At 72.3% G+C, this 54,467-nt stretch carries 55 protein-coding genes and 1 tRNA gene (2 of these 56 running past the window's edge); 30 read left to right on the plus strand and 26 right to left on the minus strand.

Going from position 1 to position 54,467, the window contains the following annotated elements; translation table 11 throughout:
• The 6 genes from smc to F0L46_RS16035 all read left to right on the plus strand — a co-directional run.
• Nucleotides 1-2,087: the 3' portion of a chromosome segregation protein SMC gene (gene smc / locus F0L46_RS16010; protein WP_149819317.1), read on the plus strand. Its footprint begins 1,366 nt before the window's first position; 2,087 of the gene's 3,453 nt are visible here — the last part of the coding sequence; its start codon lies off the left edge, out of view; it ends in the stop codon at nt 2,085-2,087.
• A 238-nt stretch (nt 2,088-2,325) separates the two neighbouring features.
• The gene (locus F0L46_RS16015; RefSeq protein WP_149819319.1) at nt 2,326-2,700 is read left to right on the plus strand and encodes an AtpZ/AtpI family protein; all 375 of its coding nucleotides are present in this window, start codon (nt 2,326-2,328) and stop codon (nt 2,698-2,700) included.
• A gap of 49 nt (nt 2,701-2,749) precedes the next feature.
• On the plus strand, nt 2,750-3,478 hold the full coding sequence (locus F0L46_RS16020; RefSeq protein WP_149819320.1) for a F0F1 ATP synthase subunit A: 729 nt from the start codon (nt 2,750-2,752) through the stop codon (nt 3,476-3,478).
• A 59-nt stretch (nt 3,479-3,537) separates the two neighbouring features.
• Complete coding sequence (locus F0L46_RS16025; protein WP_149819322.1) at nt 3,538-3,762, plus strand: F0F1 ATP synthase subunit C; 225 nt, start codon at nt 3,538-3,540, stop codon at nt 3,760-3,762.
• A 111-nt stretch (nt 3,763-3,873) separates the two neighbouring features.
• Nucleotides 3,874-4,434 (plus strand): F0F1 ATP synthase subunit B family protein, encoded by a 561-nt coding sequence (locus F0L46_RS16030; protein ID WP_149819324.1) that lies wholly within the window; start codon nt 3,874-3,876, stop codon nt 4,432-4,434.
• Nucleotides 4,435-4,445: 11 nt separating this feature from the next.
• Nucleotides 4,446-4,934, plus strand: a complete 489-nt coding sequence (locus tag F0L46_RS16035; RefSeq protein WP_149819326.1) for a F0F1 ATP synthase subunit B family protein — start codon at nt 4,446-4,448, stop codon at nt 4,932-4,934.
• A 296-nt stretch (nt 4,935-5,230) separates the two neighbouring features.
• Here F0L46_RS16035 and F0L46_RS16040 read toward each other — a convergent pair whose 3' ends face one another.
• From F0L46_RS16040 to purD, 3 genes are read right to left on the minus strand one after another with little or no spacing between them, the layout of a single operon-like run.
• A complete protein-coding gene (locus F0L46_RS16040) occupies nt 5,231-6,112 on the minus strand; it encodes a patatin-like phospholipase family protein (RefSeq protein WP_149819328.1) in 882 nt (293 codons plus the stop codon).
• Between the two features lie 4 nt (nt 6,113-6,116).
• A complete protein-coding gene (locus F0L46_RS16045) occupies nt 6,117-7,016 on the minus strand; it encodes an alpha/beta fold hydrolase (RefSeq protein ID WP_149819330.1) in 900 nt (299 codons plus the stop codon).
• A gap of 52 nt (nt 7,017-7,068) precedes the next feature.
• Entirely contained in the window at nt 7,069-8,370 is a 1,302-nt protein-coding gene (purD, locus tag F0L46_RS16050; protein ID WP_149819332.1) for a phosphoribosylamine--glycine ligase, read from the minus strand.
• Between the two features lie 468 nt (nt 8,371-8,838).
• On the opposite strand from purD, the gene xseA reads away from it, so the two are divergent.
• A complete protein-coding gene (xseA, locus tag F0L46_RS16055; protein ID WP_149819334.1) occupies nt 8,839-10,473 on the plus strand; it encodes an exodeoxyribonuclease VII large subunit in 1,635 nt (544 codons plus the stop codon).
• Nucleotides 10,474-10,583: 110 nt separating this feature from the next.
• Here xseA and F0L46_RS16060 read toward each other — a convergent pair whose 3' ends face one another.
• Nucleotides 10,584-11,375: an alpha/beta fold hydrolase gene (locus F0L46_RS16060; RefSeq protein ID WP_149819336.1), complete on the minus strand. Its 792-nt coding sequence runs from the start codon at nt 11,373-11,375 to the stop codon at nt 10,584-10,586.
• Nucleotides 11,376-11,869: 494 nt separating this feature from the next.
• Here F0L46_RS16060 and F0L46_RS16065 point away from each other — a divergent pair, with 494 nt between their 5' ends.
• Together F0L46_RS16065 and F0L46_RS16070 are read left to right on the plus strand one after the other, a co-directional pair.
• Nucleotides 11,870-12,379, plus strand: coding sequence for a GNAT family N-acetyltransferase (locus F0L46_RS16065; RefSeq protein ID WP_149819338.1), 510 nt, complete (start codon nt 11,870-11,872; stop codon nt 12,377-12,379).
• Nucleotides 12,376-13,578, plus strand: coding sequence for an MFS transporter (locus F0L46_RS16070; protein WP_149819340.1), 1,203 nt, complete (start codon nt 12,376-12,378; stop codon nt 13,576-13,578). The genes F0L46_RS16065 and F0L46_RS16070 overlap by 4 nt, the downstream gene beginning before the upstream one ends.
• A gap of 1 nt (nt 13,579) precedes the next feature.
• Here F0L46_RS16070 and F0L46_RS16075 read toward each other — a convergent pair whose 3' ends face one another.
• Together F0L46_RS16075 and F0L46_RS16080 are read right to left on the minus strand one after the other, a co-directional pair.
• Nucleotides 13,580-14,803, minus strand: a complete 1,224-nt coding sequence (locus F0L46_RS16075; RefSeq protein ID WP_149819342.1) for a cell wall hydrolase — start codon at nt 14,801-14,803, stop codon at nt 13,580-13,582.
• A gap of 412 nt (nt 14,804-15,215) precedes the next feature.
• A complete protein-coding gene (locus F0L46_RS16080) occupies nt 15,216-17,393 on the minus strand; it encodes a sensor histidine kinase (protein ID WP_149819344.1) in 2,178 nt (725 codons plus the stop codon).
• Nucleotides 17,394-17,877: 484 nt separating this feature from the next.
• Here F0L46_RS16080 and pssA point away from each other — a divergent pair, with 484 nt between their 5' ends.
• Complete coding sequence (gene pssA / locus F0L46_RS16085; protein ID WP_149819346.1) at nt 17,878-18,726, plus strand: CDP-diacylglycerol--serine O-phosphatidyltransferase; 849 nt, start codon at nt 17,878-17,880, stop codon at nt 18,724-18,726.
• On the opposite strand, the gene F0L46_RS16090 is transcribed toward pssA, so the two are convergent.
• Nucleotides 18,723-19,079, minus strand: coding sequence for a hypothetical protein (locus F0L46_RS16090; RefSeq protein WP_149819348.1), 357 nt, complete (start codon nt 19,077-19,079; stop codon nt 18,723-18,725). The genes pssA and F0L46_RS16090 overlap by 4 nt on opposite strands.
• A gap of 168 nt (nt 19,080-19,247) precedes the next feature.
• On the opposite strand from F0L46_RS16090, the gene F0L46_RS16095 reads away from it, so the two are divergent.
• From F0L46_RS16095 to F0L46_RS16105, 3 genes are all read left to right on the plus strand, one after another.
• The gene (locus F0L46_RS16095) at nt 19,248-19,895 is read left to right on the plus strand and encodes a Maf-like protein (RefSeq protein WP_240540023.1); all 648 of its coding nucleotides are present in this window, start codon (nt 19,248-19,250) and stop codon (nt 19,893-19,895) included.
• Between the two features lie 8 nt (nt 19,896-19,903).
• Nucleotides 19,904-20,092, plus strand: a complete 189-nt coding sequence (gene yacG, locus F0L46_RS16100; RefSeq protein WP_149819352.1) for a DNA gyrase inhibitor YacG — start codon at nt 19,904-19,906, stop codon at nt 20,090-20,092.
• 89 nt (nt 20,093-20,181) lie between these two features.
• Nucleotides 20,182-20,257: transfer RNA gene (locus F0L46_RS16105), tRNA-Phe, on the plus strand.
• A gap of 102 nt (nt 20,258-20,359) precedes the next feature.
• Here F0L46_RS16105 and F0L46_RS16110 read toward each other — a convergent pair.
• From F0L46_RS16110 to F0L46_RS16120, 3 genes are all read right to left on the minus strand, one after another.
• A complete protein-coding gene (locus F0L46_RS16110; RefSeq protein WP_149819354.1) occupies nt 20,360-20,554 on the minus strand; it encodes a hypothetical protein in 195 nt (64 codons plus the stop codon).
• Nucleotides 20,555-20,768: 214 nt separating this feature from the next.
• Complete coding sequence (locus F0L46_RS16115; protein ID WP_149819356.1) at nt 20,769-22,244, minus strand: methyl-accepting chemotaxis protein; 1,476 nt, start codon at nt 22,242-22,244, stop codon at nt 20,769-20,771.
• Between the two features lie 248 nt (nt 22,245-22,492).
• The gene (locus tag F0L46_RS16120) at nt 22,493-23,362 is read right to left on the minus strand and encodes a hypothetical protein (protein ID WP_188311996.1); all 870 of its coding nucleotides are present in this window, start codon (nt 23,360-23,362) and stop codon (nt 22,493-22,495) included.
• Between the two features lie 460 nt (nt 23,363-23,822).
• Here F0L46_RS16120 and F0L46_RS16125 point away from each other — a divergent pair, with 460 nt between their 5' ends.
• The 4 genes from F0L46_RS16125 to F0L46_RS16140 all read left to right on the plus strand — a co-directional run bounded on the left by F0L46_RS16125 (nt 23,823) and on the right by F0L46_RS16140 (nt 30,201).
• A complete protein-coding gene (locus F0L46_RS16125) occupies nt 23,823-26,969 on the plus strand; it encodes a PAS domain S-box protein (protein ID WP_188311997.1) in 3,147 nt (1,048 codons plus the stop codon).
• Between the two features lie 66 nt (nt 26,970-27,035).
• Complete coding sequence (locus F0L46_RS16130; protein WP_149819360.1) at nt 27,036-27,509, plus strand: MarR family winged helix-turn-helix transcriptional regulator; 474 nt, start codon at nt 27,036-27,038, stop codon at nt 27,507-27,509.
• 3 nt (nt 27,510-27,512) lie between these two features.
• A complete protein-coding gene (locus F0L46_RS16135) occupies nt 27,513-28,352 on the plus strand; it encodes a patatin-like phospholipase family protein (RefSeq protein WP_149819362.1) in 840 nt (279 codons plus the stop codon).
• Nucleotides 28,353-28,833: 481 nt separating this feature from the next.
• Entirely contained in the window at nt 28,834-30,201 is a 1,368-nt protein-coding gene (locus F0L46_RS16140) for a porin (protein WP_149819364.1), read from the plus strand.
• Between the two features lie 172 nt (nt 30,202-30,373).
• Here the strand turns inward: F0L46_RS16140 and lpxK are convergent, their stop codons facing one another.
• From lpxK to F0L46_RS16170, 6 genes are all read right to left on the minus strand, one after another.
• Nucleotides 30,374-31,378 (minus strand): tetraacyldisaccharide 4'-kinase, encoded by a 1,005-nt coding sequence (gene lpxK / locus F0L46_RS16145; protein ID WP_149819366.1) that lies wholly within the window; start codon nt 31,376-31,378, stop codon nt 30,374-30,376.
• The gene (locus F0L46_RS16150; protein ID WP_149819368.1) at nt 31,378-32,670 is read right to left on the minus strand and encodes a 3-deoxy-D-manno-octulosonic acid transferase; all 1,293 of its coding nucleotides are present in this window, start codon (nt 32,668-32,670) and stop codon (nt 31,378-31,380) included. The genes lpxK and F0L46_RS16150 overlap by 1 nt, the downstream gene beginning before the upstream one ends.
• On the minus strand, nt 32,667-33,404 hold the full coding sequence (locus tag F0L46_RS16155; protein ID WP_240540024.1) for a lysophospholipid acyltransferase family protein: 738 nt from the start codon (nt 33,402-33,404) through the stop codon (nt 32,667-32,669). The genes F0L46_RS16150 and F0L46_RS16155 overlap by 4 nt, the downstream gene beginning before the upstream one ends.
• A gap of 4 nt (nt 33,405-33,408) precedes the next feature.
• Nucleotides 33,409-33,645, minus strand: a complete 237-nt coding sequence (locus F0L46_RS16160) for a DUF4170 domain-containing protein (protein WP_149819372.1) — start codon at nt 33,643-33,645, stop codon at nt 33,409-33,411.
• A gap of 36 nt (nt 33,646-33,681) precedes the next feature.
• A complete protein-coding gene (locus tag F0L46_RS16165) occupies nt 33,682-34,497 on the minus strand; it encodes an inositol monophosphatase family protein (protein ID WP_149819374.1) in 816 nt (271 codons plus the stop codon).
• Between the two features lie 256 nt (nt 34,498-34,753).
• On the minus strand, nt 34,754-34,942 hold the full coding sequence (locus F0L46_RS16170) for a con-10 family general stress protein (RefSeq protein WP_149819376.1): 189 nt from the start codon (nt 34,940-34,942) through the stop codon (nt 34,754-34,756).
• Nucleotides 34,943-35,396: 454 nt separating this feature from the next.
• On the opposite strand from F0L46_RS16170, the gene F0L46_RS16175 reads away from it, so the two are divergent.
• The gene (locus F0L46_RS16175; protein ID WP_149819378.1) at nt 35,397-35,645 is read left to right on the plus strand and encodes a hypothetical protein; all 249 of its coding nucleotides are present in this window, start codon (nt 35,397-35,399) and stop codon (nt 35,643-35,645) included.
• A 98-nt stretch (nt 35,646-35,743) separates the two neighbouring features.
• Nucleotides 35,744-36,952, plus strand: a complete 1,209-nt coding sequence (gene pcaF / locus F0L46_RS16180; RefSeq protein ID WP_149819380.1) for a 3-oxoadipyl-CoA thiolase — start codon at nt 35,744-35,746, stop codon at nt 36,950-36,952.
• 10 nt (nt 36,953-36,962) lie between these two features.
• Here the strand turns inward: pcaF and F0L46_RS16185 are convergent, their stop codons facing one another.
• Nucleotides 36,963-37,583 carry an SH3 domain-containing protein gene (locus tag F0L46_RS16185; RefSeq protein ID WP_149819382.1) on the minus strand — a complete coding sequence of 207 codons (621 nt, stop codon included), beginning with the start codon at nt 37,581-37,583 and terminating at the stop codon, nt 36,963-36,965.
• 125 nt (nt 37,584-37,708) lie between these two features.
• Here F0L46_RS16185 and F0L46_RS16190 point away from each other — a divergent pair, with 125 nt between their 5' ends.
• Together F0L46_RS16190 and F0L46_RS26225 are read left to right on the plus strand one after the other, a co-directional pair.
• Entirely contained in the window at nt 37,709-37,942 is a 234-nt protein-coding gene (locus F0L46_RS16190) for a hypothetical protein (RefSeq protein WP_149819383.1), read from the plus strand.
• Complete coding sequence (locus F0L46_RS26225; protein WP_188311998.1) at nt 37,942-38,082, plus strand: hypothetical protein; 141 nt, start codon at nt 37,942-37,944, stop codon at nt 38,080-38,082. The genes F0L46_RS16190 and F0L46_RS26225 overlap by 1 nt, the downstream gene beginning before the upstream one ends.
• 201 nt (nt 38,083-38,283) lie before the next feature.
• Here F0L46_RS26225 and F0L46_RS16195 read toward each other — a convergent pair whose 3' ends face one another.
• On the minus strand, nt 38,284-38,835 hold the full coding sequence (locus F0L46_RS16195) for an SLOG cluster 4 domain-containing protein (RefSeq protein ID WP_149819385.1): 552 nt from the start codon (nt 38,833-38,835) through the stop codon (nt 38,284-38,286).
• Nucleotides 38,836-38,977: 142 nt separating this feature from the next.
• Here F0L46_RS16195 and F0L46_RS16200 point away from each other — a divergent pair, with 142 nt between their 5' ends.
• The 4 genes from F0L46_RS16200 to F0L46_RS16215 all read left to right on the plus strand — a co-directional run bounded on the left by F0L46_RS16200 (nt 38,978) and on the right by F0L46_RS16215 (nt 43,330).
• Complete coding sequence (locus F0L46_RS16200; protein ID WP_149819558.1) at nt 38,978-40,606, plus strand: long-chain-fatty-acid--CoA ligase; 1,629 nt, start codon at nt 38,978-38,980, stop codon at nt 40,604-40,606.
• Nucleotides 40,607-41,090: 484 nt separating this feature from the next.
• Nucleotides 41,091-41,870: a DUF1499 domain-containing protein gene (locus F0L46_RS16205; RefSeq protein ID WP_149819387.1), complete on the plus strand. Its 780-nt coding sequence runs from the start codon at nt 41,091-41,093 to the stop codon at nt 41,868-41,870.
• A gap of 114 nt (nt 41,871-41,984) precedes the next feature.
• Nucleotides 41,985-42,548 carry a fasciclin domain-containing protein gene (locus F0L46_RS16210; RefSeq protein ID WP_149819389.1) on the plus strand — a complete coding sequence of 188 codons (564 nt, stop codon included), beginning with the start codon at nt 41,985-41,987 and terminating at the stop codon, nt 42,546-42,548.
• Between the two features lie 218 nt (nt 42,549-42,766).
• Entirely contained in the window at nt 42,767-43,330 is a 564-nt protein-coding gene (locus F0L46_RS16215) for a fasciclin domain-containing protein (RefSeq protein ID WP_149819391.1), read from the plus strand.
• Between the two features lie 108 nt (nt 43,331-43,438).
• Here F0L46_RS16215 and F0L46_RS16220 read toward each other — a convergent pair whose 3' ends face one another.
• Both F0L46_RS16220 and F0L46_RS16225 read right to left on the minus strand, forming a co-directional pair.
• Complete coding sequence (locus F0L46_RS16220; protein WP_149819393.1) at nt 43,439-44,068, minus strand: FMN-binding negative transcriptional regulator; 630 nt, start codon at nt 44,066-44,068, stop codon at nt 43,439-43,441.
• Between the two features lie 3 nt (nt 44,069-44,071).
• On the minus strand, nt 44,072-44,293 hold the full coding sequence (locus F0L46_RS16225; RefSeq protein WP_149819395.1) for a DUF2093 domain-containing protein: 222 nt from the start codon (nt 44,291-44,293) through the stop codon (nt 44,072-44,074).
• Between the two features lie 104 nt (nt 44,294-44,397).
• Here F0L46_RS16225 and F0L46_RS16230 point away from each other — a divergent pair, with 104 nt between their 5' ends.
• Nucleotides 44,398-45,237 carry a dienelactone hydrolase family protein gene (locus tag F0L46_RS16230; RefSeq protein ID WP_149819397.1) on the plus strand — a complete coding sequence of 280 codons (840 nt, stop codon included), beginning with the start codon at nt 44,398-44,400 and terminating at the stop codon, nt 45,235-45,237.
• Between the two features lie 3 nt (nt 45,238-45,240).
• Here F0L46_RS16230 and F0L46_RS16235 read toward each other — a convergent pair whose 3' ends face one another.
• Nucleotides 45,241-46,035, minus strand: a complete 795-nt coding sequence (locus F0L46_RS16235; protein WP_149819399.1) for a hypothetical protein — start codon at nt 46,033-46,035, stop codon at nt 45,241-45,243.
• Nucleotides 46,036-46,685: 650 nt separating this feature from the next.
• Between F0L46_RS16235 and F0L46_RS16240 the strand changes: the two genes are divergently transcribed.
• Nucleotides 46,686-46,934: a hypothetical protein gene (locus F0L46_RS16240; protein WP_149819401.1), complete on the plus strand. Its 249-nt coding sequence runs from the start codon at nt 46,686-46,688 to the stop codon at nt 46,932-46,934.
• Nucleotides 46,935-47,028: 94 nt separating this feature from the next.
• On the opposite strand, the gene F0L46_RS16245 is transcribed toward F0L46_RS16240, so the two are convergent.
• Nucleotides 47,029-47,532, minus strand: a complete 504-nt coding sequence (locus tag F0L46_RS16245) for a DUF3592 domain-containing protein (RefSeq protein WP_149819403.1) — start codon at nt 47,530-47,532, stop codon at nt 47,029-47,031.
• Nucleotides 47,533-47,694: 162 nt separating this feature from the next.
• On the opposite strand from F0L46_RS16245, the gene F0L46_RS16250 reads away from it, so the two are divergent.
• Entirely contained in the window at nt 47,695-48,807 is a 1,113-nt protein-coding gene (locus F0L46_RS16250; protein ID WP_188311999.1) for a DUF2336 domain-containing protein, read from the plus strand.
• Here the strand turns inward: F0L46_RS16250 and F0L46_RS16255 are convergent.
• The 4 genes from F0L46_RS16255 to F0L46_RS16270 form a co-directional block, all read right to left on the minus strand.
• Entirely contained in the window at nt 48,790-50,400 is a 1,611-nt protein-coding gene (locus F0L46_RS16255; RefSeq protein ID WP_149819407.1) for a sensor histidine kinase, read from the minus strand. The two genes, F0L46_RS16250 and F0L46_RS16255, sit on opposite strands and share 18 nt — an antisense overlap.
• 137 nt (nt 50,401-50,537) lie before the next feature.
• Nucleotides 50,538-50,885, minus strand: a complete 348-nt coding sequence (locus tag F0L46_RS16260; RefSeq protein ID WP_149819409.1) for a DUF1491 family protein — start codon at nt 50,883-50,885, stop codon at nt 50,538-50,540.
• A 5-nt stretch (nt 50,886-50,890) separates the two neighbouring features.
• A complete protein-coding gene (locus F0L46_RS16265; RefSeq protein WP_149819411.1) occupies nt 50,891-51,589 on the minus strand; it encodes a peptidoglycan-binding domain-containing protein in 699 nt (232 codons plus the stop codon).
• Nucleotides 51,582-53,363 carry a sensor histidine kinase gene (locus F0L46_RS16270; RefSeq protein WP_240540025.1) on the minus strand — a complete coding sequence of 594 codons (1,782 nt, stop codon included), beginning with the start codon at nt 53,361-53,363 and terminating at the stop codon, nt 51,582-51,584. Before F0L46_RS16270 ends, F0L46_RS16265 begins: the two co-directional genes overlap by 8 nt.
• A 369-nt stretch (nt 53,364-53,732) precedes the next feature.
• Between F0L46_RS16270 and F0L46_RS16275 the strand changes: the two genes are divergently transcribed.
• Together F0L46_RS16275 and F0L46_RS16280 are read left to right on the plus strand one after the other, a co-directional pair.
• Nucleotides 53,733-53,960 (plus strand): hypothetical protein, encoded by a 228-nt coding sequence (locus tag F0L46_RS16275; RefSeq protein WP_149819414.1) that lies wholly within the window; start codon nt 53,733-53,735, stop codon nt 53,958-53,960.
• A gap of 110 nt (nt 53,961-54,070) precedes the next feature.
• Nucleotides 54,071-54,467 carry the 5' portion of a SufE family protein gene (locus tag F0L46_RS16280; protein ID WP_149819416.1) on the plus strand. Its footprint extends 32 nt past the window's final position, so the window shows 397 of its 429 coding nt (coding positions 1-397); the start codon lies at nt 54,071-54,073; the stop codon falls past the right edge of the window.

Here is a 54,467-nt window from a genome sequence, read left to right on the forward strand (position 1 = left end):
AGCGCGCGGCGGAGGCGCGGGAGGCGCTGCGCGTCGCCCGCGAGGCCGAGACCCGCTCCCGCGCGCCCCTCGCCGAAGCCGAGCGGATCGCGCAGCGCCTGGAGACCGAGGCCCGCACGCTGGCCAAGCTGTTCGCGCCCGATCCCACGGGCCGCCATGCCCCGGCCCACGACGCGATCACCGTCGCCCGCGGCTTCGAGACCGCGCTCGGCGCGGCGCTCGGCGACGACCTGGAGGCCTCCCTCGACGGGAACGCCCCTGTCCATTGGGGCAAGGCGGGCGAGAGCACCTGGGATCCGCCGCTGCCCGACGGCGTGCGGCCGCTCATCGACGTCGTCGAGGCCCCGCCCGCCCTGCACCGGCGCCTCGCCCAGATCGGGATCGTGCCCCGCACCGAGGGCCCCCGCCTGCAGGGTCAGCTCCAGCCCGGGCAGCGCCTCGTGAGCCCCGAGGGGGACCTGTGGCGCTGGGACGGGCTCGTGGCCGCAGCCGACGCCCCCTCGGCGGCGGCAAGGCGCCTCGCCGAGCGCAACCGGCTCGGCGACCTGCGGGAGGAGGCCGAGGCTGCCCGGGAGGCAGCCGAGCTCCGCCGCGCCGATGCCGAGGCGGCGGCCGCTTCGGTGCGGACCGCCGTTGCCCGCGAGACCGAGAGCCTGGAGGCCGCGCGCCTCTTGCGGCGCGCCCTCGACGCCGCCCGCGAGCGCCTGGCTTCGGCCGAGCGCCGGGCCGCGGAGCTCGGCGCCCGCCGCTCGGGGCTCGACGAGGCCCTGGCCCGGGTGCGGGCGAGCGAGGCGGAGGCGGGGGAGCGCGAGGCGGCGGCGGCCGACGCCCTGGAGGACCTTGCCGACGCCTCCGATCTCGACGCCCGCCTCGCCGAGCTGCGCGCCGGCGTCGCCGGGCGGCGCACGGCCGCGGCCGAGGCCCGGGCCGCGCTCCAGGGCCTCACCCGCGAGGCCGAGCTCGCCGGGCGCCGGGCGGAGGCGGTAGCGGGCGAGATCCGGATGTGGACCGAGCGCTCCGCCCGCGCGGCCGGCGCCCTGGAGGAGTTGGAGACCCGCCTGGAGCGCACCCGCGACGAGATCGCCGAGCTCGCGGAAGCGCCCGACACCCTGATCCTGCGCCGCCGCGCCCTCCTCTCCGAGATCGAGGCGGCGGAGGCCCGTGCCCGGGCGAGCGCCGACGCGCTGGCGCAAGCCGAGACGGCGCTCGGCGAGGCCGACCGGCGCGCGCTGGGCGCGCTCGAGGCCATGGCGGCGGCCCGCGAGGCGCTGGCGGGCGCGGAGGCGCGCCTGGAGGCCCTCACCCTGCGCGCCAACGACATTGCCCGCTCCATCGCCGACCACCTCGACACCGATCCCGCCGGCCTCTACGCCCTCACCGGCCTTCGCCCCGACGCCCCCCTGCCCGATTCCGGCGAGACCGAGACGCGGCTTGCCCTCCTCAAGGCCGACCGCGACCGCATGGGCGGGGTGAACCTCAGGGCCGAGGAGGAGCTTGCCGAGATCGAGGGCCGGCGCGACAGCCTCTCGGCGGAGCGCGACGACCTCGTCGAGGCGATCAAGCGACTGCGCGGCGCGGTGCAAAGCCTCAACCGCGAGGGACGCGAGCGGCTGCTCGCCGCCTTCCAGATCGTGAACGGCCATTTCCAGCGCCTCTTCACCACCCTGTTCGGCGGCGGCACGGCGGAGCTCACCCTTGTCGACGCCGACGATCCCCTGGAGGCGGGCCTTGAGATCCTCGCCCGCCCACCGGGCAAGAAACCCCAGACCATGACGCTGCTGTCCGGCGGCGAGCAGGCCCTCACGGCGACCGCCCTCATCTTCGCGGTCTTCCTCACGAACCCTTCGCCGATCTGCGTGCTCGACGAGGTGGACGCGCCGCTCGATGACGCCAACGTGGAGCGCTATTGCGACCTCCTCGACGAGATGGCGCGCCAGACGGAGACGCGGTTCGTGGTGATCACCCACAACCCGATCACCATGGCGCGCATGAACCGCCTGTTCGGGGTCACCATGGCCGAGCGCGGCGTGTCGCAGCTCGTGTCGGTGGACCTGGAGGGCGCGGTGGAGTTGCGCGAGGTCGGCTGACACCCTGCGTCTCCTTCGGGGCCGGCGCACGATCCCTGCCGCAAAGAGGTGTGCGTGCAGTGCACATTGCCGATGCCGCATTGCAGCATTCCTGTGCGAAAATCCCGGAATAATCAATCTCGTCAATAGCTTACGTTTTTTCGGACCCTCCTTGACAGGGGTGACCCCCGACAATATGGTGCGCCCGGCTTTCGGGGGTGGCTCCGGGCTTTTTCCATCGCACCGCACGGGGCACGCAATGTCGGATCCGACGCCGCGGGACGATGGGACTGGCCGGACGCCGTCCAGCTCCGACGAATCCGACCTGTCGGCGAGACTCAAGTCGCTGGAGACGCGCCTCGATCAAGCGAGCGCGCATCGCCAGGAGACCGAGGATCCTCGCCCTCGTCCGGCGTCAGACTCCCGTGCGCTCGGTCAGGCCATGCGCCTGTCGGCCGAGTTCATCGCGGGCGTCATGGCAGGCGGCGTGCTCGGTTACCTCGTCGACGGGCTGGCCGGCACCAAACCGTGGGGGCTCATCGTCTGCCTGATCCTCGGCTTCTGCGCCGGCATGCTCAACCTGATGCGAGCGGCCGGACTGGCGAAGCCGGCGCGGTACGACGAGAAACCTTGACGCGTCCATCCGGACGGCTGACGGAAACGACAACAAGGGCTGAGGGATCATGGCGAGTCCGATCGAGCAATTTCAGATCAAGCCCATCATCCCCGTTCTCAACTTCACCAATTCCTCCCTGTTCATGGTCGTCGCCGCCGGCGCGATCGTGGGCGGCATGCTGCTCGCCACCCGCCGCCGGGCGCTCGTCCCGGGCCGCGGCCAGGTCGTGGCCGAGATGCTGCACGACTTCGTGGCCTCCATGCTGCGGGACGCGACGGGCAAGGAGGGAATGAAGTTCTTCCCCCTCGTCTTCACGCTGTTCCTGTTCGTGCTCACCATGAACATGCTCGGGATGATCCCGGGCTTCTTCACCGTGACGAGCCACGTGATCATCACCTTCGCGCTCGCGATGCTCGTGATCGGGACCGTGGTGGTCTACGGCTTCATGCGGCACGGCACGCATTTCCTGGGGCTGTTCACGCCGTCGGGTGTGCCGGGCTGGCTCCTGCCCTTCATCACCGTCATCGAGGTGATCTCCTTCCTGTCGCGGCCGATCTCGCTGAGCTTGCGCCTCTTCGCCAACATGCTGGCGGGCCACATCGCCCTGAAGGTGTTCGGCGGCTTCGTGGTGTCCCTCGGCGCCGCGGGCGGGCTGTTCGCGGTCCTCGCGCCCCTTCCCCTCCTCATGGCCGTGGCGCTCACGGCCCTGGAGTTCCTGGTGGCCTTCCTCCAGGCCTACGTCTTCACGGTGCTCACCTGCATCTACCTCAACGACGCGCTGCATCCGGGCCACTGAGCCGGGCAGCGCTCGCCGTCCCTTCCCCTCCCCTCCCGATCGACCCTAGGAGATCAACGATGGATCCGATTGCTTTCAAGTACCTCGGCGCGGGCCTCGCCTGCTTCGGCATGGGCCTCGCCGCCATCGGCGTCGGCCAGATTTTCGGCAACTTCCTCTCGGGTGCCCTGCGCAACCCGTCGGCGGCCGACAGCCAGTTCGCCCGCGCGTTCATCGGCGCGGCGCTCGCCGAGGGCCTGGGCATCTTCTGTCTCGTCGTCGCTCTCGTCCTTCTCTTCACCTGACCGAAGCACCCTCGATCGGGCGGCGGGGGATCTCCCCCGCCACGGGAGGCTTGGCGGTGAGCGACCCTCACCGTCATCCTGCTTTTTAGAGACGACCGCAGAGGACCGGCCATGGCCACGCAGAGCACCCACACCGGCGTCGACGCGACGGCACACACCAGCGCCGCCGACCCCTCGCACAGCGCCTCCTTTCCCCCCTTCGACGCCTCGACCTTCGGCGGCCAGCTCTTCTGGCTCGCCGTGGTCTTCGTGGCGCTGTACCTGCTCATGTCCCGGGTCGTCCTGCCCCGCCTGAGCGGGATCATCGAGGCCCGCGACACCACCCTCGGCCGCGACCTCGACACCGCGGCCCGCGCCAAGCAGCAGGCCGAGGACGCCGGCCGCGCCTACGAGGCCTCCCTCGCCGAGGCCCGCGCCCGCGCCCAGTCCCTCGCCCAGCAGACCCGCGACAGCCTCGCGGCCGACACGGACGTGAAGCGCAAGGCCCTGGAAGCCGACCTCGCCGAGCGCATCGCCGCCTCGGAGGTCACGATCGCCGAGCGCAAGGCGCAGGCGATGAGCAACGTCCGCGACATCGCGGCCGACGCCGCCACGGCGATCGTCGAGCGGCTCACCGGCCAGGCCCCGGCGCCTCAGGCCGTCGCCGCCGCCCTCGACGCCCCGACGCGCTGACAGGAGATCCCATGTTCTCGAACCCGACCTTCTGGACCGGCGTCGCCTTCTTCATCTTCTTCGGCATCCTGTTCTATTACGGGGTGCCACGGTCCGTCGGGGCGGCCCTCGACGCGCGCAGCAGGCGCATCGGCGACGAGCTCGCCGAGGCCCGCCGCCTGCGCGAGGATGCCGAGTCGCTCCTGCGCGAATACGAGTCGAAGCGCAGCGCCGCCGAGGCTGAGGCCGCCGCCATCGTCACGGCCGCCCGCGCGGAGGCCGAGCGCATGAACGGCGAGGCGCAGGAGCGCACCGCCGAGTTCGTCCGCCGCCGCACCGCGGCCGCCGAGACCCGGATCGCGCAGGCCGAGGCCCAGGCCATGGCCGATGTCCGCGCCGCCGCCGCCGAGGCCGCCGTGCGCGCCGCCGAGACGGTGCTGCGCGACCAGATGCGCGGCCCGACCGGCACCGAGCTCCTGACCCGCAGCCTCCAGGACGTGCGCGGCAAGCTCAACGCTTGAGGCCGCACAGCCTCGACGCCTCCGACGGCCGCCCCAGGGCGGCCGTTTTCGTTTTCCGCTACCCCGGACGTCTCCCCTCTCCCGGATGGGAGAGGGGTGCACGAAGTGCCGGGGGTGAAGGTGGCCAAGCCGGGAGGTTCACCAGACCTATCCGCTTGTCATGGCCGGCCTTGAGCCGGCCATCCAGTCGAGCCGTAGTCTTGGGTCCCCGGCCTCATCCTGAGCCTGTCGAAGGACAAGCCCGGGGATGACGGTGGGAAGGCGGATCGATTCAGCGAGCTTCCCGGCGTGATCCCTCACCCCCGGCCCCTCTCCCATCCGGGAGAGGGGAGTGACGTCCCGCCAAGATGCCGCTCCAGCTCGCGCTTGAAGGCCTCCTTGGCGGGTTCGGCGGCGGCGAAGATGGCGCGGGCCTCGAGAAAATCGAGGGCGCGGAAGCGCGAGACGTCGGGGGTGAGCACCACCTGCGGGCGGTAGATCTTCAGCTTCGCGGCGTTGATCGCCGTCTGCATGATCTGGATCGTCCCCATGGTGATCTCGAAATTGCTCGGCATGCGCCCGGGCTTCGCCGCCGGCCCGCCCGCCACGTCCACCGCCACCACGAGATCCGCCCGGCCGATGAGGTGGTCGAAGGGGAGCGGATTGGAGGCGCCGCCGTCGATGAGGAGCCGCTCCCCGAGTCGCACGGGGCGGATGAGGCCCGGGATCGCGATCGACCCCGCCACGACGGGCCGCAAGGAGCCGGTCGCGAAGGGGGCCTCCTCCCGGGCCGCGTAATCGGTCGCGACGGCCTGGAAGGGGATCGCGAGCGCCTCGAACGTGGTCGGGATGCCCTCGGGCCAGAACGCGTCGAGGATCAGCTCGCCGTCGACGAGGAGCGGGTTGCCGAGGCCCGAGAACACGTCGGCGAAGCGCCCCACCCGCGCCTCCAGCACCTTCGCCATGGCCCGCGAGCGGTCGCGCAGGACGGAGAGGGTGTGGCGCCGCAGGGTCTTGGCGGGGATCCCCGCCGCGTAGGCCGCCCCGACGAGGGCGCCCATCGACGTGCCGGCGAGCGCGACCGGGCGCAGGCCGAGCTCGTCGAGGGCCTCCAGGACCGGGATATGGGCAAGCCCCCGCGCGCCGCCGGCCCCGAGCGCCACGGCGATGGTCGGTCCTAGGACAGCGTCGTCCGGCATGGTCCTACCCGGCGAGGAACGGCTCCAGGGCGGCAAGAACCGCGGGGGGGTTCTCCTCCATGACGAAATGGCCGGATTCGGGGATCAGGGCGCCCGAGGCCCGCGGCGCGAAGGTGCGCCGCCAGACGTCGAGCGGCGTCTCGGGGCTCTTGCCCGTGAGATAGAAGCTGCCCCAGGCCACGAGCGTCGGGCACTGGATGTGCCGGCCCGCCGCGAGATCCGCCTCGTCCGCCTCGATGTCGCGGGTCGCGCCGGCCCGGTAATCCTCGCAGAAGGCATGGATGCGGGTCGGCTCGTTGAAGCCGTCGCGATAGGCGTGGAGAGCCGCCGGGTTGAAGGCCTTGAGCGACCCATCGGCGGACCACAGCGCCAGCAGCCCCTCGAAATAGGGAATGGGATCGCGGCCGATCTCGGTCTCGGGGATCGGCTGGGGTTGCGAGAGGAAGGCCCAATGAGCGCCGGGGATCGCGCCGGAGCGGATCTGGCTCCAGACATGGACGGTGGGCAGGATGTCGAGCAGGGCAAGGCGGCTCACCCGGCCCGGCTCGTCGAGGGCCAAGCGATAGGCGACGCGGGCGCCCCGGTCGTGGCCCACGAGGGCGAACTGGACATGGCCCAGCCGCTCCATGACGGCGACGGCATCCTCGCCCATGCCGCGCTTGGAATAGGTCTCGTGCCGGGCGTCGCCCCGCGGCGCGCTCGACCAGCCATAGCCCCGCAGGTCCATCGCCACGACGTGATGCGTGCGGGCCAGCGCCGGCGCGATGCGGTGCCAGCAGGCATGGGTCTGGGGAAAGCCGTGCAGCAGGAGCACGGGCGGCCCCTCCCCCGCCGAACGGGCGAAGATCCGGCCCGACGGCGTGTCGATCCAGTGGGATTGGAAGCCGGGAAACAGGTCCTGCATGACAAGCCCTCTCATGTGCCGTGGGGGCACGATAGCGGGTCGGGCGAAATCGTCACCCCGCGCGATGCGAGGCCTCGCCGGGACCGGCCGCGCCGACCGCCCGCCAGCCGATGTCGCGCCGGCAGAAGCCCTCCGGCCAGTCGATCCGGTCCACCGCCGCATAGGCCCGGGACTGCGCCTCGGCGATGGTGGCGCCCGTCGCCGTGACGTTGAGGACCCTCCCGCCATTCGCGACGAGGCGCCCGTCGACCAGGGCGGTGCCGGCCTGGAACACCGTGACGCCCTCCACGGCCCCCGCCGCCTCGATGCCGCCGATCGTCGATCCCTTCGCGACGGGGCCCGGATAGCCCCGCGCCGCCATGACCACGGTCAGCGCGGCCTCGGGACGCCATCGCACCTCGTACCCGGCAAGCCGCCCCTCGCAGGCGGCAAGCAGCATCTCGACGGGATCGCCCGCTAGCCGCGGCATGAGCACCTGCGTCTCGGGATCGCCGAAGCGGCAATTGTACTCGATGAGCTTCGGCCCCGACTCGGTGAGCATCAGGCCGGCATAGAGCACCCCGGCATAGGGCGTGCCGCGCGCCCGCATGGCCCGCAGGGTCGGCTCGACGATCTCCCGCATGGTCCGGGCCTCCAGCTCGGGCGTCATGGCGGGGGCCGGGGAATAGGCGCCCATGCCGCCCGTGTTCGGCCCCCGGTCGCCGTCGAAGACGCGCTTGTGGTCCTGCGCGGAGGCGAGCGGGACGGCATGCGTCCCGTCACAGAGGGCAAAGAAGCTCGCCTCCTCGCCGACGAGGCATTCCTCGATCACGAGCTCGGCCCCGGCCTCGCCGAGGCTCCCGCCGAGCATCGCTTCGATCGCCGCCTCGGCCTCCTCGACGCTCATCGCCACGACGACGCCCTTGCCGGCGGCAAGCCCGTCCGCCTTGACGACGATGGGCGCCCCTAGGGCCCGGACATGGGCCCTCGCGGGCTCGGCCTCCGTGAAGCGGGCGAAGGCGGCGGTGGGGATGCCGGCCTCGCGGCAGAGCTCCTTCGTGTAGGCCTTGGAGCCCTCGAGCTGCGCCGCCGCCCGGCTCGGCCCGAAGGCCCGGATGCCCGCCGCCGTGAGGTCGTCCACGAGCCCCGCCACGAGCGGCCCTTCGGGCCCGACCACGACGAGGCCGATGGCCTGCTCGCGGCAGAACGCGACGACGGCTCCGTGATCGGCGACGTCGAGGGCGACGTTGCGCCCGCAGGCCGCGGTGCCGGGATTGCCGGGGGCGACGAGGAGCCGGTCGCAGAGCGGGCTTGCCGACAGCGCCCAGGCAAGGGCGTGCTCGCGCCCGCCGGAGCCGATGAGGAGGATGTTCATGATGCCCGCGCCCCGAAGGTTGGTCGGGCGGAGCTTTAGACCATTTCGCGGTGAGGTGGATGGGGCACACCCGACAAAAATGCCCGCGCGTGGGGACAATAGCGGATGCCCGCCCCTCCCGAACGACCCCAGAGGGATGGCACCTCAGGCGTCATGTGCGCCGCCGCATATGGACGCCGGCCCGCCCGTGCGATCCATCCGTCAACGCATCGCTCACCAGGGAATCACCCTCATGAACCCCGCCCTGCCCGCCAAGGCTCCCTCGTTCCGCAACGCCCTGATCGGCTTCACGGCCTCGACGGCGACGATGATCGCCACCATGCTGCTCATCGCCGGCCTCAACGCCTGAACCCTCCGGAGCCCCGACAGGTGAGGCCGAATCGCCTCGCCTCCCCGGAATTTCGTTCCCCCTTTGATCCGGCGGCCCGCACCTCTTGCACCCCGCGGCTCAAGCGCTAGGGTGCGGCGATGAACGCGCCGATCTCGCCGTCGAACGCCCCCGACTGGACCGTCTCCGAGCTCTCGGGCGCCCTCAAGCGCACGCTGGAGGACGCGTTCGGCTATGTGCGGGTGCGGGGCGAGATCTCAGGCTATCGCGGGCCCCATTCCTCGGGCCACGCCTATTTCTGCCTCAAGGACCAGAGCGCCAAGCTCGACGCGGTGATCTGGAAGGGCACCTTCGCGCGCCTGAGGGTGAAGCCGCAGGAGGGGCTAGAGGTGATCGCCATCGGGCGCATCACCACGTTCCCGGGCAAGTCGAGCTACCAAATCGTCGTCGATTCCATCGAGCCCGCCGGCATCGGCGCGCTGATGGCGCTCCTGGAGGAGCGTAAGCGCAAGCTCGCCGCGGAGGGCCTGTTCGCGCCTGAGCGCAAGCGCGCCCTGCCCTACCTGCCGACCGTCATCGGCGTCGTCACCTCGCCCACCGGCGCCGTGATCCGCGACATCCTCCACAGGCTGGAGGACCGCTTCCCCCGCCGGGTGCTCGTGTGGCCCGTGCGGGTGCAGGGCGACACCTGCGCGGCCGAGGTCGCGGCGGCCATCCGGGGCTTCAACGCGCTGAAAAAAGGCGGCCCGATCCCCCGGCCCGACGTGCTCATCGTGGCGCGCGGCGGCGGCTCGGTGGAGGACCTCTGGGGCTTCAACGACGAGGCCGTGGTGCGGGCGGCCGCCGAGAGCGAGATCCCGCTGGTCTCGGCGGTGGGCCACGAGACCGACTGGACCCTCATCGACCACGCGGCGGACGTGCGCGCGCCGACACCCACCGGCGCCGCCGAGATGGTGGTGCCCGTGCGGGCCGATCTCGTGGCCGAGGTGGACGATCTGGGCTTCCGCCACCGCGAGGCCATGGGCCGGGCCCTCGACCGGCTTCGCAGTGATCTGCGCTCCGCCGCCCGCGCCCTGCCCGGCCGTGAGGCTTTGCTGGCGCCCAAGCGGCAGCGCCTCGATCTTGCCACCGCGAAGCTGAAGCCCGCGCTCGCCCGCAACGCCCGCTCCGCCGAGACCCGCATCGCCCGCCTTGGCCAGTCCCTGGAGCGCCGCTCACCTCGCGCTCGGCTCGCGGAGCTCAAGGGCAAGCTCGCAGCGGTGGGCGAGCGGCCGGGGCGCGCCTTCTTCAACTTCCTCGTCATCCGCAAGGACGGCCTGCCGCAGATCATCCAGCAGCTGCGCCGCGCCATCCGCACCCGGCTGGATCTCCGGCGGCAGCGGTTCGAAGGGGTGTCGCAGCGCCTCGCGGCGGGGCGGGAGGCGATGCTGCGCCAGGAGCGCGAGCGCGTCCTCCAGCAGCGCCGGCGGCTCCTGTCGCTCGGCACCTCGCTGGCGTCCGCCGCCCGCGCCGACATGGCCAAGCGCGAGGCCCGCATCGGCGGCCTCGACCAGCTGCTCACCAGCCTGAGCTACCGCTCGGTGCTCGCCCGCGGCTTCGCGCTCGTGCGCGACGGCGACGGCAAGGCCATCCGCTCCGCCGCCGCGATGCCCCCGGGCCAGCCCATCGAGCTCGAGTTCATGGACGGCAAGGCCCGCGCGCTCGCGGAGGGCCGCGCCTCCAGGCGGGCCGCCAAGGACCGGCCGCCGACGCCGAAGCAGGGGGATTTGTTCTAGCCCGCGGGCGCGTTCGGGAGCTGTGGAGGCGTTGTGCGTGCTTCGAGGCTCGCCTTCGGCTCGCGCCTCGGCATGAGGGGGTCGGGAGCGCGACCAAGCCGCGCCAGCCCCTAGATCTCCGGCACGGCACTCGTCAAAAAATCCGCCACCGCGCCGAGCACCGCCTCCGGCGCCTCGCGGTGGGGCACGTGCCCGCAGGCCTCGATGATTCTCATTCGAGAGGCGCCCCTGGCGAGCGCCGCGATCCGCTCTGGGTGGCGGACGGAGCCGTATTCGTCGCGGTCGCCGTGGATCGCGAGAACCGGGCAGCCGACGCGGGCGAGGTTGGCGTCGAGGGTCCAATCCTTGAACTCGGGCGACAGCCAGGTGTCGATCCAGGTGTCGAGCACCCAGCGGGCCTTGTCGCCGTGATAGCGCGCGAGCCGCTCAACCTGCCCAGGCTCCGCGAAGGCGCGCTTCGCCGCCTGGAGCCCCTCCCTCGTGCGGTCCTCCACGAAGGCCTGGGCCGCGACCGTGACCACGGCGGCGCAGCGCTCCGGCAGCCGGGCGGCCGTGCTCACCGCCATGGCGCCGCCCACGCTGTGGCCGAACGGCACGATCCGGTCGAGGCCGAGCGCGGCGACGAGGGCGGGCACGCTCTCCCTCGCCTCCTCGTCCATGAAGCCCATGGCGAGCGGGCCCTGGCGCGGATCGGAGCGGCCGAAGCCCAGGCGGTCATAGGCGACGACCCGGTGCCCGACCGTTCCTGCGAGCGCCGCCGGAAACTCGCGCCACAGCTCCACGCAGCCGAGCGAGTCGTGGAACAGGACGATGGTCGGATTCGCCTGCGAGCCCTCCGGCGTCCAGGATCGCGCGAAAAGCCGGCCTCCGGGGGTGGCGATCCAGTGATCCGATGTGAGCATGCCGTGAGCGAACCCGTGACGCGCCGCCGAGCGCCGGCTGGATATAGCGCGCGCGGGCGGCGTGAGGAATGTCGACGCTACGCTCGATGACTCCCTCCCCAAGGAGAGCCCCCTCGGCGGCTCATCAGCGCTCGCGTAGTCCGACCTGCACCGAGCTTTAAGCGAGCCGCCCCGCGTTCCCCTCCCCCTTGCGGGGAGGGGCTAGAGGGGTGACGGCGGTGTCGGAGCAGAAGAGACCGCAACCGATCGGACCACGACATCTTCGGGCAGGACACCGCCGTCACACCCCACCCCAGCCCTCCCCCGCAAGGGGGAGGGAGCGGCACGGAGCCCGCCCCTTAACACGTGCCATTTGCGCTCCTCGCGGCTCGCTGCTACGACGCCCCTCTCACGCGAGACCGCCCCGGCCCATGCCCCACCCCCGGATCCAGCGACGACGACACGGCTGACGCTTCCGTCCGCCCCCCGTCGTGTGCCTGCCCCGGAGGTCCGCAATGACCGCTTTGTCCATCGTCATCCGTCATGAACTTCCCGCCGACGCGGAGGCCATCGAGCGCCTGCACGAGCGCGCCTTCGGCCCCGGGCGCTTCGCGCGCTCGGCCTTCCGGCTGCGCGAGGGCGTCACCCACGACCCGCGCCTGTCCTTCACGGCGCTCGTGGGCACGCTCATCGTGGGCTCGGTGCGGCTCACCCCCGTCTGGGCCGGCGAGGTGCGGGCCCAGGTGCTGGGGCCGCTCACCGTGGAGCCCGCCTTCATGGATCGCGGCATCGGAGCGGGCCTCATGCGCCGCGCGCTGCAGGCCGCGACCGAGCAGGCGGAGGCCCTGGTCCTGCTGGTGGGCGACGAGCCCTATTACGCCCGCTTCGGCTTCAAGGTCGTGCCGCCGGGCCAGCTCGCCCTGCCGGGCCCCGTGGACCCGAAGCGCTTCCTCGCCCTGGAGCTCACGGAGGGCGCCCTGCGCAAGGCGCGCGGCGCCGTGACCCCCGGTCGGCCGCGCGGGTGAGCCGGCGCCCGCTCGGGTCGTCGACCCGCGTCGTGGTGGCGGCGCTCGCCGCGACGCAGCTCATCGGCTGGGGCAGCACCTACTATCTCCCGGCCGTTCTCCTGGTCCCGCTCGGGCGGGATCTGGGGCTGTCGCGAGAGCTCGTCATCGCGGGGGTGACCGTGATGCTGCTGGCGGGCGCCGTGGCGGCGCCCCGGGCCGGCCTGTTCATGGACCGGCGCGGGGTTCGCGGGCTGCTGGCGGTAGGATCCGGGCTGATGGCGCTCGCCCTCGTGACGCTTGCCTCCAGCACGTCATGGGTCGGCTATGCGGCGGCCTGGACGTTTGCGGGGCTCGCCATGCCGCTCGCCCTGTCGCAGGGCGCGCTCGCGGTGCTGGCCCGGGTGGCCGGGGCCGATGCGCGGCGGGCCTTCGCCACGATGCTCCTGATGTCGGGCTTCTCATCCACCCTGTTCTGGCCTCTCACGGCGGCGCTCGATGCCGCCATCGGCTGGCGCGCCACCTGCCTCGCCTATGCCGGGGTCCATTTCGCCGTGTGCCTGCCGCTGCACCTGTTCGTGACGTCGCGGCGCCTGGAGCGTCCGCCCGAGGGCGTTGGCGACGTGCCGGTGCCTGAGCCCGTGACGGGGCTCGATCCCGCCCGGCAGCGCGTCGCCTTCTGGTGGTGCGCGCTCGCCTTCTCGGTCCAGGGCTTCGTCTCCTGGGGCCTGCCGCTCAACATCGTCGAGATCCTCAAGGCCTTCGACCATCCGACCGCCACGGCCGTCGCCGTGGGCTCGCTCATAGGACCCGCCCAGGTCGCGGCGCGTCTCGGGGAGACCCTGTTCGGGCAGCAGGTCGGCATCCTGCGGGTGGGCCTCGCTTCGGCGCTGCTCGCGCCTTTCGCCGTGGCGCTGCCGCTCGCGGCCGGGGCGTCGCTGCCCGTGGTGGCGGCCTTCGTGATCGGCTACGGCCTGTCGGCGGGCGCTTTCACCATCGTGCGGGCCGTGGTGCCGCTCGCCCTGTTCGGGCGCGAGCGCTACGCCACCATGACGGGGCGCCTCGCCGTCCCGCAGAACATCGCCTTCGCGGCGGCCCCCGTCGCCTTCGCGTCCGTCCTCGACGCCTGGGGCGCGGCCGGCACGCTGTGGCTTGCGGTCGGCGGCGCGCTGGTGGCGCTGGCGAGCCTCGTGGCGCTCTCCCTCGCGGTGCGGGTGTAGGTCAGGTCTGGCCCGGTCGCAGCTTGTAGAAGATGTGCCGGCCGATCCGGTCCATGCGCTTCAATTTGCGGGCCCAACGGGGGCTCACGTAGTTGGCGTGGTAATGGGTCGAGCCGCCCACGTCCTCCAGATAGGTCTCGCCCTCCAGCACCGCCTTGGCGACGCGGCTCGCACGAGACCAGGGCTCGGATTCGGTGATGCGCAGGGACTTGCCCTCGCAGGCGAAGGTGAACTGGCAGGCCAGATGCCGGTGGCGGTTCTGGTAGACCACGCCGCAGATGGTCGACGGGTAGAGCCCGCTCTTCACCCGGTTGAGCACCACCTGCGCCACCGCCGCCTGACCCTCCTCGGGCTCGCTGCGCGCCTCGAAATAGACTGCCTCGGCCAGGCAGCGCTGCTCGCGCGCCGCCATGTCGGGATCGACGAGATCGGCATAGCGCGGGCGCGCCGCGCCCTCCCCCTTCGGCGCGGCCGTGACGCCTCCGTCCGGCCTTGGCGTCATGCCGGGCTGGGGCAAGGAGAAGGGATCGACCGCGACGACGACCGGGGTGGCATCCGCGGCGGCAGGCGTGGTCGAGGAGAGCGCGTGGGCGCGGGGCACGGACGGCGTCGCGCCGTCGGGCCGGCGGGTCACGGCGCCGCGGCCAGAGCCCGTGGATCCTTGCGCCTGGGCCTCGGGGGAGCGCGCCGAGGTGGCCATATGGGTGGTGGTGCGCTCCGTGTCGATGATCGGCTCGAGCCGGGGCTCGGCGTCGGCATCGATGACAGCACCCGGAACGAGGGGGGCGGGCGCCCCCTCGGAGGGGCCGAAGATCAGGCGCGAGAGCGGGTTGACCGAGGCCGCGATGTCGCCGCCGCGCCGGCTCAGGGAGGGGCGCAAGGGGATCAGGGGATCGCCCTTGAGCCCGCGCTCGACGACCGGATCGGGGCCTGGCGGCGTCTTCAGGTCGGGCCGAAGGGGAGCGCCGGGATCGTCGGGCGCGTCGGTCGGCAGGTCGAAGCGAAGCCCCGCCTCGCGCTCCATCCCGTCGGGAACGGGCATGCGCAGGGCGGCGCCCACGAGGCGCGCGGACGGGGGAAGCGGCGTCGCGCTCTCGACGAGGGGCGCCACGGCGCTCCAGGCGCCGATGCCCGCGCGCGGATCGTTGCCGGCCGCCGCCGTGAACGACACGAGGAGCCCCGCGCCGAGCGCCCACGGTGCGACGGTCGCGCACGCCCATCCCATCCCGGACCGATACCGACGCCTCACGCGACCCCACCGATGCTCGACCGAGGGTACCGACGCGGCACCCTCTGGGCTCATTTATCCGCCAGTAGGGTTAGGGGAGCGTAAAGGCCGGGGTAAGCTTAAGCGTGCCGGAGCGGGACGGGTACGCCCTGTCAGCCCTGCGGCGCACCACCGAAGGCGTGAAGCGCCGGCGGGCTCCCTCCCCCCTTGCGGGGGNNGGAGGGTTGGGGTGGGGGGTGGCGGCGGTGTCCTATCCGGAGATGTCGCCAGCCGGTCCGTCGTGATCGATCCTGCCTCGACACCGCCGTCACCCCCACCCCTAGCCCCTCCCCGCAAGGTGGAGGGGAACAGGTGGAGCCTGCCTCATACGCTCAGGGGAACGTCGCCCCCGGACGGCCGCGGCGCACCGCTATTGCAGGCGGGTGCGGGCGGCGGCGGCTTCGTTGGTGCGGGGGGCGGTGACGGTGAAGGAGGCGCCCTCCCCGCCCTCGCCCTGGCCCCATTCGAGCCGGCCCTGGAGCTGCGAGACCAGGCCGCGCACGATGCGAAGGCCGAGGCCCTCCGTGCGGGCGAGGTCGAAGCCCGAGGGAAGGCCCGGGCCCTCGTCGGTGACGCGAAGCGTGAAGGCGGGGCCGTCGGCCTTCAGCTCCACGTCGATGGCGGCGGCGTTCCCCTCGTCGCGGGCATGGATCGCGGCGTTGCGGGCGAGCTCGTTGACGATGAGGCCGAGCGGCAGCAAGCGATCGGGCTCGATCCCCACCCGCCCGACATCGACGCGGATCGCGACCCCCGCCCCCTCGATGTCCCGGCACAGGTCGCGCACGAAGCCGCCCGCGTCCACGACGCCGTCGGACGGGGTCTGGAGGAGGCGGTTGTGAACGTCGGCGATGGCGCGGACCCGGTCCAGCGCCGTGGCGAAGGCGCGGCGGGCGTCGTCGGTCGACAGGCCGGAGGCCTGGAGCCGCAGGAGGCTCAGCACCACCTGGAGGGCGTTGCGGATGCGCACGTTGGTCTCGGCCAGCACCTCGTCCTTGCGCCGCAGCCCGTCGGAGAGGTCGGCGAGCAGGGATTGGAGGGCGAGCTCGGCCTCCTTGTGGATCGTGATGTCGGTCTCGACGCCGTCCCAGATCGTGGTGCCGTCGGGCAGGCTGCGGGGCGCCGCCGAGATCTGGAGCCAGCGCGACGCGCCCTGCGCGCCCCGGGCCCGCACCTCCACGGTGAGCGGGCGCCGGTCGCTGCGGGCGCGCTCCAGAGTGCGGGTGAAGATGAAGCGGTCGTCCGGATAGAGCCGGCCGAGCAGCAGCTCCGGGTCGGCGAGGGCCGCCTCGGCGGGGAAGCCGTTGAGCCGCTCGCAATTGGCGCCCACCTGGACGTAGCGGTGGGCGCCGTCCGCGTCCTCCGCCATCTGGAAGATCATGCTGTCGGGCAGGTTGTCGGCGAGCGCCCGCAGGCGCTCGTCGCTCTCGCGCAAGGCCGCTTCCGCCTCGCGGGTGCCGTGGATGTCGAGCGAGGTGCCGAGCCAGCCCAGGAGCTCGCCCCCGCGCTTGAGCGGCACCATGGCGATGCGGTGCCAGCGATAGGTCCCGTCGTGGCGGCGCAGCCGCACGTCGGCCTCGAAGGGGGTCTCGGCCTCGTAGGCCGCGTCGCGCAGCGGTCTCGCCCGGCGCAGGTCGTCGGGATGCACGGAGCCGAAACGGTCCTCCAGCGCCATGCCGATGTCGCCGTGGTACTCGCGCATGGCCTGGTTGTAGAACGTCGCGGTGCCGTCGGGACCCGTGGTCCACACCTTCTGGGGGAGGCTGTCGGCGAGGAGGCGATAGCGGCTCTCGCTCTCCGCCACTGCCTCGTCGGCGCGCTTGCGGGCCGTGATGTCCTGGACGAAGCCCACCAGGCGTCCTGGGCCGGGCGTCGCCCCCATGACGAGGCCGCGCGCCGCGAGATGGCGCACCTCGCCGCCGGGCCGCAGGAGGCGGTACTCGACGAGGTTGCCGAGCCCCGTCTCGACGGCCGCCCGCTGCTCCGCCGCCACGCGCTCCCGGTCGTCGGGATGGACGAGGTCGAGCCAGGCCGCGAAGCTCTGGGCCGCGTCGGAGGGCAAGCCCACGATCCGCTCGACGCGCTCGTCCCAGCTGCCCTGCCCCGTGGCGAGGTCGAGCTCGAAGGTACCGAGCTCGGCTGCCTCCACCGCCACCTTGATGCGGGCCTCGCTCGCGCGAAGCGCCTCGGCGGCGCCCTCGGCGCGGGTATAGGCGATCTCGCTGTCGGTATAGACCTCGCGCAGGGCCCCGAGCACCCCCGTGAGGGCGGTGCCGAGCTCCCGCGCCTCGCGGTAGCCGGCAGAGGCGCCGCCCGCCGATACGCGGCCCTGGAGGGCGTCGTCGCCCATGCGGCGCAGGGCGTCGATGGGTCCGCCGATCCAGGCGCCGAGCCCCCAGCCGACGAGGGCGGCGGGGACCGCGAGCATCAGCCCCGTGCGGACGAGGGCGCCGAAGCGGTCGTGCCCCGGGACGAGGCCCAGAATGACGGCGGTGGCGAGCACGAGCCCCGCGAAGGCGGCCGCGAGGATGACCCGAAGGGAGAATGGCATCGCCGGTCGGGTCGTCCTCTGTCACGCTGGCCCGGCGCAATGTCCACCAAAGCCAAGCGCAGCGGCATCCGCAAAGACCCGTAATTTCACGGGCTTCGGCGCGCGAGCGGACGCTCCGCGCGAGGCGGGCCTAGACTCAGGCGGCCGCGCGGCGCTCGCCGGAGAGCACGCCCACCGTGCGCACCTGGTACTCGGCCGCGATGTCGGCATAGCTCAGCACCGCGATGTCGACCTCGGCGCCCTGCAGGAGCTTGCGGGCCGTGCGGCGGGTGTCGGCGCAGGCATTACCGACGTGACAACCCCGACCTCGCCGCCCTCCTCATGCGCAAGGGCCAGCCCGGCCAGCCGATCCCCAAGGAGAGCTTCAGCGCGGTCGCGAGCACGCTGGTGCAGGCGGGGTTTGGGTGAGGGTGTGGAGCGTCAGGCGCCCTCTCCGCCCTTCGCCCTTGCCCTGCCCGCCGTGCCTTCGCTACGGTCGCGCCCCATGAGCGACCTCTTTCCCCCCTTCGTCCCCGATCCGCCCGAGAAGACCCGCCGGCGGTCGTTCAAGTCGGTGCCGTTCCGGGTCATCGCCCCGAACCTCATCACGCTGCTGGCGCTGTGCCTCGGGCTCACCGCGATCCGGCTCGCCTTCGAGGAGCGGCTGGAGCCGGCGATCGTGGCGATCTTCTTCGCGGCGCTCCTCGACGGGGTCGACGGGCGGGTGGCGCGGATGCTGAAGGGCACGTCGCGCTTCGGGGCCGAGCTCGACTCGCTCTCCGATTTCGTGAATTTCGGCGTGGCGCCCGCGCTCATCCTCTACAGCTTCATCCTCTTCCACCTGAAGTCGATCGGCTGGGTCGTGGCGCTCGTCTTCGCCATCGCCTCGTGCCTGAGGCTCGCGCGCTTCAACGTGATGCTCGACGATCCCAACCGCCCCGAATGGAAGCGGGACTTCTTCGTCGGCATGCCGGCGCCCATGGGGGCGATCACGGCGCTCCTGCCGATCTACCTGCACTTCGTGGGGGTGCCCATGGGGGCGGGCCTCGCGCCCGTGGCCCTCGTCTACGTGCTCGCCATGGCGATCATGATGGTGAGCACGGTGCCCACCTATTCGGGCAAGACGGTGGGCAAGCGCATCCCGCGCAGCTACGTCCTGCCGATCTTCGTGGGCGCCGTCGCCCTCGCGGCCCTGATGGCGAGCTTTCCCTTCGAGGTGCTGGCCCTGGGCACGATCGCCTATCTGGCGCTGATCCCGGTGGGGCTCGTCCGCTACCGCCAGCTCGAGCGCCTGCATGCGGACGCGCCGCCGGTTGAGGCCGAAGCTCCGCGGCCGCCCACCGAGGGTGCCTAACCCCGAGCGTATCGCCGGGCATTGGCCTTCGCCTTGCGGCGGGAGGGCTTGGCCGCGATGGTGGCGACGCGCATCACCTCCTCGGCGAGGCCCATGGGCGTGGGGGGCAGGAAGGCGGCCTGCGCCATGGCGGCGCCCCAGGCAGCCGAGGCCGCCATGACCCCGAGCCACACCGCCTCGACCTTCTCCGTGTAGGCCTCCGTCCAGGCCGCGTAGCCCGCGGCGGAGGGCACGATGAGGCCCGCCATGAGCACCGGCATCCGGGCCGAGATGGTGACGGCCGCATGCGCCGCCGATTCGCTGGTGTCGGCGGCGGCCCGCGCGAAGGCGCGGTTGAGCTGGTTCACGGCCATGGATGCCCCTCGTTGGCGCCCCGTCGACGATCGTCGCGCGCATGTTCACAACGGGGGGCGTTTCCAGTAGGTTCCGCCGCGACCCGGGGGCCGACCGCCCCCGTCCGGGCGCCGGCCGCCCGTGCAAGACATTCGGCGCCCCGCGACGCGGGCGCAGCGGAGCATCCTTTGCCTTTCTTCTCCGAGAAGCAACCCGAACGTTGGCGCCCCTCCCTCGTGCTGGCCTCGGGCTCGCCCCGGCGCCTGGCGCTGCTCCAGCAGGCGGGCATCGAGCCCGACGCCCTGCTCCCGGCGGACGTGGACGAAACGCCGCTGCGGGCCGAATCGCCCCGCAGCCTCGTCAAGCGCCTCGCCCGCGCCAAGGCCGAGGTCGCGCGCGCGGCGGCCCGCAACCGCGACGAACTCAAGGACGGCTTCATCGTCGCGGCCGACACGGTGGTGGCGGTGGGCCGGCGCATCCTCCCCAAGGCCGAGGTGGTGGACGAGGCCGCGGCCTGCCTGCGCCTGCTCTCGGGGCGCACGCACCGGGTCTATACGGGGCTGTGCATCATCACCCCGAAGGACGGTGTGCGCGAGCGCCTGGTGGAGACCCGCCTGCGCTTCAAGCGCCTCTCGCGCGACGACATGGAGGGCTATCTCGCCTCCGGCGAATGGCGCGGCAAGGCGGGGGGCTACGCGATTCAGGGCCTGGCGGGCTCCTTCGTGGTGAAGCTCGTGGGCTCCTATACGAGCGTGGTCGGCCTGCCCCTGCACGAGACCGTGGCGATTCTCGACGGCGAGGGCTTTCCCGTGCGCCTCGCCTGGCTCAACGCGTGAGGCCGCCCGTGAGCGAGACGCCCTTCGTCCCCCGCCCCTGCCCCATCTGCTCGAAGCCCTCCACGGAGGCCGCGCGCCCCTTCTGCTCGACGCGTTGCGCCAATGTCGACCTCCAGCACTGGCTGACGGGCGCCTATGCCCTGCCGGCCGAGGAAGAGGACAACATCGACGAGGAGGGCGACGGGGACGGGGCCTGAGCCCACCCCGAAAATTCCGCAAGACCCGCTGGACAGGCCCGCCCGCTTTGCCTATACAGCGCCCCTCGACAGCGGCCAGCCGCCGTCGCGCCCAGGTAGCTCAGTTGGTAGAGCATGCGACTGAAAATCGCAGTGTCGGTGGTTCGATCCCGCCCCTGGGCACCATTCCTCCCCTGACGACCCGTCGCCGCGTCGCCGCGTCATCCTGGCTCCATCCGACAGCCGGGCTCGGGGGGGCGCGTGCCTCGATCGCCTCGGGCCGCCCCGTCACTCCCGCTTGTAGCGCACCCCGTAGCTCGTGAACGCGTCGGGGCGGCTCGCGCGCCAGACGATCTGCTGCTGCGAATCGATCAGGGTCAGGGAGCCCGCATCCGCCACGACCATGTCGGCGGGGGCCTCGCGGGCGCTCACGATGGCGGTGGCGTCGTCGGGCGCGAGGAAGGTCGCGCTTCCGGTCTGCATCCCGCCATCCGGCAGGTGCCGCGTCGATACCAGCGTATAACGGGCCACCTGGGCGCACTCCTGCTCGGGCTTTAACCTATAGCAATGGCGCTGCCGGCGCCACACCCGATCCCCCCAGCGTCGAATCCTCGACGTCGCGGGGCCGCGACGGCGGTCCCGTCGCGTGGCGCGCAGGTCCGCAATTCTTGCGGCGGGGCGTGGGGCGGTCCCGCCCCTAGCGCGCCAGCACCCGCGCCGCGTCCTTCGTCGTGGCGAGCATCGACGACACCTCGCCGAAAGCGGTCGAGATCGCCGCCACGTTGGCGGCGATCCCTGCGACGGCGCCGGCGGTGACGTGCATGTTGGAGGACATCTCGCGGGTCACGGCGCTCTGCTCCTCCACCGCCGAGGCGGAGGCCACCACGTTGGCACGCATGGTCTCGATGGAGGCGCGAATGCCGTCCAGGGCCGCGACGACATCGTGGGAGATCGACTGCACCCCGTCGATCTCGGCGCCGATCTGCTCGGTGGCGCGGGCCGCCTGGTTGGCGAGGTTCTTCACCTCCTGGGCCACCACGGCGAAGCCGCGCCCGGCCTCTCCGGCGCGGGCCGATTCGATCGTGGCGTTCAGCGCCAGCAGGTTGATCTGCCCCGCGATGGTCTGGATCAGGGCCACGATCCCGCCCATGGCGGTGGCGGCCCCCGCGAGCCGCCCGGTGAAGGCGCCGGCCGCCCGGGCTTGCTCGAACGCCGTGTCCGTGGCCGACCGCGCCTTGCTCATGGCCTGCGCGATCTCCGCCACGGACGCGGCGAGCTCCTCGGCGGCCGCCGCCATGGTCTGGACGCTCTCCGACGTGCCCTGCGCCCGCCGGGACGCCTCGTCCGACTGCTCGCCCGAGCGGGCGAGCGCCCCGTCGATCTGGCCGAAATTCGTGTCGATGAGCCGGCGCAGATCGGCGAGGAGCCGCACCTGCGCCGTCACGTCCGTGGCGAACTTCACGATCTTGTAGGGCCGCCCCTCCTCGTCCAGGACGGGGTTGTAGCTCGCCTGGATCCAGACCTCGCGCTCAGCCTTGCCCACGCGCCTGAACTGTCCGCTCCGGTATTCGCCACGCGCCAGCGCCGCCCAGAACGCCGCATAGCCGGGATCCGCCCGATCCTCGGGCCGCACGAACATGGAATGATGGCGGCCCACGATCTCGTCGAGCCGGTAGCCCATGGCGTCGAGGAAGTTCTCGTTCGCCTCCAGGATGCGGCCGTCGGGCGAGAAGGCGATCACCGCCTGGGCCCGGTGGAGCGCCGCGATCTGGCTGGCGCGGTCGGCGTCCTCGCGTTTGCGCGCCGTGATGTCGATGGCGTATTTCACCACCTTGGCGGGGCGGCCGTCGCGCCCCGGGACCGGGGCGTAGGAGGCCTCGATCCAGACCACGCGCCCGCCCTTGGCGATGCGCTTGTATTGCGAGGCATGGCTTTCGCCCCGCGCCAGCGACGCCCAGAAGGCCGCGTAGTCCGCGCTCGCCCGGGTGGCGGGATCGACGAAGATCGAGTGATGCCGGCCCACGATCTCGTGCAGGGCGTAGCCCATCGCGTCGAGGAAGTTGCGGTTGGCCGTGAGGATGGTCCCGTCGGGGGTGAACTCGATCACCGCATGGGATCGGTCGAGCGTCGAAAGCCTGGCCTCGAGCTCGCCGACCTTCGAACGCCAGAACATGCCAATCCTCCGCCCCAGGAGACCCGTACGGCGCCGACGACATCACGCGGTGGTAAAAAGCCCCTTAAAAGGCGGTGCTGAAATGCAACGTTCGAAGATGTCGCCCTGCCGCGGGAAGCATGAAGTGCCCCGCCTTAAACATAGGTTATGACACACGAAGCTTCTAGTTGCAGATAGTCGAATGAGAAACAATCCAAAGTCGATTACCGCCGGACGCAGGCTCGACCGATTCGGCGCTCGATCTTGGTTTACTTCGTGACGAGCCGCGCCCGCGCCGGCGCCACCTCACGCTCGCTCACGAGGGCCTCCGCGCCGATGCAGCCGCCGTCGGCGAGCGGCGGGACGGGAAGCGCGTCGAGGAGGGTGCGGGTGAGGCGCAGGTCGCCCAAGGCCCGCTCGGGCCCGATCGCCTCCAGATCGGGGGTCTCCAGGAACAGCTGCTCCAGGGCGTGGGCATAGCCCTCCGTGCGCTCCGCGAGCGCCTGGCGCACCCAGGCCACCACGCAGCGGTTCTCCGCCACCCGCGCCACCGCGGCGGCAACCCGGTCCGGGGGGGCTTCGCGCAGGAAGGGCACGGCGCGCAGCCGGCGCCGATCGGCCTCGATGACGCGGCTCGCGACGGCGGCGAAGGGCGCGATCAGCGCGCGGTCGGCGGTCACGTCCTCGGCGAGCCGACGATAGCGGGAGACGGGGGAGCGGACCGGCCCCGCCGTGAGGGCGGCGTGGTCGGCCCCAGGCTCGGTGGGGCGCCAGTCGAGCGGGAGGACCCGGGCCCGCACCAGGGCGCTCACCTGCCGGTCGAACCAGGCGCGCTCGTGGGCGGGGGTGAGGAAGCGCCAGGCGCGGTCGCGCAACGCGGCTTCGTCGTCGGTGAGATCGAAGAAGGAGACCGGCTCCTCTCGAAATCCCGCCGCGAGCGCTCCTGCGGCGGGAAGGAGGGTGTCCGACCAGACGGAGGGACGCGGGCGGCCGAAGTCGCCCGTTTCGGCGCAGGCCGAGAGCGAGAGCGCGAGCGCCGTCAGCGCCGCGACCCGCCCGCCGCGCTCAGCCGCCCCGGCGCTTGGCCGATCCGCGCCGGGGGCTGATCGGTTCGGGGCTCGGCTCGACCTGCCGTTCATAGCGGACACCGGTGAAGAGAAGGATCTCGCCACGCGGGTCGCCGGGCTCGAGCGCGCGCCGCGCCGGCCGGTCGTTCGTCGGGAATGGGATCAAGGTCCCGGTCGTTCGGATCGATACGTCGCCCATGGTCCGTTCCTTCACCAAGGAGTCGGCGTTCGCCAGCAGTGGCGACGCCCATCAATCCAGCGTCATGGTTAACGAACCGTTTCGCCGGGGGCGCACCTGCGCGGGACCCGACGCGACGCTTACAAGGTCAACCGGGCGCGACGGCCCAGGTTCCGGGAACCCGCGTGCGGCACCGCACCGCCCGCGCGATGGCTGTGGGCCGCGAGCCCCCGCCCTTCGCCCCGTCCTTGCCCCCGTGACCGGCACCGCTTAACCATAGCCTTCACGTGGCTTCAGGGGGATGAGGGCCGGCCTATGCCGCAGGTCCGAAAGAGGCGACGCCGCGACCGCTCCATGCGCTGGCATCTGGGGGCGCTCGCCCTTGCCCTGACGCTGCCGATTCTCCTCTTCGCGGGCCTTCTGGGGGCGCAGTTCGTCTCCGCCGAGCGCATGCGCCTGGCCCAGGAGGCGGAGGAGACGGCCCAGAGCGTCGCGGCGGTCCTCGACCGGGAATTCGCGGGTCTGCGCGCCGTCGTCGACACGGTCGCCCTGTCACGGCGCCTCCAGGACGAGGACTGGGCCGGCTTTCATGCCGAGGCGAGCGAGATCCGCGACCGGATCGGACGCCACATCGTGGTGCGCGACCTCACGGGCCAGCATCTCGTCAACACGCGCCAGGCCCGTGGCGCCCCGTTGCCGCGCGCGCCGCTCCTGCCGGCCGACCTGGAGGCGATCGCCAAGCGCCGGCCCGTGGTGTCGAACCTCTTCATCGGCGCGGTCACGGGCGAACCCGCGACGGAGGTCGTGGCTCCGGTCCTGCGCGGGGAGGAGGTGACCCATCTCGTGAACCTCAACATCCCCGCGGCGGACATCCGGGCCCTGGTGGCAGGCCAGACGACCCTTCAGAACTGGACCACCGAGGTCGTGGACGGGAACGGGCTCGTGGTGGCGCGCTCGCACGACCACGAGGCGGCGGTGGGCAAGCCTGCGAGCCCCGTTTTGCGGGAGCGGGCGGGCGCGAATCGGCTCTTCGCCGGGCGATTCTCCGACGGAGGCGACGCGCTCTATGCGGTCGCCCAGACCTCCACGGCGCCCTGGACGGTCGCGGTGTCCACGTCGCGGGAGGTGCTGGAGGCGCCGCTCGTGCGTGCCCTGTGGATCCTGGGGTCGCTCGGCGTGGGGCTCATGGCGCTGGCGCTCGGCGCCACGTGGCTCGTGAGCCGCCACCTCGTCGAGCCCACCCGTGCCCTCGTCTCCAGCGCCGCGGCTCTGGCGCGGGGCGAGCCGGTGCCGCCGATGAGCAGCGGCGTCACCGAGATCAACCGGGTGAGCCACGCCTTCGCGGCCGCCTCCATCGCGGTGCGCGAGCGCAGGCTCGCCGACGAGCGGGCCGCGGCGGCGGCGCAGCGCATCCAGACCATCTTCGAGAGCATCACCGACAGCGTGATCGTCCTCGACCGGCGCGGCCGCTTCACCTACCTCAACGAGCGCGCCCGTTCGCAGATCGGCCCCGGGCGGGACCTCGTCGGCCTGCCGATCCAGGAGGCCTTCCCTCACCTCGTCGGCACGCCCTTCTGGACCGCCTACCAGAGAGCCGTGGACACGGGCGGGCCACAGCGGGTCGACGCCTATTACGCCCCGCGCGACATCTGGTTCGACGCCACGGCCTATCCGTCGGCGGAAGGCCTGACGATCTATTTCCGGGACGTCACGGCGGAGCGCCGGGCGGCGGTCGCGGTGCGCGAGAGCGAGGAGCGCCTGCGCCTCGCCCTCGACGCCGGCGAGCTCGGCACCTGGGACTACGATCTCTCCACCGGCGAGGGCCTGTGGTCGGAGCGCACCTGCGCGATCCTGGGCTACGAGGCCGGCGAGGTGCGCGCGCTCGCCGAATGGCAGGACTTCATCCACCGCGACGACCGCGCCCGCGTGCTCGCGGGCTTCCGCCTGGCCCTGGAGGGCGAGGCGGATTTCGGGGAGGAGTACCGGATCGTGCGCCCCGACGGGGAGGAGCGCTGGGTGTCGGCGAACGGGCTCATCCGCCGCTCGGCGGGCGGCGAGCCCGTGCGCGCCATCGGCATCCTCCACGACGTCACCGAGCGCCGCCGGGCCGACGAGGAGCTGCGGCGCACCACGGAGCTCCTGCGGGCGGTCGGCGAGACCACCCCCGACGCCATCATGGTCAAGGACCGGGAGGGCCGGCTCCTGCTCGCCAATCCCGCGACCCTGCGGGTCGTCGGCAAGACCTGGGACGAGGTCCGGGGCCGCACGCAGTTCGAGGTCCGCGACGACGCGGCGGAGGCCGCGGCCATCGCGGCGATCGACATGCGGGTGATGGAGCGCGGCGAGCCCGAGACCATCGAGGAGACCGTGACGACCCCCTACGGCCTGCGCACCTTCCTGTCCTCCAAGTCGCCCTTGCGGGACGCGGAGGGGCGGGTCTACGGCCTCGTGGGCATCGCCACCGACATCACGGACCGCAAGGCGCGGGAGGCGGAGCTCGCGGCGGCCAACCAGCGCCTCGAGATCGCACAGAGCGCAGGCGGCATCGGCGTCTTCGACTGGAACCCCGTCACGGACGTGTCGACGGTCTCCCCGGCCTATCGCGCGCTCTACGGCTGGGCGCCGGACGTTCCGGTGGACTTCGACACCTGGCTCGCCCGGGTGCATTCCGACGACCGCGAAGCCGCGCGGCGCGACAGCGAGCGGGCGCTGGCCGAGGGCGACTACGCGAGCGAGTACCGCATCCTGCGGCCGGACGGCGAGGAGCGCTGGATCCACGCCCGCGGCGTCGTCACCTTCGACGAGACCGGGCGGCCCGTCCGGATGGTCGGCGTCAATCTCGACATCACGGAGCGCAAGCACGCCGAGGACCAGAAGACGCTCATGGTGCGCGAGCTGCACCACCGCGTGAAGAACACGCTCGCCACGGTGCAGGCCATCGCCAACGCCACGGCCCGCAACGCGACCGACATCGAGAGCTTCCGCCAGTCCTTCACGGCCCGGATCATCTCGCTTGCCCGCACCCACACGCTGCTCACCGAGAACGCCTGGGGCGTGATCCCCCTGCGCGACCTTCTCGACACCGAGCTCGCGCCCTACGAGGAGGAGGCGGGGCGCGTGGTGCGCGAGGGACCGGCGATCCTGCTGCCCTCCGACGTGGCGTTGGCCTTCGGCATGGCGGTGCACGAGCTCACCACCAACGCCGCGAAGCACGGCGCCCTCTCCACCCCCACGGGGCGCCTCGTGGTGCGCTGGGCCCTTGACGAGACGGACGCCACGCGGCGCCTGCGCTTCTCCTGGGTCGAGCGCGGCGGCCCGGTCACCTCGCCGCCCAAGCGCAAGGGATTCGGCTCGCGCCTCCTCCAGCACATGCTCGCAGGGCAGCTGAAGGGCGACGTCCTCATGGACTACGCCCCCGAGGGCCTCACCTTCTCCATCGACATCGCGCTCGCCGAGCCGCAGGCCGGCGCGCCCGCCTCGCCCCTCCGGCGCAGCGCCTGACGGGCGGCAGGCTCAAGGGCGGGCGCTCCCCTCGCCAGCGAGATGGTTCTCATGTAAACTATCTCGATGACACAGACCCTCGCCTCCCGGCCAGCCCCCGAGCCCGTCGACCCCCTCCGGGTCTGGTTCCGGTTCGTCCGCCTGCAGCACCGGCTGTCGGCGGCGGTGGGGGCCGAGCTGAGGACGATCGGGCTCTCGATCCCGCAATTCGACCTGCTCTCGACGCTCACCGAGCGCGAGGGCTCGACCCAGCAGGAGCTCGCCGAGCGCCTCTACGTGACGAAGGGCAACGTGTCGGGGCTCGTCGACCGGCTCGTCGAGGCGGGGCTCGTGGAGCGCCGCCCCATTCCCGGTGACCGGCGCTCGCATGCGCTCCACCTCACGGAGCGGGGCCGCAGCCTCGCCGAGCGGGGAATCGCGGCGCAGCGCGCCTATGTGGCCCGGACGCTCGGGCGGCTTCCCGCCGGCGACGTGGCGGAGCTCGAGCGCATCGTGCTGGCCTGGCGCGAAGAAGCCCGCTCCGCCGCCGCGGAGGCCTGAGCCATGTTCGACGCGGTCGCGTTCGCGGGCGGGGGCAACCGCTGCTACTGGCAGGCCGGGTTCTGGGACGCGGCCGCCGCGCATCTGGGCCTCGCGCCGCGGCGGGTCGTGGGCGTCAGCGCCGGGGCGTGGGCGGCCTGCTGCAACGTTCTGGGCGAGGGGCACCGGGCGGCCGAGCTCGTCGCGGAGGGCTGCGGGGCGGGCGTGCGGAACATGGACTGGGCGGCCTGGCGCCGGCGCGAGCCCCTCTTCCCCGTCGCCGGCATGTACCGCCTCCTTATGGAGACCGTCGTCGACGAGGCGGCCTTCGAGCGCCTGCGCGCGGGCCCGGAGATCCTCATCGCGCTCGCCCGCAAGCCCCGCCGCCTGCCGCTCGCCCTCGCGATTCCCCTCGGCATCGCCGCCTACCAGATCGAGAAGAAGCTGCACGGGCCGGTCCACCCCCGCGGCGGGCGGGCGCTCGGCTTCCAGTCCCACGTGGTGCGGGTGCAGGACATGCGCGAGCCCGCCGAGCTCGTGGACGCGCTGATGGCGAGCGCGAGCGTGCCGCCCTTCATGCCCGTCGGCCGCGTCGGCGGGCTTGCCGCCCTCGACGGCGGCCTCGTCGACAACGTGCCGGTGGAGCCCTTGCGCGACATCGAGGCGGCGGGCGGGCGCACGCTCGTCCTCCTGACGCGCCGCTACAAGGCGGTGCCCCTCGTTCGCCACCGCACCTACGTCCAGCCCTCGCGCCCGATTCCCGTGGGCCAGTTCGACGTGACGAACCCCGAGGGCGTCCGCGCCGCCTACAGGCTGGGCCGCGAGGACGGAGCGGCTTTCGTGTCGGCCGCCGCCGCACCCTGAACGTGCGATCCGCAGACGCGTCCGCACGCTCTTCGCGAGGATCGGGGCGGGCCGCAGGGCGGGCGGGCCTTGGTGCCGAGTCGCGGCGACCCCGCCGGAAACGGCTTGCGCATCGCCCGGAAAACCCCGCCAGGGCAGGTCACACCTGGCGAAAAGCCGTTTTCCGTTAATGTTTTATCAACCTTCGTCGGCCGGCTGCGGGGTTTTCCGGATGGCATCCCCAGGGCCAAGTTGCAGTTCTGCAACATGGCCTTGAAAAGCCCCCAATTGGGGCCGTGGGAGGGCGGAGTTCGGTTGATCCAAGGCCCGCCGTCGATATGGTGATTTTCGCGACGGGGGCACCCCAGTCGTGGTTCGGTTCGCTGCTCGGATGATCCGCGAGCGGGCTGCAATCGGGGAAAGGATCACGGTTTTGCGGTCAGCGTGACTGCGAGTCGTAAAACCAGCCCCCCTTGGGTCTTAATACTTTGGAGGTCACCACATGAAGCTCGTGAAGAGCCTTCTCCTCGGGTCTGCCGCTGGTCTGTTCGCGGTCGCCGGGGCTCAAGCCGCCGATCTGCCGGTCCGCAAGGCCGCCCCGGTCGTCGATTACGTCCGCGTCTGCTCCGCCTACGGCGCAGGCTTCTTCTTCATCCCCGGCACCGAGACCTGCCTGCGTCTCTCGGGCCGCGTCCGCGCCGAGTACGCGGTCGCCGAGTCCTACCGCCGCGGCCTGGAGTCGACCTTCAACTGGCGCGCTCGCGCTCAGATCAACGTCGACGCCCGTACGCAGACCGCCTACGGCACCCTGCGCACGTTCATCCGCTACGAGATGACCCGCAACACCGGTTCGATCTACGGCAACCTCGCCGGCACGCTGAACAACGGCAACCCGGGCGCCAACAACCTGGTGAACCTCGATAAGGCGTTCATCCAGTTCGCCGGCATCACGGCTGGTCGCGCCACGTCGTTCTTCGACTTCTACGCCACCTCGGTGAGCTGGATCGGCGCCGGCGGCTCGGACACGGGCGGCAACGACCCCGTCGTCCTCGCCTACACCGCCTCGTTCGGTTCGGGCTTCTCGGCGACCATCTCGCTCGAGGATCCCTCGGCTCGCCGTAACACCACTGCCGGACTGCTTGCTGGCGCTGGTGCGACCACGATCATCTACGACACCGACCAGCGTCCGCACGTCGTCGGTCAGCTGCGCATCGACCAGGCCTGGGGTTCGGCTCAGCTGTCGGCTGCCGGCTACCAGATCCGCCCGAGCAACACGTTCAACTCGTTCGGCACGACTCAGTACGTCGACACCGAGTACGGCTTCGCCGTCCAGGGTGGCCTGAAGATCAACCTGCCGATGCTCGCGGCTGGCGATCAGCTCTGGCTGCAGGCGGCCTACACCAACGGCAACCTGAACTACATCCTGCCGGCTTCGCCGCAGATCGGCGGCTTCCGCCTGGCTTCCGTCGCCGACGCCTTCATCGTCAACGGCGAAGTCGAGCGGGCCAAGGGCTTCAGCCTGACCGCGGCGTTCCTGCACTACTGGACCCCGCAGATCCGCCAGGGCATCTACGCCAACTGGACCCAGGTCGACGTTCCCGGTGGGGCGACGACGATCAGCACGACCGGCCTCTTCGGCACGGGCGCCGTCCGGGACTACAACCAGTACGAGATCGGCTCCAACCTGATCTGGTCGCCGGTGGCCGGCCTCGACATCGGCGTCGAGGTGTTCTACCGCAAGATCGCTGCCGAGAACGGCCGCGTGCAGATCGTCGAGACGGTCTCCCCCGGCGTGACGGCGGTGACCGATAGGTTCCGGCGCTCCGAGGACCAGTTCCAGACGCGCCTGCGCATCCAGCGCGACTTCTGATCGGATCGTCGATCCCTTCGAGAGAGCCCCGGCTTCGGCCGGGGCTTTTTTTATGCCTGGACGCCGGGCCTGGGCGCCTCTGGATGGAATCCGGCAGCGTCACCGACGCTCACGCGCGGAGGCTCCGCGTCCGCGCGGGACGCCGAACGACCGGGGATATGCGGCGGAGCGTTCAGGCGCCGCGGGCCAGAGCCCGCCCGAGCAGCGCACGCAAGGCTGCCTCATCGCTGAAGACGGCGCGGACCGGCAGGGCCACAATGCGCTCCATGAGCCGGGGCACCCGCAGGGCCGCGATGCGCATCATGTCCTTCTCGGTGGTCACGGGCAGGAGCCCGTCCCCCGCGGCGCGCGCCGTCATGGCCTCGATCTCGCGGGCCGTGAACGGGTGGTGATCGGGAAAGCTCTCCCGCGCCACGACCTGGGCGCCAAGGTCATCGAGGGTCCGGAAGAACTTCGCCGGCCGCCCGATGCCTGCGAATGCGAGCACCCGAACGCCCTCAAGGCGGGAGGCGATGACCGGGTCCGGAACGAGGCGCGCCCGCAGCACCGGTTTTCCCAGCGCCCGCGCCTCTCCGGCCACCCCTTCGGCCCGCTCCCCCTCGCCCAGCACGACGAGAGCGTCGATGCGCGGCCACTGCGCCCGCAGCGGCGCCCGCAGCGGGCCGGCCGGCAGGACGAGCCCGTTGCCGATGCCGGCGCCCGCGTCGATCACGGCGAGGCTCAGGTCCTTCGCGAGTCCCGGATTCTGGAGCCCGTCGTCCATCACCACGACGCCCGCGCTGCCCGCCGCCGCCATCGCGGCCCCCGCCACCCGGTCGCGCGATAGCACCGTCGGAGCGTGACGAGCGAGAAGGAGCGGCTCGTCACCCACGTCCCCCGCCCCGTGCTGCCCCGGGACCACCCATTCGGGCCCGGCGAGGCGCCCGCCATAGCCGCGGGTGAGGAACACCGCCTGCGGGCCCAGGAGGGCGAGGTGCTCGGCGATCGCCAACGCGGTCGGCGTCTTACCGGCGCCGCCCACCGTCGGATTGCCTATGCAGATCACGGGCACAGCCGCGCGCTCGCCGGCCCGAGCCATGCGCCGGGCCGCAAGGGCGCCCACGAGCGCTCCGGCGGGCTGGAGGAGCCGGGCGAGGGCTGAGGGGCGCGGCGCCTGCCAGAAGGCGGGCGCCCGCATCAGCGCGCCTCCATCTTCATGGTCATCACGAAGGGCTGCACGGCGCTCAGCGTGCGCTCCAGCGCGCCGCCGAGCGACTCGACCGTCTCGGCCCCGGCCCGCGCCATCTCCCGGGTGAGCGCCGTGTCGGAGAGGAGGTCGGCCAAGGCGGCGGTGAGTGCCTGGCCGTCACCCACAGGAAGCGCTCCGCCGGCGCGGTCGATGGCGGCGTAGACGTCGGTGAAGTTGTGAACGTGCGGCCCGTGCAGGATCGCGGCGCCGAGCTTCGCGGGCTCGATGGGGTTCTGCCCGCCATGAGGCACGAGGGAGCCGCCCATGAACACCACCGGCGACAGGCGGTAGAACAGGCCGAGCTCGCCCACGGTGTCGGCGACATAGACGTCCGTCGCCCGGTCCGGCTGGAGGCCGGCGGATCGGCGCGAGGCGCTGAGCCCTGCGTTCTGCGCCAGCGTCGCCACCTCGGCGCCGCGCTGCGGGTGGCGGGGCGCCACGATGGTGAGGAGCTCGGGAAAATGCCCTGCCAGCGCCCGGTGCACCGCCATGAGGATCGCCTCCTCGCCCGGATGCGTGCTCGCCGCCACCCAGACCGGCCGGCCCGCCATCAAGCCCGCGGCGCTTGCCACGATACGGGGATCGGCGGGCGGCGGGGGCGCATCGAATTTCAGGTTGCCCGCCACGAGGACACGGGGGGCCCCAAGGCGTGTCAGACGCTCGCCGTCGGCGGGAGTCTGGGCGATGCAGAGCGAGAAGCGGGCAAGCAGCGCCCGCGCCGCGCCCTCCAGCCGCCGCCAGCGCCGGAACGAGCGCTCGGAGAGGCGGCCGTTCACGAGAAGCAGGGGCACACGCCGCCGGTCAAGCTCCATGATGACGTTAGGCCACAGCTCCGATTCGGCGAAGAGCGCAAGGCCCGGCCGCCAATGGTCGAGGAAGCGGCGCACGTAACGCGGCACGTCGAGGGGCATGAACTGGTGCAGCGCGCCCGGCGGCAGGCGCCGGGCGATGAGGTCGGCCGACGTGCGGGTGCCCGAGGTGACGAGCACGGTGATGCCCTGGCGGGCCAGCCGCTCCACGAGGGGCAGGATCGAGATCGTCTCGCCGAGGCTCGCCCCGTGCACCCAGACCAGGTGCCCGCCCGGGCGGGGACGACTGGGGCTGCCCCGCCGCTCGCCGAGCCGCGTGCGGTCCTCCTTGCCCTTGCGCCGGCGCCAAGCGAGCACCATCGCGGCGGCGGGCTCCAGGACGGCGAGCGCGACCCGGTAGGTGCGCAGCAAGGTGGGCAGGGGAGCGTTCATGCCGGCGAGCCGCTTTGCTGCGTCAGACGGGGCTTGGCGCCGGGATCGGCGGCGCCGACAAGAGCGTAGGCGCGCTCGTGCACGAGGTCGAGGCCCCGCTCCACGGCCCGGCGCGCGGCTTCCAAAGCCGCCTCGTCCGCGTCGCGGGGCACGTGGATCGGCTCGCCGACCACGAGGGCGCCCCGGCCGAAGGGAAGGCCGAGGCTCGCCCGGTCCCAGGAGCGGAAATCGATGCGCCGGCTCGTCACCACGGCGAGCGGCACCACCGGGCGGCCCGACATGCGGGCCAGGGTGACGATCCCTGAGCCGCAGACCCGGGAGATCTTCGGCACGTCGGCCGTGAGCACCATGGACTCGCCCTCGGCGAGGGCGCGCACCATCGCGCGCAGCGCCGCGGCGCCCCCCTTCTGGCGCGCCTTGCCCCGCCCCCGGTCGCCCGAGCCGCGGATCGCCCGCACGCCGAGATGGCGCAACGCGATGGCGTTGAACTCCCCGTCGGCCGAGCGCGACACGAGGCTCGCCACCCGGTCGCTCGGGCCCCTCAGATAGGGGATCATGAAATGCTGGCCGTGCCACATGGCGCCGATGATGGGCGTCGCGCCCACGAGCCGCTCGTAGCCGTCGGCGGGGTCCCACACGAAGCGGTTCGTGCGGCGCACGAGGCCGAGATAGCGGGCGAACAGGAGGCCCAAGGCCTCCTGGACGGCGCGGGAGCGGCTGAGGCGCTTCAGCAAGGGGTCAGCCCATCCCCGGCTCGAGCAGGCGGTGCAGGTGGACGATGAAGTAGCGCATTTGCGCGTTGTCGACGGTGGCCTGGGCCTTGCCCTTCCAGGCCACGTAGGCGGCGGCATAGTTGGGATAGATGCCGACGACGTCGAGCTTCGACAGGTCCTTGAACTCGATGCCGTCGAGGCGCTCCAGCTCACCGCCGAACACGAGGTGGAGGAGCTGCTTCGGGGAGGTCGGTTCCGTCATGGGTCTTGGCTCCGGTGAGCGCTTTCGATGGCCGGGTCAATGGGCCGCCTGCACGCGCCGCGTCAAGGCCTCCACCAGGGGCCCATGCAGCCGCAGCGACGACGCGAGCATCTCGCGGTGGACCGGGTCGGGGCGATTGTAGCGGGGAGCCGTCCCGTCGAAGGCGGAGAGCCGCCCGCCCGCCTCGCGCAAGATGAGGTCGGCCCCGGCGATGTCCCAGTCGCGGGCGTTGGCGGAGACGAGGCCGAGATCGACCGAGCCGTCGGCGACCCGCGCGAGGCGCAGGGCGAGGGAGGGGATCTTCTCGGCCCGCCGCACCTCCCCCACCTGCCCGGCGAGCTGATCGATGAGCGGCACGGGCCCCGCCGTGACGGCGCCCGCAAGCCCCTCGCGGGGCGAGACCGAGATCGGCTGGCCGTTGAGGGTCGCCCCCTCCCCCGCCACCGCCTCGTAATAGGCGTTCAGCGCGGGGCCGTAGACCACGCCGAGCACGGGCTCCCCGTCCAGGAGGAGGCCGATCGCCACCGACCAGTCCTGATGCCCGTTGAGGAAGGCGCGGGTACCGTCGATGGGGTCGACGATCCAGACCAGGCGACGGTCGAGGCGCCCGGGATGGTCGGCGGTCTCCTCCGACAGCCAGCCCGCATCGGGCAGCGCCCGCGACAGGCGCACCTTGAGGAAGGCGTCCACCTGCACGTCCGCTTCCGTCACGGGGGAGCCGCCGGCTTTCGACCAGATGCGCGCGGCGGTCTTCTGGCCCGGCCGGAAATAGCGGCGCGCCATGTCGCCCGCCTCCTGCGCCACCTCGCGCAGCAGCGGGACGAGAGGGCCGGTGATTTCCCGATGGGGCATGAACGACCGATCCGCGGCGCGGCGCCGCTTGCGCAATGAAGCGCCCGGCAACGACGCCTGGGCTCCTCTTCACTTAAGGATCCCGGCCTCCTCCGGCAATGCGGACATCTGCGGTCATGCCAGCAATCCCCGCCCGAATGGGAGCGAAGCGGGAACGGGCCCCTGCGCGGTCGCACCCCGTGCCGGCGCGCGACAAGAGAAGGGCCGCCTCTCGGCGGCCCCTGAACGGACGGGCGGTCCCGTCCGGCGTCTCGTGCTATTCCTCGTTGGCCCGGGTCGTGCCCGAGGCCTGACCGCCTTTGCGGCCCGCCTCCGAGGCGAGCTCGCGATCCTGCGAGAAGGAGCGCTTCTCGGCCGGGACGCTCTGGCCGCCCTTCGAGGCGATCTCCCGCTGCTTCTCGGGATCCATGGATGCAAAGCCGCGCTTCGATTTTCCAGTCGCCATCTGTACCTCCTTGGCGATGCCGTTTCGTGACGAACAACTGCCGAAGGGAATCCCGGTTCCAAGAAGAACCAACACGAAAAATCATCTACTTACCTTTGAGGCGAAAAATGGGAATGGTTATTCGAAGTCTAGGAATGGTTTTGCGCAAAATCAGCCAAGGTCGTGATTTGGGAACCCGAAGTCGCTCTTGCCTCGCCGAAGGATGACGCCTTGACGACAGCACCCGAAGGCCGCAGATCGCAGCCTCGAAAACTTGCCGCGAACGAGTCGGCAGACTCCGGCAGCTCAGCCCGCGACTCGGCTTGGCCGGTGCGAATCTGACCGCCGGCGGTGCAAACCGATGAACCCGCCGCCACAACAGTTAATTTCGCATCGCCGATCGTCGCACCGGGATCGCGGCGCCAGGCCGGACGTTGCCCCGGCAGACGCTCCACCCCACCCCAAGGACAGCGCGATGACCAATCCCAGCATGATCAAGGGCCCTGGCGACCCGAAGAAGGCGGCGGACGCCGTCGAGGGCCTGTCGGGCGACGAGGGCACCCCACGGGCGCCGGCCGGCCGGGAGAACACGATGCCGGCGACCCCGTCGGCCGAGGAGCAGTTCCCGGCGACCGAGGACCCGCTCGATTCCTACCAGCTCAAGCCCAATATCAACACCAAGCACGGCCCCGGCCTGAAGCGACCGCCGGGCGAGAGCGCCTGATCCGGCGCCCCGCCCCGGGCGCGCGAGGCTAAGGCTCGCACTTGCGGCGGGCCGGCCGCTGGGCCAAGACACGGGAACGAAGTGACCCGGAGAACGCCATGGCCCGCGAGCGGTCGGTTTTCATCTGCGATGCCGTGCGAACCCCCATCGGCCGCTATGGCGGCGCGCTCGCCCGGGTGCGGGCCGACGATCTCGCGGCGCTCCCCTTGCGCACCCTTCTGGAGCGCCACCCGGCGCTCCGCGACCATGTCGACGAGGTGGTGCTGGGCTGCGCCAACCAGGCGGGCGAGGACAACCGCAACGTCGCCCGCATGGCGGTGCTGCTCGCGGGCCTGCCCGAGACCGTGCCGGCCGCCACCGTGAACCGCCTGTGCGCGTCGGGGCTCGACGCGGTGGGCATCGCGGCGCGCGCCATCAAGGCCGGCGAGATCGACCTCGCGCTCGCCGGCGGCGTCGAGTCCATGACCCGGGCCCCCTTCGTGACGGGCAAGGCCGAAGCCGCCTTCCAGCGCACCGTCGAGACCCATGACACCACCATCGGCTGGCGCTTCATCAATCCCCTGATCAAGGCGCAGTACGGCGTCGATTCCATGCCGGAGACGGCGGAGAACGTGGCGCAGGAGTACCAGGTCTCCCGCGAGGACCAGGACGCCTTCGCCCAGCGCAGCCAGAGTCGCGCGGCCCGCGCCCAGGCCGAGGGCGTGTTCGAGGCGCAGATCGTGCCCGTGGAGACGCCGGGCGGCAAGGCGGGCCCCGTGGTCGTGTCCCGCGACGAGCATCCGCGCGAGACGAGCCTCGAGCAGCTCGCGAAGCTGAAGCCCATCGTGCGCTCCGGCGGCTCGGTGACGGCGGGCAACGCGTCGGGCGTCAACGACGGCGCGGCGGCGATGATCCTCGCGAGCGAGGCGGCCGTGGAGCGTCACGGCCTGACGCCGCGCGCCCGCGTGCTCGGCATGGCTTCGGCGGGGGTGCCGCCGCGGATCATGGGGATCGGCCCCATCCCCGCCACCACGCGCCTCCTGGAGCGCCTGTCGCTGAAGGTCGCCGAGATGGATGTGGTCGAGCTCAACGAGGCCTTCGCCGCGCAGGTGCTCGCCTGCCTGCGGGGGTTGGGCCTCCCCGACGACGCCGAGCACGTGAACCCCAACGGCGGCGGCATCGCGCTGGGCCATCCGCTGGGCATGTCGGGCGCCCGGATCGCGGCGGATGTGGTGCAGACGCTCGGCCGCACAGGCGGGCGCTACGGCCTCGCCACCATGTGCGTGGGCGTGGGCCAGGGCGTCGCGATGGTGGTGGAGCGGGTCTGAGCCGGGCCCGTCACCCGCCGAAGCGCTGCATCTCGCCCCGGCACACGGCCCACCACAGGTTCGCCGCGTCGCGCTCGCGCGATTGCGGGCGTTGCCGGCAATCGACGATGGCGGTGGCCTCCTCCAGGGAGTCGGGGCGTCCCTCGCGGCGCACGATGTGGCGGGTCTCGGCGCGGAAGCGGCCGGCCCCGATCTGCGTGGCCGACACCAGGAACGAGCGCTGACGCCCGCCCGGCTCCGCCGTCGGCCCGGCGCTGTAGAGCGGCGCGGCCTTCGCCTCCTTGCCCGCCTCCTCCGTCGCCGCCTCGCTCTCCGGCGCGAGGAAGCGGGCATTGGCCCAGCCCTCCTGATCCCCGAGGCTCACCCGGCACCAGCGCGAGGCGCCCGGCGCCTCGTCGGCGGGCACGATCCGTCCGCGCATGACGCTCACGCAGCGCGTGGCCTCGATCCCAGCGGCGTCGCGGGGCAGCTCGCCCACCTTGGGCGCCTCGGCGCGAGGCTCCGCCCGGAGGTTGAGGACGTCGCCCTCCCCCACCCCGATCACCGTGACGCGGCCCGGCGCAGGGGCCGCGGCGGCCGGGACCACGGTCAGCCCCACGAAAGCGACGGCGGACAGGATGGCGGGGAGCATGTGGCACGGCTCGCTAGGCTTGAGAATCGGCTCTGATCTGCACCCCCATTCGATGTCGAGAAACTTTAACGCTTCGTTAACCATAGGCACCGAACGATAGGGATCGCACCAGTGGGGGACGGCTCATGCGCAAGAGACTCGGACGAGCGCTTCGCGAGCACCAGGACGAGCCGGGGGCGATCACGGGCTACCTCGTGATCACCTTCCGGGATGGCCGCGCCTACATGACCGGCGAAGCGAGCGACGCCGACGAGGTCGCCCGCACGATGATCGACGGCGTGATGGAGGCCATCGAGGCCCCCGCCATGGCCGGCGACGACGATGGCGACCCCATCGGCCCTTGCATGGGACACGCGTGATGCCGACCCGTAACCCCGATCTGTTCTTCAGCGCGCTTCTGGCCGGCTTCGGCCTGTGGTTCGCCCTGCGCAACCGTCTTCAGGAGCAGGCCGTGATGGCCCGGCTCATGGCCGAGGCGGCGCACGCCACCAAGCATTAGAGCCGGCCGCGCCCTCAGAGTCTGGCCCAAAAGTAAGTCCGACTCTCCAACCTCGTCCTGAGGTGTGAGCGGAGCGAGCCTCGAAGGGCGTTCCAGCGGTCTCCGGAGAGCTGTGGCGGACGTGGTGCGTGCTTCGAGGCTCGCCTACGGCTCGCACCTCAGCATGAGGGGGACAGGAGCAAGCACTTTCGGGTCAGACTCTCAGGGCGCCCCGGACGTCAGGCCCAGCGCGGCGAGCCGCGCCTCCAGCTCCGCAGCCGTGCCCCAGGGCAGGATCGGGGCGAGCGCCCGCTCGTCCGGCGGGTTGGCGAAAAGCCCGTCCGACCAGCCGCCGCAGCCGGTGAGCGGCAGGAGCGGGCGGCGGTGCAGCCAGGCGAGGCACACCTCCGAGATGGTGCCGGCGCGCCCGCCGATGACGAGGCAGGCGTCGCCCGACAGCGCCATGATGAGGTTGCGCGCGTCCCCCATCCCGCAGGGGATGAGCACGGTGCAGGGCCAGTCGGCCGTCCCGATCTCGTCGGAGGGGATCACCGACACCACCCGGCCGCCGGCCGCGAGCGCGCGTTCCGCCGCCACCCGCGTCGCCGGGCTGCCGCAGCCGCTCACCACCGTGATCCCGAGCCGCGCCAGGGTTTCCCCGGCCTCGCCCGCGCGCTCGAAGGCGGGGCTGCCGGGATCGGCGCTGCCGAGCACGCTCACCTGGAAACCGTGACGGCGGGGGGCGGCGCGGGCCGCTTCATCGAGCTTGACCATGGAACGACAGGTAGCGCCGACGGGCGGCGCGCGCAACCGCATCCCGGACCGCCGGGCGCCTCGCCCCTTGCCCCGCGCCATGCGCCATCCCTATCCTGCCCGAAAGCGGCGCCGGGAGAGCGCCGCCTTCGGAGGGACGCACATGATGGGCCTCATGCAGGACTGGCCCCTGCTCATCCACCGCATCATCGACCATGCCGCGATCCAGCACGGGGGCCGCCCCGTGATCTCGCGCTCGGTCGAGGGGCCGATGCATCGCACCACCTATGCCGAGGTCCGCGCCCGGGCCCTGCGCCTCGCCAAGCGCCTGGCCCGCGAGGGCATCCGCCCGGGCGACAGGATCGCGACGCTCGCCTGGAACACGTGGCGCCACCTGGAGGCCTGGTACGGCATCACGGGGGTGGGCGCCGTCTACCACACGGTGAACCCGCGGCTCTTCGACGACCAGATCGTCTACATCGTCAACCACGCCGAGGACCGGGTCCTGTTCCTCGACCTCACCTTCGTGCCCCTCGCCGAGCGGCTCGCGCCCCGGCTCACCTCGATCGAGCGCTACGTGGTGCTCACCGACGCGGCCCACATGCCCGAGACCTCCCTGCGCGGCGCGGTGGCCTACGAGGACTGGCTCGCCGAGGCCGACGGGGACTTCGCCTGGACGACCGTCGAGGAGAACGCGGCCGCCGGCATGTGCTACACGTCGGGCACCACGGGGATGCCCAAGGGCGTGGTCTATTCCCACCGCTCCAACGTGCTCCATTCCATGGCGGCGCTCGCCCCCGACATGCTCGGCCTGTCCTCACGGGACGTCGCCATGCCGGTGGTGCCGCTCTTCCACGCGAACGGCTGGTCCTTCGCCTTCTCGGCCCCCATGGCCGGCGCCACCCTCGTCCTGCCCGGCCCGAAGCTCGACGGTCCCTCGGCCTACGAGATGCTCGACGCCAACCAGGTGACGATCACGGCGGCCGTGCCCACCGTCTGGCTCGGCCTGCTGCAGCACCTGGAGGCCACGGGAGCGACGCTGCCGCACCTGAGGCGCGTGGTGATCGGCGGATCGGCTTGCCCGCGGGCGATGACGGAGAAGTTCCGCGACCGCTACGACGTCGAGGTGATGCATGCCTGGGGCATGACCGAGATGTCGCCGCTCGGCTCCGTCTGCTCCCTCAAGCCCGAGCACATGGGCGTCGACGCCGAGGGCTGGCTCGACGTCAAGGCCCGCGCGGGCCACGCGCCCTTCACGGTCGAGATGCGCATCACCGACGACGAGGGCCGCGACCTCCCCTGGGACGGCACGAGCTTCGGGCGCCTCAAGGTGCGCGGGCCCGCGGTGGCGGCCGCCTACTTCAAGGGCGAAGGCGGCGAGATCCTGGACGAGACCGGCTTCTTCGACACCGGCGACGTCGCCACGATCGATTCGACCGGCAACATGCAGGTGATCGACCGCTCCAAGGACGTGATCAAGTCCGGCGGCGAGTGGATCTCCTCCATCGAGCTGGAGAACCTTGCGGTGGGTCACCCGGACGTGGCGGAGGCCGCGGTGATCGGCGTCGCGCATCCCAAATGGGACGAGCGGCCCCTTCTCGTCGTGGTTCCGAAGGCCGGCCGCAGCCCGAGCCGCGAGGGCGTGCTCGCCCATCTGGAGGGCCGCATCGCCAAGTGGTGGATGCCAGACGACGTGGTGGTGGTGGAGGAGATTCCCCACACCGCCACCGGCAAGATCCAGAAGACGGCGCTGCGCGACCGCTTCCGTGACTACCGCCTCCCGGGAACTTAGGAGCCGCCGCCTCCCGCGCCGGAGATGAGGCGCACCACTGTCATCCCCGGCCGGAACTCGCGCAGCGAGTGGAGGGGAAGGGGATCCAGCGCAAGCGATGCCGCCGCGAAGCGGCTCTTTGTGGCCCGCCAAGGGCCCTGGACGGGCAGCAGGCGTCGCTTCGCGACAAGAGCTATGCTGGATCCCCTTCCCCTCCACCGACCTGCGGTCGGCTCCGGCCGGGGATGACAGGGCGAGGCTCGACCGGCGCCGGCCTCAGCAGGCGGTCGAGTCGAGGTCGGGCCAGTCGGGTTTGGGCCCTCGATCAGGCATGGTTTTCAGGCCCGGTTTCAGCCGCTTCGCCCGCCAGTCCGCAGCCTTCACCTCTCCCCGCACGTCGGCTGAGGCGAAGGCTCGTGACGGGGCGCGTGCGAACTGTTAAGCGCGGCGGGCGTTCGTCACCCGGTGCCGCCGCGGTGCCCGCCCGCCAGGAGCCCTCCCCTTCATGCGACGCCTGATCATCGAGGAACCCGTGTCCCGCGCGGCCCTGTGGGCGCCTCGGATGGGCTGGTTCGCGGTCGCGGTGACGGTGATCGCCGTGGTGCTGCTGCGCTCCGAGCGGGTCGAGCTGCTGCCGGGCGTCGTCACCCTGCTCCTGGGCTTCGGCTTCGCGGCGCTCGCGGGGCTTCTCGCCCTCGCGGGCTTCGTGCGGATCTGGATCGAGGGGCGCCGGGGCCTGGGGAGCGCCTTGTTCGGGCTCCTCCTCGCGGTGGCGGTGCTGGCCTGGCCCGCGGTCCTCGCCGCGCGTGCCGTGCTCCTGCCGGCGATCATCGACGTGACCACGGACGTGGTCGACCCGCCCGCCTTCTCCCGCTCGCAGGCCGCCATGCGGGCGCGCGACGGCACGGTGCCGCCGGAGCCCCCCGCCGAGACCCGCACCCGCCAACGCCTCGCCTATCCCCGCATCGCCTCGCTGACCCTCGACCGCCCCGTGGACGAGACCTTCGACCTCGCCCTCAAGGCCGCCGAGCGCCGGCGCTTGCGCATCATCGAGCGGACCCGGCCGGGCGGCCGCACGGGCGCGGGCCGCATCGAGGCCGTCGACCGCACCACGGTCCTGCGCCTGCCGGAGGACGTGACCATCCGGGTGCGCCCGCTGGCCGAGGGCACGCGCCTCGACGTGCGCTCCGCCTCCCGCATCGGCCCGCACGACGTCGGCAGCAACGCGGCCCGGATCCGCACCTTCCTCGACACGGTGTCCGAGCTCGCCCTGGCCGAGAAATAGGCGCTGGCGTTTCTCGAAAAAAATTCGCGTCCGGCTGCATCCGTCCGCGAAACCGCCGTGTACCCGCTTCGACGGCTGACGTTACGTCACGCCGCGTCGAACGGGAGAGAACCAATGATCAAGTCTCGCGGCATCCTCGGCCTGGCCCTGACGGCCGGCCTGTCCATCGCCGGCCTCGGCGCCGTCCATGCGCAAGGCGTAAAGACCGTCGGCGGCGCCCCGATGTACCCCTCGAAGACCATCGTCGAGAACGCGGTGAACTCGAAGGACCACACGACCCTGGTCACCGCCGTGAAGGCCGCGGGCCTCGTCGACACCCTCTCCGGCGCCGGCCCCTTCACGGTGTTCGCCCCCACAAACCGCGCCTTCGGCAAGCTCCCGAAGGGCACCGTCGAGGGCCTCGTGCAGCCCCAGGCCAAGGCGCAGCTCACCCAGGTCCTGACCTACCACGTGGTGCCCGGCCGCTACACCGCCGCCGACCTCATGGAGCAGCTCAAGGCGAATGGCGGGCGGCTCGAGCTCACCACGGTCGAGGGCGACAACCTCCTCGTGCGCCGCACGAAGGGCGGCCTGCGCCTCACCGACACCAAGGGCCGCACCTCCAACATCACCATCCCCGACGTGATGCAGTCGAACGGCGTCATCCACGTGATCGACACGGTGCTGATGCCGAGCTGACCGTCCCCGGTATTCCGGGCGGGGCGGCCGTGACGCCCGCCTTGCCTGGATCGGCGGCTCCCTCCCCCGCCGCGCGCTTCCGGTTCCCCCGGATCGGAAGCGCGACAATTCCGCCTCCCCTGCATCCGTGAAGGTTAACAAGGGTTAATCCCGCGGCCGGCATCCTGCCAGGCTCTGGGCATCCCCCAAATTCACCAAAGAACCCCGAGGACCACACCATGAAGCTTCGTATCGCAACGCTTGCCGCCGCCATCGCTCTCGCCGGCGTCGCCGCTCCCGCCATCGTCTCCGCGCAGGAGAAGACCGTCACCGTCGGCGGCGCCCCGATGTACCCCTCGAAGACCATCGTCGAGAACGCGGTCAACTCGAAGGACCACACCACGCTGGTCGCGGCCGTGAAGGCGGCCGGCCTCGTCGACACCCTGTCGGGCAAGGGCCCGTTCACGGTGTTCGCCCCCACCAACGCGGCCTTCGCCAAGCTCCCGGCGGGCACCGTCGACACCCTCGTGAAGCCCGAGAACAAGAAGACCCTCACGGGGATCCTCACCTACCACGTGGTGGCGGGCAAGCTGAACGCCTCGGACATCGCGGCGCAGATCAAGGCGGGCGGCGGCAAGGCCACCCTCAAGACCGTCGCGGGCGGCTCCCTCACGGCCATGATGGAGGGCGACAAGCTCGTTCTCACGGACGCCAAGGGCGGCAAGTCCACGGTGACGATCGGCGACGTGAACCAGTCCAATGGCGTCATCCACGTGGTCGACACGGTCCTCATGCCGAGCTGATCCGGATCCCACCCCTCCCCTGCCGTTCCGCGTCGGGGGAGGTGCCGGACCAGAGGGGCCGCGTCATCCCCGGATGCGCGGCCCTTTCGGCGTTCGGGGAGCCGGTTTCTAGCGCGCGGCGCCGTAGGCTTCGACGAGGTCCGCCATCGCCGGCTCCTCGGAGCGGATGCCCTCCGCCACGCCGACCCGGTCGGCGACGGGCCTGTTCTGGCTCACCTTCCACTTGCCCTCGATCCGCCGGATCGGGATCTCGACGCCCACGATCCCGCGGATCTGCGCGGCGACGAAGGGCGCGGGCGCGTCCGAGACCGCCCAGGGCTCCGGCCGGGGCGCCTCGTGGGCCGCGGTCAGCGCGGCGATCTGCTCGGCGAGCCAAGCCTCGTCCTCGATCACGCGGGCGGCACCCCAGGCGTGGACGACCGCGTAGTTCCAGGTCGGCACGACCTTGTGGGTCTCGCGCTTCGTCTCGTACCAGGAGGGCGTCACGTAGGCCTGCGGGCCCTGGAAGATCACGAGCGCCTCGGCGCCTGCCGCGAGATCGCGCCATTGCGGGTTGGCGCGGGCCAAGTGGCAGCGCAGCGTGCCGAGCTCCGAGGCGCCCGGATCGAGGATCATCGGCACGTGATTGGCCACGAGCCCGCCCTCGCCGGCGCTCACCAGGGCGCCCAGGGAATGGGTCCGGATCAGCGCGTGCTGAACCTCGAGGCGGTCCTCGCGGAAATGCGGCGGCTGGTACATGGATCAGGCGCCCTTGCGCGCGATGCCGAGCCGCCGGAGCACCGCCTCGGGGCTCACATAGGCCTCCTGGCGCTCGACGCTCCAATATTTGAGCTGATCGAGCGGGATCGTCTCGCCCGTCACGGCGCAACGGACATAGGCGCCGGGCTTCACGACGCGGATGTTGGAATCGAGATATTCCACCACCGCCTCGCCGCTGCCGCCGCGCTCGTACCGGTTCATCATATCGGCCCCAATGCTCCCCGCGGCCGTCGACCGCAGCCCGGTTCGGGTTAGGATCCAGTCCATAGACCAGGACGGCCCCACCGTCCATTTGACGGATCGTCCACATGCCCAAGGCCCCTCCCGCAGCCCTTGTCGCCATCGGCCTCCTCGGCGCCCTCGCGGCCGGGGGTGCGCGGGCGTCGGGCGGCGAGGCCGTCACGTTCCCGGGCGGGGGAATGACGCTGCGGGGCGTCCTCTTCCGGCCGCAGGGCCCCGGGCCCCATCCCGGGGTGGTGGCGCTGCACGGCTGCGGCGGGCTCGCCGACAGCCGGGGCCGGCTCCAGGCGCGCCACGCGGACTGGGGGGAGCGCCTTGCCGCCGCGGGCTTCCTCGTCCTGTTTCCCGACAGCTTCGGCTCGCGCGGGCTCGGCGAGCAGTGCCGGACGCGGGACCGGGCCGTGCGGCCCTCCATCGAGCGGGTGGCGGACGCGGGCGCGGCGCGGGCTTTCCTGCAGGCGAGACCCGACGTGAAGCCCGGGGCGGTGTCGCTGCTCGGCTGGTCGAACGGGGGCAGCACCGTGCTCCAGGCCGTCCGTCCCTCGAAGGCCGCGGGGCGGCCCGATTTCGCCCGTGCGGTCGCGTTCTATCCAGGCTGCCGGGTGATGCAGGAGGGCGGAGGCTGGCGCACGCGCCTTCCCCTTCTCGTCCTCATGGGGGAGGCCGACGACTGGACTCCGGCTCCGCCCTGCCGGGCGCTCGTCGCGGCGGCCCGGGCGCGGGGTGAGTCCGCCGAGATCGTGCTCTATCCCGGCGCGGTGCACGGGTTCGATGCGCCCGCGTCTCCCGTGCGGACCCGCCGGGGCCTCGCCTTCACGGGCGACGGCTCGGGGCAGGCCCAGGTCGGCACCGATCCGGCCGCCCGCGCCGATGCGCTCGTGCGGGTGCCGGCCTTCCTGGCGCGCTAGGACTCAGGTGTCGCGGGTGCAGCGCACATAGGCCTGGCTGCCGCGCTGGCTCGCCCAGACCAGACGGTCCCCGGTCACGGTGAGCTTCACGTCGGCGCGCCACTTGCGGCGGGCGTTCGAGCACACGGCCGAGAAGCGCCAGGTGCTGCCCGCCTTCTGGCCCGACTCGAACACGCAGGAGGTCTCGCCCGCCCAGGCGCCGTCGGGATTGATCACGGCCGGCAGGAGGCCTTTGCGGTTCTGGCGCGGCGAGCACGACGCGGCGTCGGGCGCCCACACGCCCGCATACGCGGCCGGCGTCACCACGGCGCGGCGGGGCGGCAGGGGAATGCCCTCGACGATCTCGCCGACGCGGCTCTCGTTGTAGGCGGGCTCGGCCTCGGCGACGGCGGGCATCTCCTCGGCGGGGCCGGCCTGCGGCTCGGCCGCGGCTTGCGCCTCGGGCACCGCCGCGTCCGCGAGGGGCTCGCCGGCAAGCAGGGGATCGGACAGGGGCGGCACGGGCGCCGGCGCCTCGCTCCAGGCACGAGGCGGCACCTGGAGCGCCGCCGCGAGCTGGGGGCCCGCCCCGACCCGCTCGGTGGTGCGCCCGTCGCCGGCCAGCAGGATCAGGCCGCCGAGCGCGATGCCGCAGGCCATGACGGCGAGAAGGAGCAGCCCGAGCGCCATGGCGACGGGCGACGAGAATCGGCTCGCGCGGAGGATGAACGGGTTGCTCGCGATCCGCGTCGCTTCCGCCTCGGACCGCTCGGACGGTTCGCCTGAGAAGGGAGCTCGCACGGAGCTTTGCTGATCCATGGCACCTTGGCCTTTCGCTCAACGGATCCTGTGAAAATCCTTGGACGCGCAACAACTCTCACATCGACTGCGAAATGGTTAACAAAGCGTTAAGTGCCGCTGCGGGAACCAGCCCGGCACGGCCAAGTCCCTCGTCTTCAAGCGCTCTCGGCGGCTGCGTCGCGGCACCCTCAGCGTCCGCCCCGCTTGCCCTTGCGTCTGCCGCGATGGCAAGGCCGGCAGCATTCGCCAGATGTTTCATGTATTTTCGGCCAAATCCGGGTTCCATGCTCCAGATCGACCGTGGCGCTCATCCGGCTGTGCCGGAGGCCGCGACCCCGCTGATCTCGCGCTGCGGCAGGCTGTCGCAGCGTGACCCGGAGGGCGCGGATCACAGGATCCTGGTCCGGCCGCAGGAGCCGACGACTCAGATACCGTGCCGCCCGGGAACCCTCCGCCGCCCCTGAGCGTTAGGATGCGCCGGGCAACCGGGACCGTATTGTCTTGCGGCTCCAGGCGCGTCCGCCCATAGTCGGGCCCAAGGCCGTTCGATCCGCGAGCGCTCCGCCGGGCACGCGGCCGGATCCTCCCCGCGAGCCATGCCCATGACCGTTCCGGAGCCGGCGCCGCGATGCACCGGACGGCGCGACCATCCTGAAGGGAGACCTCTTTTGTCCACCGACTCACAGAACACCCGCGATCGCGCGGAGGCCCGCTTCGACCGGCTCCAGCGGCAGAAGCGGGAGGGCGAGGCGGCCGCGAAGGAATATGAGGCCAACGCCAAGTCCGTCGACGCGAAGACCGCCCGGCTGAAGGCCATGCGCCTCGCCAAGGAAGCGGCCGACGCGGAGGCTGCGGCCGCCGCTCCCCCGAAGCCCGCCAAGACCACGAAGAAGCGGGCTACCCCCGCGGCGGGCTAGGCTCGCCGCACGCAACGCCAAAGGTGCCGCCTCCCGGCAGGCCGTCCTCGGGCCGGGGGCCGTCGCGCGGCCGGTGCTCTCGCGGTGGGGCGGGTCAGAGCCCCCGCAGGATCCACCCGCCCATGAGGCCGAACGCCACGAAGGCGCCGCCCATGAACCAGAGGGCGGCGACCAACCCGCGGCCGGGCTCGTCCGGATAGAGGCTGCACGACGCCGGATCGGCGGGATCGTAGTGGACCGTCACCGGTCGCCCCGCCTCGAAGAGCGTGAGATCCCATGTCTCGCCCGCGCGCCGGCGGCGTCGCCCCTTGCGGGCCGGCGGGACGCCGATGCGGGTCCCGCGCCACGTCCGCCCCTCGACCTCGAACGCATAGGTCACGCGCGGGCCGTCGCCGAAGGTGAGGCCCGTGGTGCGCAAGGTCTTGCGGCCGAGCAGCGGCACCTTGACGTCGCGCACCCTCACCGACGACGTCTCGATGATTCCCGGTGCGGAGGCCCACACCGCGCGCGCCCTCGCCCGCCGCCGGGCCCGCTCGGCGAGGCCGATGAGGACGATGCCGAACAGGACCGGCAGCACCGCGAACAGAAATCCCGACATGTCCACCCGACCGCAAGCCGACCGTCGCCCCTCATCGGCGGGAACGCCCGCCCGCGCAAGAGCCGGGACCTCGGGGCAGGCCTGGCGCTGCAGGGTTAGGAGAATGTAAACGCGACGGCGGCAATGTGAGGGATGTCGCGTTCCATTGCCCCGTTGCGTTCCATGTCAGCCGCCATCTCGGATCTGTCGAGTCTCGCCGCGCTGGCGTGGGATCCCTCCCTCGACGTGCGCCCGGCGCTCCTGCGGGTGCAGGCCGACCTCTTCGCCAACGCCCCCGCGCGCGACGCGCAGACGGTCGCGGATTTCGAGACGCTGGCGCTCGGCCTCCTGCCGGGCGTCGACGACGCGGCGGCGCTCGCGGTGGCGCGCATCCTCGCGCCCGTCGAGGACACGCCGGCGAGCGTGATCCGCTTCCTCGTGGCGCGAGGCGGCGATGTGGCCCGGGTCATGATCGGCGCCGCGCCGAAGCTCCCGGCGGGCTTCCATCCCGTCGCGCTGGCGCGCAATCCGGACTGGGCCGGCACCGTGGCGCGGCGCGCCGACCTCACGGGAGCGGATGTCGAGGAGCTGGCGCGCCTGCGCGACGCGACGGCGGACCTCGCGCTCGCCGAGAATCCCGCGGCGCCGCTCGGCGGGCGGGCCCTGGCGCAGCTCGTGGACCGGGCCCGCGATCGCGCCGATCTCGCCGAAGCGTTGCTGCGGCGCGCCGACCTGCCGGCCACCGACCGCGCCGCCCTCTACCTGTCGGCCTCCACGGCCGAACGCGACGCGATCCGCGGGGGTATCGAGGCCTCGCCCTCCGCCCTGCGGGCCGTCCCCCTCCCCCGCGCGAGCCGCGAGGCGGGAGAGGCGCTGGTCGCCTTCGCCATGGCGCGCGACGTCGCGGGCTTCGAGGCGCGCCTCGCCGGCCTGCTGGGGCTCCAGCGACGCCTCGATCCCACGGGGCCGGGGCGGGACGATCTCCTGGCGCTCGCCCTCGTGGCGGCAGGCATCGGCGAGGAGGAGTGCGTGCGCATCTTCCTCACCCTCGACGACCGCATCGCCCGATCGGTCGCCATCGTGTTCCGTCTCGCCGAGATCGTGCGCAGCACCCCGCGCTCCTCCGCCATCCGGCTCCTGGAGGCGATTCTCGACGCGCCCTTGGAGTTGCGGCGCGACGCCCGCCATCAGCCCGGCCACGGCCCGTCGGCCCGCACGCGCCCCGGCCTGCCCGGCCTCGCGCGCGAGCGGACGGACGCGGCACTCCCGCGGGTCGCGTCAGGCGAAGGCGCCTGACGCCTCCGGAGCTTCGAGGGGGAACGTCATCGTGAAGCGCGTGCCCATACCGCGCTCGAACCGGTGGACCGCCCCGAGCTGCACCGAGAGGCTGCCGATGAGCTTCAGGCCGAAGCCGCCCCTGGCGTCGATCTCCGGGTTGAAGCCCTGCCCCCTGTCGTGGACGCACAGCTCCACCTCGCCCCGCCTGGCGCGCAGGGCCACCTCGATCCGCCCCTCCCCCGCCGGATAGGCGTGCCTGAAGGCGTTCGTCGCGGCCTCGCTGAGGATGAGGGCGAAGGGCATGGCCCGCTCGAGGTCGATGTGGATCGGCTCGAGGGAGAGCGCGAAGCGCACGCCCCCGCCGCCGCCAGCCTCCAGCGTCCGGCACAGGCGCTCGGCATAGGCGCCGAGGTCGATCTTGGTCACCGGTCCCGTGGCGGCGTAGACGAGCTCGTGCACCATCGCCATCGCCTGGATGCGCCGCACGGTCTCGGTGGGCTGCGTGGCGACACGGTCCTGCAGGCGGATCATGCTGGAGATGATCTGCATGTTGTTCTTGACCCGGTGATGCACCTCCCGCAGCAGCGACTCGCGCTCCGTGATGGCCGCCGAGAGCGCGCGGGTGCGCAGGGCCACGGCCTCCTCCAGCCGCACATGGCTGCGCCAGGCGAAATAGGCCAAAGCGGCAAGGAGCCCGGCGGCGGGGGCGAAGTAGAGCGCGGTGCGCGCGACCCGGGCGCGCCAGGCCGCCTGCAGCTCCTCCTCCGCCACCGCGTAGAAGGCATAGACCGGCAGCGGCCCGACCTGCGCGTAGCCGAGCTCGATCGCCCGTCCCGTCACGGCGGTGCTCACGCGGGTCACGCCCCGGCTGCCGGAGGCGACGAGGTCGAAGAAGGGCGAGTGCGGCAGCATCGTGCGGGCATCGCCCGGGGCCTCGGGCTCGCGCACCAGGATCGCGCCGTCGCGATGGATGAGGCCGACCGAGCCCTGGGTCGGGCAGTTCTCGCGGTAGAAGCGGCGGAACCCCTCGGGCGAGACAGCGAGCACCACGGCGCCGGCGAACCTGCCCTGCCCGTCGCGACGGGGGAACGCCACCATGAAATGCTCGCTCGACGGCTCGCCCTCGCGCCCGCCCACCGCCATGGCGGCCCCGCCTGCGAGCGCCCGGAAATAGGCGCGCCCCGCCAGGGCGCCCGGTCCGCGGGGGAAGGGCCCCTCGCCCGTGCGCACCGTGCCGGTGTCGTCGACGAGGGCGATGGCGTTCACCTCGGGGAACGCGGCCGCGATCTCGCGCAGGGCGCCCTCATCCGTCCCGGCCTCGCCGGTCGTCCCGCGCAGGCGGTCCTCGACCCGCGCGGCGACGAGCTCGTGCGTCTTGAAGACCCGCAGCGCATGCTCCGCGATCACGTCTCGCGAGGAGGCGATGCGGGCCCGGGTCTCGTCCCCGAGCCCCTGCCAGTCCTGGAGGGCCGCGAACGCGAAGAGCGCCAGGGGCAGGAGGGCCGCGGCGAGCAGGAAGTAGGAGAAAGGGGAGGTCGCGAGGCGCACGCGCCCGGCCCGGTCGACGGGTGCCGGCGGCGAGACGACGGGCGCGGCGCGGCGCTCAAGCATGGTTCGAGACACTCCGGCGGCCGATCCGCGCCGGCCGTCGGGGGCGGCGTGCGGTCGATCGTACATCGTCCGCCGGGTGAACGCTCAAGCTTACGAGCGGGTTCCACGGAGCGTCGGGATCCCGACGGTGCGTCGGGTCAAGCGGCGTCGGGAGCGAGATCGAGGAAGGAGCGTCCCGCGCGGTCCTCGATCTCGACGAACCAGAGGTCGAAATCGAAGCGTGCCTCTCGCCGCATCCGCTCCTCGACGTCGGCTGGGGGCGCGCCCGTCAGGACGGGGGTGAACAGGCGGTCCCCCCTGCCCTCCTCCACCAGCGCCTGGGGCGCCGGGCCGTAGAGGTCGGCCGAGCCGTCGAGCCGGTCGACCTTCACGAAGATCGCGCCGGCTTCCGCGGCCCCGCGGCGGCGCAGCACGGCGACGACGCCCTCCACGGCGCAGCGGCGCAGGAGGGCGGCGACGAAGAACTCGGAGACGAGCCGCGCCACGGGCTCTATTCGAGCGGCTGGCCGAAGGCGGCGGTGAGCTCGCGGACGGTCCGCGGGTTGAGGTCGCCCGTGGGGCTCAGGCGCCGGTCGCGCTCGAAGCGCTCGATGGCGCCGCGGGTGGCGGGCCCCATCACGCCGTCGGTGCCGAGCGGGCCGTAGCCGAGACGCACGAGGGCACGCTGGGCGCCCGCCACGAGGCGCTGCGGATCGGCGCTCCCGGCGGCCGCGGCGTTGCGCGGGACGGCTCCCGTCGCGTCGCCGCCGCGCAGCAGGTCGCCGATGGCGTCGCCCTTGCCGGCGGTTCTCGACGGCGGCACGGGGGCGGCCACCGGGACCGGCGCCGCGCTGTAGGCGGTGGCGGGCCGGGCAGGCGGCAGAGGGGCTGGCGCCGGCGCCTCGGCCCGCGGCTGCGCCTCGGGGCGCTGGGCGACCTCGACGCGCCGGGCGGGCGCCGGCGCATGGGCCTGGCCCCGCTCCGAGAAGAGCGGCGCCGGGTGGCGCGCCGTCTGGAGCACCAGGGCGTTGAGGCCGATCGCGAGGCCCGCCCCCGCCACGAGGAGCGTGCCCACGACGGAGGCCGGGTTCGCGGCGAGCGCCGAGGCGATGCGGACGCTCAGGGATGGGGCCGCGCGGCCTCGCCCCCGGTGCGGCGGGCTCGCCACGATGCCGTCGCGGCCGGAGCGGGCGGCGAGAAGCTCACGCAATTTTCTTCACTCCCTTGTCCCGTGCCTGGAGCACGTGGAGGCGCGCGCTGGTCTGGACCGGGATCGCCGCGCCGCGCGGCACGCCCGCGCGGCAATCGAGGGGCAGGCTCACGGTGACGCGGGTGCCCTCGCCCATCTGGCTTTCGATCGTCATGGTGCCCTGGTGCAGGCCGACGAGGCCCCGGACCACGGACAGGCCGAGCCCCGTGCCCTCATGGGCGCGACTATAGCTCGAGTTCGCCTGGAAGAACGGGTTCCCGAGCTTCGGCAGGTCGGTTTCCGGCACGCCCACGCCCGTGTCCGTCACGGCGATGACGAGCTGGTCGCGCTCGCGGCGCAGGGTGGCGGTCACGCAGCCGCCCGACGGCGTGAACTTCACGGCGTTGGACAGGAGGTTGATGAGGATCTGCTTGCAGGCGCGGCGGTCGGCGACGATCTCGGGGATCTCGGCCGCGATCTCGCGGGCGATGGTCACGCCGCCCTGCTCGGCCTTGAGGCGCATGAGATCGCAGCAGCCGCCCACGAGGGCCGCCATGTCGAAGGGCTCGGGCACCACGTCGAAATTGCCGGTCTCGATCTTCGACATGTCGAGGAGCGTGTTGACGACCGCGAGCAGGTGATGCCCCGATTCGTGGATGATGCGGGCGTAGTCGCGCCGGCGCGCCTCGTCCACGGTGCCGGTCTCGGTGGCGAGGATCTCCGAGAACCCGATGATGGCGTTGAGCGGGGTGCGCAGCTCGTGGCTCACGGTGGCGAGGAAGCTCGCCTTGAGCTCGTCGGCCCGCTCGGCGCGGGCGCGGGCGAGGTCGAGGTCCTCCTCGCGGCTCTTGCGCTCGCAGATGTCGCGGGTGACGGCGACGACTGCAGGCGCGTCCGCGTCGGCCGCGTCGACCACGCGGTGGGCCCGCATCTCGACCCACACCACGCGGGACTCGTCGCCGACGCCTGCGTGGAGGCGGAACTGCGCCGCCACCGCCCGGTCGCCGCTCGCCGCGTCGCTGATCGCCTTGAGATAGGCCGGGCGGTCCGACACGTGGACGCGGGCGAACAGGCCGCGCCCCTGGAGGCTGCCGGGCCCGACGCCGAGGAGCTTCTGCGAGGCCGGGCTCGCCTTGACGACGGCGCCCGTGCGGTCGTGCCAGGTGATGAGATCGTCGATGGCCTGAAGGAGCGAGCGGTCCTGGGCGTCGCGCGCCCGGATCCGCAGCCGCTGCTCGTCCTCGCCGCGGGTGCGCACGAGGGCGACGGCCGCGGCATGCGCGATGGCCGCGATGGCGAAGACGGGGGTCGCGATCGCCGCGGGCCAGGCCTGCCGGAGCGGGAAGACGCCGGTGAGCTCGAGCGCAACGAGGGCGAGGGCCGCCGCGACCGCGACGATCGTCGCGGCAAGCGCCGCCCGGCGCGAGCCGCTCAGCGCCGCCTCCAGGGGAATGGCCAGAAGCCAGATCGAGGCGGGCGACGTGAGCCCGCCCGAGGAGCCCGCGATGCAGACCACGAGCACGGCAAGCGACGCCGACGAGATGGCGTGGGCGATGTCGAGCCGGCCCGAGCGCGAGAGGATGGCGGCGCCGAAGAGCGGCGCCGCGAGGCACAGGATGACCAGGCATTCCACCGGCGAGGGCACGCCGCGCAGCACGAGATAGAGCGGCAGCAGGCCGAGCGCGATGAGCCCCGTGCCCATGCGCGAGGCGATGAACCGCTCGTGCCGCGTGCGCTCTACGGCATCGTCCTGGACGGACTCGTGGACGAGCCCGGCCAGACGTCCCTCGAACACAGATACCCAGTTTCCGCTTTGCAACGTTTGATCGCAACGGCTGCGCCGTGCGCCTCTCATCGACTGACCGGAACCGTGACAGATGCGACTTAAATGAACGCTAAGCCGAAAGGGCACCCTGCGGCTCCGGCGACGCCTCCACCGTTGTATTCAGGTAGCCGTCCGAGTCGGCGGGGTGCCGGTGAGTCGTCCACAGCTTTTCCCAAGCTGAAAACCGGCCTTCATGCTTAATGAAGCGTAACCATCGCCAGCAAGTTTTCGTTCAATATGAAAGCCGATTCTTCCCATCGGAAAGTATTTCGCTCACCGGAGCAAGCTATCGCCAGAGCTCAACGCCGCACGACTTGTGTGGTCACCTTGGAGATTCGAATGCTGACGATTGTGCGATGCGCGGTCGTGATCGGCGTGATCTATGCGCTCTCGCCCGTGCGCGACGCCGCGCCCGGGGCGCCCCCGGCGGCGAAGACATCGCTCCAGCCGGGCGACGCCGCGCGGCTGTGGGAGGCCGTGCCCGAGAACGCGCGCCGCGCCCTCCTCGACACCCTCGCCCGGGAGGCCCTCGACCGCGCGGCGGGCGCCGAGCGTACGGCGCGCTGAGCCGCAGGGCCCGCGGCCGCCTGCAACCCGGGCCGGATGCGGCCGTTGATCGTCTCTTCAGACCGGACCGCACCGCCTATAGGTCTGCCCCGACGCGAACGGAACCCGCCATGCTGCCCGCCATCGACGAGATCGTTTCGAACTTCGAGTTCCTCGACGATTGGGAGGAGCGCTACCGCTACCTCATCGAGCTCGGGCGCATGATGCCGCCCCTGCCCGAGGAGGCCCATTCGGACGCCAACAAGGTGCAGGGCTGCGCGAGCCAGGTCTGGCTCGACACGCGGATCGAGGCCGGGTCCGGCGCGCCCGTCCTCTCGCTCCAGGGCGACAGCGACGCTCATATCGTGCGGGGCCTCGTGGCGCTGATGATCGCGCTCTATTCGGGAAAGCGCGCCGACGAGATCCTGGAGACGGACGCGCTCGCGCTGTTCGCGCGTTTGGGCCTGTCCGAGCATCTGACCCCGCAGCGCTCCAACGGCGTGCGCTCCATGGTGGAGCGGATCCGGG

The sequence above is a fragment of the Salinarimonas soli genome (assembly GCF_008386575.1).
Classification (GTDB): Bacteria; Pseudomonadota; Alphaproteobacteria; order Rhizobiales; family Beijerinckiaceae; genus Salinarimonas_A; species Salinarimonas_A soli.

Coding starts and splice junctions, on each gene's coding strand:
- F0L46_RS16015 (WP_149819319.1), top strand. CDS start 2,326: ATGTCGGATCCGACGCCGCGGGACGATGGGACTGGCCGGACGCCGTCC.
- F0L46_RS16020 (WP_149819320.1), top strand. CDS start 2,750: ATGGCGAGTCCGATCGAGCAATTTCAGATCAAGCCCATCATCCCCGTT.
- F0L46_RS16025 (WP_149819322.1), top strand. CDS start 3,538: ATGGATCCGATTGCTTTCAAGTACCTCGGCGCGGGCCTCGCCTGCTTC.
- F0L46_RS16030 (WP_149819324.1), top strand. CDS start 3,874: ATGGCCACGCAGAGCACCCACACCGGCGTCGACGCGACGGCACACACC.
- F0L46_RS16035 (WP_149819326.1), top strand. CDS start 4,446: ATGTTCTCGAACCCGACCTTCTGGACCGGCGTCGCCTTCTTCATCTTC.
- F0L46_RS16040 (WP_149819328.1), bottom strand. CDS start 6,112: ATGCCGGACGACGCTGTCCTAGGACCGACCATCGCCGTGGCGCTCGGG.
- F0L46_RS16045 (WP_149819330.1), bottom strand. CDS start 7,016: ATGCAGGACCTGTTTCCCGGCTTCCAATCCCACTGGATCGACACGCCG.
- purD (WP_149819332.1), bottom strand. CDS start 8,370: ATGAACATCCTCCTCATCGGCTCCGGCGGGCGCGAGCACGCCCTTGCC.
- xseA (WP_149819334.1), top strand. CDS start 8,839: ATGAACGCGCCGATCTCGCCGTCGAACGCCCCCGACTGGACCGTCTCC.
- F0L46_RS16060 (WP_149819336.1), bottom strand. CDS start 11,375: ATGCTCACATCGGATCACTGGATCGCCACCCCCGGAGGCCGGCTTTTC.
- F0L46_RS16065 (WP_149819338.1), top strand. CDS start 11,870: ATGACCGCTTTGTCCATCGTCATCCGTCATGAACTTCCCGCCGACGCG.
- F0L46_RS16075 (WP_149819342.1), bottom strand. CDS start 14,803: ATGGGATGGGCGTGCGCGACCGTCGCACCGTGGGCGCTCGGCGCGGGG.
- F0L46_RS16080 (WP_149819344.1), bottom strand. CDS start 17,393: ATGCCATTCTCCCTTCGGGTCATCCTCGCGGCCGCCTTCGCGGGGCTC.
- pssA (WP_149819346.1), top strand. CDS start 17,878: ATGAGCGACCTCTTTCCCCCCTTCGTCCCCGATCCGCCCGAGAAGACC.
- F0L46_RS16090 (WP_149819348.1), bottom strand. CDS start 19,079: ATGGCCGTGAACCAGCTCAACCGCGCCTTCGCGCGGGCCGCCGCCGAC.
- F0L46_RS16110 (WP_149819354.1), bottom strand. CDS start 20,554: ATGCAGACCGGAAGCGCGACCTTCCTCGCGCCCGACGACGCCACCGCC.
- F0L46_RS16115 (WP_149819356.1), bottom strand. CDS start 22,244: ATGTTCTGGCGTTCGAAGGTCGGCGAGCTCGAGGCCAGGCTTTCGACG.
- F0L46_RS16120 (WP_188311996.1), bottom strand. CDS start 23,362: ATGAACGGCAGGTCGAGCCGAGCCCCGAACCGATCAGCCCCCGGCGCG.
- F0L46_RS16125 (WP_188311997.1), top strand. CDS start 23,823: ATGCGCTGGCATCTGGGGGCGCTCGCCCTTGCCCTGACGCTGCCGATT.
- F0L46_RS16130 (WP_149819360.1), top strand. CDS start 27,036: ATGACACAGACCCTCGCCTCCCGGCCAGCCCCCGAGCCCGTCGACCCC.
- F0L46_RS16135 (WP_149819362.1), top strand. CDS start 27,513: ATGTTCGACGCGGTCGCGTTCGCGGGCGGGGGCAACCGCTGCTACTGG.
- F0L46_RS16140 (WP_149819364.1), top strand. CDS start 28,834: ATGAAGCTCGTGAAGAGCCTTCTCCTCGGGTCTGCCGCTGGTCTGTTC.
- lpxK (WP_149819366.1), bottom strand. CDS start 31,378: ATGCGGGCGCCCGCCTTCTGGCAGGCGCCGCGCCCCTCAGCCCTCGCC.
- F0L46_RS16150 (WP_149819368.1), bottom strand. CDS start 32,670: ATGAACGCTCCCCTGCCCACCTTGCTGCGCACCTACCGGGTCGCGCTC.
- F0L46_RS16160 (WP_149819372.1), bottom strand. CDS start 33,645: ATGACGGAACCGACCTCCCCGAAGCAGCTCCTCCACCTCGTGTTCGGC.
- F0L46_RS16165 (WP_149819374.1), bottom strand. CDS start 34,497: ATGCCCCATCGGGAAATCACCGGCCCTCTCGTCCCGCTGCTGCGCGAG.
- F0L46_RS16170 (WP_149819376.1), bottom strand. CDS start 34,942: ATGGCGACTGGAAAATCGAAGCGCGGCTTTGCATCCATGGATCCCGAG.
- F0L46_RS16175 (WP_149819378.1), top strand. CDS start 35,397: ATGACCAATCCCAGCATGATCAAGGGCCCTGGCGACCCGAAGAAGGCG.
- pcaF (WP_149819380.1), top strand. CDS start 35,744: ATGGCCCGCGAGCGGTCGGTTTTCATCTGCGATGCCGTGCGAACCCCC.
- F0L46_RS16185 (WP_149819382.1), bottom strand. CDS start 37,583: ATGCTCCCCGCCATCCTGTCCGCCGTCGCTTTCGTGGGGCTGACCGTG.
- F0L46_RS16190 (WP_149819383.1), top strand. CDS start 37,709: ATGCGCAAGAGACTCGGACGAGCGCTTCGCGAGCACCAGGACGAGCCG.
- F0L46_RS26225 (WP_188311998.1), top strand. CDS start 37,942: ATGCCGACCCGTAACCCCGATCTGTTCTTCAGCGCGCTTCTGGCCGGC.
- F0L46_RS16195 (WP_149819385.1), bottom strand. CDS start 38,835: ATGGTCAAGCTCGATGAAGCGGCCCGCGCCGCCCCCCGCCGTCACGGT.
- F0L46_RS16200 (WP_149819558.1), top strand. CDS start 38,978: ATGATGGGCCTCATGCAGGACTGGCCCCTGCTCATCCACCGCATCATC.
- F0L46_RS16205 (WP_149819387.1), top strand. CDS start 41,091: ATGCGACGCCTGATCATCGAGGAACCCGTGTCCCGCGCGGCCCTGTGG.
- F0L46_RS16210 (WP_149819389.1), top strand. CDS start 41,985: ATGATCAAGTCTCGCGGCATCCTCGGCCTGGCCCTGACGGCCGGCCTG.
- F0L46_RS16215 (WP_149819391.1), top strand. CDS start 42,767: ATGAAGCTTCGTATCGCAACGCTTGCCGCCGCCATCGCTCTCGCCGGC.
- F0L46_RS16220 (WP_149819393.1), bottom strand. CDS start 44,068: ATGTACCAGCCGCCGCATTTCCGCGAGGACCGCCTCGAGGTTCAGCAC.
- F0L46_RS16225 (WP_149819395.1), bottom strand. CDS start 44,293: ATGATGAACCGGTACGAGCGCGGCGGCAGCGGCGAGGCGGTGGTGGAA.
- F0L46_RS16230 (WP_149819397.1), top strand. CDS start 44,398: ATGCCCAAGGCCCCTCCCGCAGCCCTTGTCGCCATCGGCCTCCTCGGC.
- F0L46_RS16235 (WP_149819399.1), bottom strand. CDS start 46,035: ATGGATCAGCAAAGCTCCGTGCGAGCTCCCTTCTCAGGCGAACCGTCC.
- F0L46_RS16245 (WP_149819403.1), bottom strand. CDS start 47,532: ATGTCGGGATTTCTGTTCGCGGTGCTGCCGGTCCTGTTCGGCATCGTC.
- F0L46_RS16250 (WP_188311999.1), top strand. CDS start 47,695: ATGTCAGCCGCCATCTCGGATCTGTCGAGTCTCGCCGCGCTGGCGTGG.
- F0L46_RS16255 (WP_149819407.1), bottom strand. CDS start 50,400: ATGCTTGAGCGCCGCGCCGCGCCCGTCGTCTCGCCGCCGGCACCCGTC.
- F0L46_RS16275 (WP_149819414.1), top strand. CDS start 53,733: ATGCTGACGATTGTGCGATGCGCGGTCGTGATCGGCGTGATCTATGCG.